Raw genomic sequence first — 57,671 nt, 5'->3', positions numbered from 1 at the left:
ACCAGCTTGCCCAGCAGTACATCGGTAAGGCCCCCACGCCCGCGGACATCGCCGCGGTCAAGAAGAATCTCGGCCTGGACAAGCCCGTGTACGAGCAGTACTGGGACTTCCTCAAGGGCATTTTCGTCGGCGTCGACTACAAATTCGGTCCGGAAGCGGCCAAGTGCCATGTGCCGTGCTTCGGTTACTCCTTCAAAACCCATATCGAGGTCTGGCCGGAGATCCAGAACCGGCTTCCGGTGACCCTCTCGCTGGCCGCCGGCGCGGCCGTGCTGTGGGTCGTCTCCGGTGTCGCCACCGGTGTGCTCTCCGCCCTGCGCCCCGGCTCGTTCTTCGACCGGATGGCCATGGGCGTCGCGCTGGCCGGCGTCTCCCTCCCGATGTTCTTCACCGGCGCCCTGGCGCTGGCCCTGTTCACCTACCAGTGGCCGATCTTCGAACGCAGCGACTACGTGCCGCTGATGGAGGACCCGTTCCTGTGGGCCCGGACCCTGGTCCTGCCCTGGGTGACCCTGGCCTTCCTCTACTCCGCGCTCTACGCCCGGCTCACCCGGGCGGGCATGCTCGAGACGCTCAGCGAGGACTACATCCGTACGGCCCGTGCCAAGGGCCTGCGCGAGCGCAAGGTGGTCGTCCGGCACGGTCTGCGGGCCGCGCTCACCCCGATCATCACGGTCTTCGGCATGGACCTGGGCCTGCTGCTCGGTGGCGCCCTGATCACCGAACAGGTCTTCTCGCTCAAGGGAGTCGGCGCCTTCGCCGTCGAGGCGATCAACGCCAACGACCTCCCGAACATCCTCGGCGTCACCTTGCTCGCCGCGTTCTTCATCGTCATGTGCAATCTGGTGGTGGACGTTCTGTACGCCGCCGTCGACCCGCGGGTGAGGCTCTCGTGACCGACTCCTCCGAGGACAGGACCGCGGCCGCCGTGGACGAGCCCGCCGCGGCCGGCACCCGGTCCCCCTCCGCCTTCCTCGAAGTGCGCGACCTGAAGGTGCACTTCAACACCGACGACGGACTCGTGAAGTCGGTCGACGGCCTGAACTTCTCCCTGGAGAAGGGCAAGACGCTCGGCATCGTCGGCGAGTCCGGCTCCGGCAAGTCCGTGACCTCGCTCGCCGTGATGGGCCTGCACCGCGCCTCGCGCCAGCAGCGCAGCAAGGTGAGCATGTCCGGCGAGATCTGGCTGGACGGCAAGGAGCTGGTCTCCGCCGACCCGGACGAGGTGCGCCGGCTGCGCGGCCGCGAGATGGCGATGATCTTCCAGGATCCGCTGTCCGCGCTGCACCCCTTCTACTCGGTCGGCAGCCAGATCGTGGAGGCGTACCGCGTCCACCACGACGTGGACAAGAAGACCGCGCGCAAGCGGGCCGTCGAGATGCTCGACCGGGTCGGCATCCCGCAGCCCGACAAGCGGGTGGACGACCATCCGCACCAGTTCTCCGGGGGCATGCGCCAGCGCGCCATGATCGCGATGGCGCTGGTCAACAACCCGGAACTGTTGATCGCGGACGAGCCGACCACCGCCCTGGACGTCACCGTCCAGGCGCAGATCCTGGACCTGATCCGCGATCTGCAGAAGGAGTTCGGCTCGGCGGTCATCATCATCACCCACGACCTCGGTGTGGTCGCCGAGCTCGCCGACGACCTGCTGGTGATGTACGGCGGACGGTGCGTCGAGCGCGGCCCGGCGGAGAAGGTCTTCTACGAGCCCCAGCACCCCTACACCTGGGGTCTGCTCGGCTCCATGCCGCGCATCGACCGCGACCAGACGGACCGGCTGATCCCGGTGAAGGGCTCCCCGCCCAGCCTGATCAACGTCCCGTCCGGCTGCGCCTTCAACCCCCGTTGCCCGTACGCGGACGTGCCCAAGGACAACCTCACCCGTACGGTCCGCCCCGAACTGCGCGAGGCCGGCGGCGGGCACTTCTCCGCCTGCCACATGTCGCAGGAGGAGCGGGAGCGTATCTGGACCGAAGAGATTGCGCCGAAGCTGTGACCGACACGACTGACGACCAGAACAAGAAGATTCCGCTCCAGAAGACGGCGGACACCCCCGCGGAGCCCGCCGGGGAGACCGCCGCCGCCGTCGAGCCGCTGCTGCGGGTCCGCGGTCTGGTCCGGCATTTCCCGATCACCAAGGGCCTGCTCAAGCGGCAGGTCGGGGCGGTGCAGGCGGTCGACGGCATCGACTTCGACGTCCGGCCGGGGGAGACCCTGGGCATCGTCGGCGAGTCCGGCTGCGGCAAGTCGACGATGGGCCGGCTGATCACCCGTCTCGACGAGCCGACCGGCGGCTCCATCGAGTTCCAGGGCAAGGACATCACCCACCTGTCCCCGGGCCGGCTGCGGCCGATGCGCCGGGACGTCCAGATGATCTTCCAGGACCCGTACGGTTCGCTGAACCCGCGGCACACCATCGGCGGGATCGTCTCCACCCCGTTCCGGCTCCAGGGCGTCGAGCCCGAGGGCGGGGTGAAGAAGGAGGTGCAGCGGCTGCTGGAGCTGGTGGGCCTGAGCCCGGAGCACTACAACCGCTATCCGCACGAGTTCTCCGGCGGCCAGCGGCAGCGCATCGGCATCGCCCGCGCGCTGGCGCTCAAGCCCAAGCTGGTGGTCGCCGACGAGCCGGTCTCCGCGCTGGACGTGTCGATCCAGGCCCAGGTCGTCAACCTCATGGACGACCTCCAGGACGAGCTGGGCCTGACCTACGTCATCATCGCCCACGACCTCTCGGTCATCCGGCATGTGTCGGACCGGATCGCGGTGATGTACCTCGGCAAGATCGTGGAGTTGGCGGACCGCAAGGGGCTCTACGAGTCGCCGATGCACCCGTACACCAAGGCGCTGCTGTCCGCGGTGCCGGTGCCCGACCCCAAGCGGCGCACCCAGCGCGACCGGATCCTGCTCAAGGGCGATGTGCCCTCGCCGATCAACCCGCCCTCCGGCTGCCGGTTCCGCACCCGCTGCTGGAAGGCGACCGAGGTGTGCGCCGGCACCGAGCCGCCGCTGGTCGCGCTGCGGACGGGACACCAGGTGGCCTGCCACCACCCGGAGAACGCGGAGGGCACCGCGCAGGCGGCAGGCCCGGAGAGTGCCGCCCCGGCGGGCGGTGACGGGGCAACCGGCAAGTAATGCTTGGGACTTGGCAAAGTCCTGGGTGGAACGCGGCGGGAGAGTGCAGAGTCGGCACGGTTGTTCGATCTTGAGGCGAACTTCATTCGTGTGTCCGAAGGGATGGCTCATGGCACTCTCCCGTTCCGCACGTCGCAGCTCCCGCTGGCTCGCGCTGGCCACCGCGGTGGCCTCGGCCGCCACCATCGCCGCCGCCCCCGGCGCTTCCCCCGGCGCGCCGGGCGTCGGTGACCCGTACTTCCCCCGACTGGGCAACGGCGGCTTCGACGCCCTGCACTACGACCTCGGCGTCAGCTACCACCCCGGCAGCGGCCGGCTCGACGGCCGTACCACGCTCACCGCCCGCGCCACCCAGAACCTCTCCGCCTTCGACCTCGACCTGCAAAAACTCACGGTCGACTCGGTCCGGGTGAACGGCCGGCGGGCCCATGTCACCAGATCCGGCGACGAGATATCCGTCCGCCCCGCCTTCCCGCTGCGCCACGGCAGGAAGTTCACCGTCACCGTCGCCTACCACGGCGTCCCCCAGGCACTGAGCGGCCCGATCGTCTTCGGCTCCGACTACGGCTGGATGAAGACCAAGGACGGCGTCTTCGTCGCCTGCGAGCCGAACGCCGCCTCGACGTGGTTCCCCTCCAGCGACCACCCCGGCGACAAGGCGACCTACGACATCCGCATCGACGCCCCCAAGGGCCTGACCGGCGTCTCCAACGGGCGCCTGATCAGCTCCGGCGAGGCGCACGGCCGCTCGTACGCGCACTGGCGCGAGAGCCGCCCGATGGCGACGTACCTGGCCACCGCCACCGTCGGCCGGTTCGATGTCCGCACGGGCACCACCCCCGGCGGCACGCCCATCTATGTGGCCACCGACCCGACCCTGCCCACCGGCGCCGTCGACGTCTACGGCGTCACCGCCGAGGCCACCGACTACTGGTCGAAGATCTTCGGCCCGTACCCCTTCGAGGAGACCGGGGCGATCGTCGACGACATGCCCCAGGCCGGCTTCTCGCTGGAGGTGCAGTCCAAGCCCGCCTACTCGGCCGTGCGCAACGAGACGACCATCGTCCACGAGCTGGCGCACCAGTGGTTCGGCGACTCGGTCTCCGTCCGGCAGTGGAAGGACATCTGGCTCAACGAGGGATTCGCCAGCTATGCGCAGTGGCTGTGGGCCGAGCACCGCGGCACCCTCAGCGCCCATGACGCCTTCCGCAAGGCGTACGACGCCCGGCCGGCGAGCGATGCCTTCTGGCGGGTGAAGGTCGCCGACCCGCAGCGGGACACCATGTTCGCCCAGGCCGTCTACACCCGGGGCGCGATGACGCTCCAGGCGCTGCGCGAGCGCATCGGCGACCCCGCGTTCTTCCGGCTCCTGCCGGCCTGGACCGCCGCGCACCGCTACGGCAACGCGGACACCGCCCAGTTCATCGCGCTCGCCGAGAAGATCTCCGGGAAGCAGCTGGACGGCCTCTTCGACACCTGGCTGAAGACGGACAGCAAGCCGGCGCCGCCGGCAAGCTGACCGGCGCGGCCGCCTCGGTCAGGCGGAGTCCTGCGGTCCGCGCCGGCTGCGGAGCTGCTGCGGGCGCGGCAGGTGCAGCCCGAGGTAGACCGCCCCCATCCGCAGTGCGAACACCACCCCCGCCGAGATCCCCGCGGCGGGGGTGGCCCCGGTGCCGAGGTGGTGCAGCAGCAGATAGCAGCAGCCGCCGGCCAGCGCGGCGATCGCGTAGACGTCCTCCCGCAGCAGCAGCGGCGGGAACTCCCCGCACAGCACATCGCGGATGACCTCGCCGGCGACCCCGGTCAGCACCGCCAGGATGATCACGGCGAGCGGGGTGGCGCCCGCCTCGATCGCGGCGCGGGCCCCGATCACCGTGACCACGGACAGCCCGATCGCGTCGACCACCAGCAGCGATTTGTGCGGCAGCTGCCAGAACCGCAGATAGATCATGGTGCCGACGCCGACGCAGATGATCACGGTCAGCAGCACCCAGTCGTGCGTCCAGTACAGCGGCCGCCGGTCGAGGATGACATCGCGCAGCGTGCCGCCGGAGATGGACGCGGCGAAGGCGAGCACCAGGCCGCCGAAGGGGTCCATGTTGGCGCGGTAGGCGGCCAGCACCCCGCTCGCCGCGAAGGCCGCGACACCGACCAGGTAGAGGACGTGAAGCATGGCGCACATCATGGCAGGCGCGGAACGAGCGCTTCCGCCCGAGGCCGCAGAAATTGACACTACCAGTCGGTAACTATCCGGTGTAGCGTGCAACCCATGGCTCTGGTGACCCACGGCAACAGCGAGTTCGACCGCGACACGGCGGTCACCCGTCGCGCCCCCGGCGTCTACGACGCACACCTCTCCGCCGGCTGGACGATCATCCAGGCGGTCAACGGCGGCTACCTCCTCGCCCTCATGGGCCGCGCCCTCGGTGATGCCCTCCCGCACCCCGACCCGCTGTCCGTCACCGCGCACTACCTGACGGCCTCGGTCCCCGGCCCCGCCGTGATCCGTACCGACGTGGTCCGCACCGGCCGCACGATGTCCACCGGCACCGCCAGCCTCATCCAGTTCGCCGAGGACGGCAGCGAGGTCGAGCGGCTGCGGGTGCTCGCCGCGTACGGCGACCTCGGCGCGCTGCCCGACGACGTCCGCACCACCGCCAAGCCGCCGGCCATCCCGCCGTACGAGCACTGCCTGGGCGCGAACGACGCCCCCGGCGGGGGCACCACCATCCCCGGCAGCACCGCCATCACCGAGCGGCTCGACCTCCGGCTGGACCCGGAGACCGCCGGCTGGGCGGTCGGCGCCCCCTCCGGCAAGGGCGAGATGCGTGCCTGGTTCGGCCTCGCCGACGGCCGCGAGCCCGACCCGCTCTCCCTCCTGCTGACCGTCGACGCCCTGCCGCCCACCGCCTTCGAGATGGGCCTGCTCGGCTGGGTGCCCACCGTCGAGCTGACCGCCCACATCCGCCACCGCCCGGCGCCCGGCCCGCTGCGGGTCGCCATCACCACCCGCAACCTCGCGGGCGGTTTCCTGGAGGAGGACGCGGAGGTCTGGGACTCCGAGGACCGGCTGGTCGCCCAGTCGCGGCAGCTGGCGCGGGCGGTGCTGCAGGGGTAGGGGGCCGCTCCGCGGTGCCGGTCCGCGGCGGTTCGTGGATGCGGGCCGCCGGCTCGGTCCGGAGGGCGGGGCAAGGCTCCGGCTGCCGGCGGACCTGCCCTACCGTTCCGTTTGCAGGAACTCCGCCAGTTCCGCCGCGAGTTCGGCCGGTGCGTCCTCCTGCACCAGATGGCCGGCGCCCTCGATGACCCGGAGCCGGGAGCCCGGGATGCGGGCGGCCAGCTCATGCCCCTTCCCGACCGGGATCCAGGTGTCCTGCGCACCCCAGCAGATGAGCGTCGGCAGCCCGATCCCGGCGTAGAGCCCCTGGATCTCGTCCGTGAACCGCTGGTCGTTCTGCGCGATCTGCCGGTAGAACGCCGGCTGCCCCCCGGCCGTGCACCAGGGCTCGGCCAGCCGGTCGAGGACGGCCGGGTGCAGCCCCGTATGGCTCGCGGAGGACACGTACTCCCGCACCAGCGCGCGGTGCAGCTCCGGCGGGAGCTGTCCGAACACCTCGGGGTGCGCGCCCAGCAGCCGGTAGACGGGTGAGCCCCAGGGCGCCAGCGCCACCGGGTCGACGAGCGCCAGCCGCGCGTAGCGCGCACCGTGCAGCAGATGCGCCCGCAGGGCGACGGCGCCGCCGAAGTCGTGCGCGACGACGGCCGGCCGGGCCTCCTCGCCGGTCAACTCCCAGTGCGCCAGCAGCTCTCCGAACACCCGGGCCTGTGCGCCGAGCGAGACGTCCTGCCCGTCCCGCATCCCCGAGGCGCCGTAGCCCGGCATGTCCCAGACGAACACCCGGTGCCGCGCCGCGAGGGCGCGGGCGATGCCCCGCCAGACGTACGACGAGAACGGCGTCCCGTGCAGCAGGACCACGGCCGGCGCGTCCGCCCGGCCCGCCCCGTGCACGGCCCACCGCACCTCGTCGCCCGACGCGCCGCGGAACGTACGGTCCAAGAGCCACTGTGTCATGAGTGTCAGGCTAGTTACTCCTTACCGGGGTGTCGAGAGAGAGGCTTCGGGACAAAGCGGTCGAGGCGCCGGGAGAAGGGGACGCCGGGGTCGGGGGCTTGTGCCGGAGCCCGGGGGCCGCCCGTCGTGGCGCGCGGAGCCACCGGCCGGAACCCGGGAAGCCGCCCGCCGGAACCCCCGGGCGAGCGGCCGGCGGCGCCTCGGCGCAGGGCGCTCCCGCGCGCTGCGCATGCGCCCCCGGGGCCCGCCGCGTCAGCTCGTAGAATCGTGCGCACCATGGTTTACCTCGACCACGCCGCCACCACCCCGATGCTCCCGGAGGCGGTGCAGGCGATGACCGCCCAGCTGACCGTCACCGGCAATGCTTCCTCGCTGCACGCCGACGGCCGGCGTGCCCGGCGTACCGTCGAGGAGGCGCGCGAGTCCCTCGCGGTCTCGCTCGGCGCCCGCCCCAGCGAGATCGTCTTCACCGCGGGCGGCACCGAGGCCGACAACCTCGCGGTCAAGGGCCTGTACTGGTCGCGCCGGGCCGCCGACCCGGCCCGGACCCGCGTCCTCGCCAGCCCCGTCGAACACCACGCCGTTCTCGACGCCGTGGAGTGGCTCGCCGAGCACGAAGGCGCCCGCGTCGAGTGGCTGCCGGTCGACACCCACGGCCGGGTGCACGCCGAGGCGCTGCGCGAGGCCCTCGCCCGCGACCCCGACGATGTCGCGCTCGCCACGGTCATGTGGGCCAACAACGAGATCGGCACCATCCAGCCGGTGCGCGAACTGGCCGACGCCGCCGCGGAGTTCGGTGTTCCGCTGCATGCCGACGCGGTGCAGGCGTTCGGCCAGCTGGAGGTCGACTTCGCCGCCTCCGGGCTCGCCGCGATGACCGTCTCCGGCCACAAGATCGGCGGCCCGTACGGCATCGGCGCGCTGCTGCTCGGCCGGGAGCACGCCCCGGTGCCGGTGCTGCACGGCGGCGGCCAGGAGCGGCAGGTCCGCTCGGGCACCCTCGACACCCCCGCCATCGCCGCCTTCGCCGCCGCCGGCCGGCACGCCGTCGCCCACCGCGAGGACTTCGCCCGCGACATCGGCGCGCTCCGCGACGACCTGGTCAAGGCCGTGCTCGCCGCCGCCCCCGACGCCGTCCTCGGCGGCGACCCGGACCCCGCGGGCCGGCTGCCCGCCAACGCCCACTTCTCCTTCCCCGGCTGCGAGGGCGACTCCCTGCTGCTCCTCCTGGACGCCCAGGGCATCGCCTGCTCCACGGGCTCCGCCTGCACGGCCGGCGTCGCCCAGCCCAGCCACGTCCTGCTGGCCACCGGCATGTCCCCGGAGCTGGCCCGCGGCACCCTGCGGTTCTCCCTGGGCCACACCTCCACCGCACAGGACGTCGCGGCGCTGGCAGAGGCCATCGGCCCGGTCGTGGAACGGGCGCGGAGCGCCGGGCTGAGCTGAGGGAGCCGGGCCGGGGCGGCCCGGGACCGGCCGAGGGCCGGGCTCGACCGACGGGGGCCGAGGGCCGGCGGGGTCGGTGCCGCCCCAGGGCCCGCACCACCGGCTCCGCGCCGGCGCTCCCCTCAGGCCCTGCCCGCCGGGTGCTCCCGCGGCGGCTTCCGTACGGGCTTGCGCAGCTCGGCGCGTACGAGTTCCAGGTACCGGTCCCAGTCCCAGTGCCGCCCCGGATCGGTGTGGTCCGTCCCCGGCACCTCGCTGTGCCCCACGAGGTGCTCCCGGTCGGCCGGGAAGCCGTAGCGCCGGCACACCCCGGCCGTCAGCCGCGCCGACGACGCGTACATGGCGTCGGTGAACGACTCCGGCCGGTCCACGTACCCCTCGTGCTCGATGCCGACGCTGCGCTCGTTGTAGCCGCGGTTCCCCGCATGGAACGCCACGTCCAGCTCGCGGATCAGCTGCGCGACGTGCCCGTCCTTGCGGATCACGTAATGGGCGGCGGCCTCGTGATCAGGGTCCCGGAAGACGTCCAGCGCGGTCGCGTAGCTGCCCTGGACGACATGGATCACCACCCGGTCGATCTCGTAGTCCGCCGGCCGGTCCGCCCGCCGGTAGTTCGCCGGTGAGGCCGCGACCCACTGTGCGCCCCGGAAGTCCACCGCGCCCGCCTCGCGCGGCTTCTCGTTCCCCGGCAGCCGCCACCACCAGCGCGCCGGCTCACCCCCGGCCGCGAGCGCCACGGCCCCGGCGGCCACCGCCCCGCCGCCCCCGATCCACAGCGCCCGCCGCCGGGTGATCCCGCGCCCGGCCCCCCGGCCTCCGCCGTCGCCTTCGCCGCGGCCCTCGCCCGGGCCCCCGGCCTGCGCTTCCCCGTCCCGTTTCCCGTCCCTCTTCCCCATGCGCTGCATCACGCTTTCCGCCCTGTCGGCGGTTCCGTCTACCCTGGACTCGCTATGACTGATGACGCACCCCGCCGCCTCCGCGTACTCGCCGCCATGTCCGGCGGTGTCGACTCCGCCGTTGCCGCGGCCCGCGCCGCCGAGGCCGGCCATGACGTGACGGGCGTGCATCTCGCGCTTTCCGAGAACCCGAAGTCCTTCCGCACCGGCGCCCGCGGATGCTGCACCATCGAGGACTCGCACGACGCCCGCCGTGCCGCCGATGTCATCGGCATCCCCTTCTACGTCTGGGACCTCGCCGAACGCTTCCGCGAGGACGTCGTCGACGACTTCATCGCCGAGTACGAGGCCGGGCGCACCCCGAACCCCTGCCTGCGCTGCAACGAGAAGATCAAGTTCGCCGCGCTCCTGGACAAGGCCCTGGCCCTGGGCTTCGACGCCGTGTGCACCGGCCACTACGCCACGGTCGTCCTGCGCGAGGACGGCACCCGCGAGCTCCACCGCGCCTCCGACATGGCCAAGGACCAGTCCTACGTCCTCGGCGTCCTCGACGACCGCCAGCTGGCGCACGCCATGTTCCCGCTCGGCGACACCCTCACCACCAAGGCGGAGATCCGCGAAGAGGCCGCCCGCCGCGGCCTGTTCGTCGCCAAGAAGCCGGACAGCCACGACATCTGCTTCATCGCCGACGGCGACACCCAGGGCTTCCTCGCCAAGCGGCTCGGCACGGCCCCCGGCGACATCGTCGACGAGTCCGGCGCGGTCCTGGGCGCCCACGAGGGCGCGTACGGCTTCACGATCGGCCAGCGCAAGGGCCTGCGCATCGGGCACCCGGCCCCCGACGGCAAGCCGCGCTACGTCCTCGACATCTCCCCGGTCGACAACACCGTCACGGTCGGCCCCGCCGACGCCCTCGACGTCACGGCCCTGACCGCCATCCGCCCCCGCTGGTGCGGCCGCCCCCCGACGGCCGGCCCCGCCACGTACACGGCCCAGCTCCGCGCCCACGGCGGCGAGACCGAGGTCACCGCCGAGCTGGTGGACGGCACCGACCTCCAGGTGACGTTCACCGAACCGGTCCGCGGCGTGGCCCCCGGCCAGGCCATCGTCCTCTACGACGGCAGCCGGGTGGTCGGCTCGGCAACCATCGCCACCACGGAGCGGCGGGTGCGGGCGGGGGCGTAGGGGAAGCCTCCTGGCCGCGCGCGGTCGCCGGGGGCGGCAGCCGAGCGGCGTGGCACCGCGCCGTGGACGACCCCGTCCTCGGCAAGCACCGGATGGCGGCCCTCGCCGGATATCTCCGCGAGGTTCATGCCGGATACTCGACCGGCGCGTCCCGGCTCTCCGCACGCACCCGCCCGGGCCGCCTCCGGCCGCCGTGCTCGACGACCGCATCCGCCCGGGCCGCCGACGGCGCGTCGCTCTCCGCCGGTCGCGCACCGTGCCCACGGAACAAGCCGAGCCGGACCCTCAACTCCCGGACGAGCCGCGCCGGACGGGTCCCCACGACGCCGCCCCGACGGCGCGTACGGCGCCCGGACGCCATGATGGTCGACCATGCCGGTGATCCCCTCACCGCACGACGCCGCCCCGGCCGGGTGCCAGGGCGGCGCGGGCGTCGTGAGGGTGGCGGTCGCCGTGCTCGTGAGGGGCGTCGTGGTCGTGGCGCGGCATCGCCTTCGGGGAGCCGGGACTCGGCGGCGGGGCGACGTCGTCCCGGCTGAGGCACCTGTGGTCCTGGCGGAGGGGCTTGACGAGCCGGCTCAGGTCGATCAGGACCGCGTCGGGGGCCGCACGACGGGTGTCGATGTGCACTTCGACCGCCGGGGCGCGGCCGTAGGTGACCAGGAGCGTCCTGCCGTCGTCGTCCGGGGACGTGCGCCAGACCCAGTCCACGCCGTCGACCTGCGCGCACGCCTCCTTGGTGGGCAGGGGCTTGTCCAGGCCGCAGCGCACGATGACCGCGCCGTCTCCCCAGACGGCGGCGCCCTCCACGTCGGTGGACGTGCGGCCCGCGCCGGCGATCTCGTCGGGGTAGCCGCCGGCGATCCGGGCACATGCGGCGGACCCGGCCCCCGGTGCGGCGTCGAGGCCGAAGGTGGGCGAGGTGACGCTCTCGTACGCCACGACGGAGGCCGCGGCGAGGAGGGCGACGGCGGCGCCGACGAGGACACGGGTACGGCGGCTGCGTCGGGTGGACGGGGGCATGGCCGGCTTCCTTGGTTTCTTGGGCGGGTGTGGGGGCCTACGGCGTCAGGGCGCGTGGCGGGTGCGTCAGGAGATGCCGCTGGGGCGCGTCAGGGAGTGTGGGAGGGCGGGGCCGTACCGGCCTGAGCGGCTTTCACCAAGGCGTCGATCTTGTGCGCGTCGAGCTGGCCGGAGGCGGCGGCAGCGATCTTCCCGTATGGGTCGACGGCGAAGGTGAACGGGAGGCCCTGGGTGTTCAGGACGCCCTTGGGGAGCTTGCGGGCCTGCTTGCCGTCGGCGTCCAGGAGGCTGGGGTAGCTCATGTGGAACTCACCGGCGAAGGCGCGGCCGTCGGCGGCCGAGTTGTCCTGGTCCAGCCCGACCACGACGACCCCGCGCGCCCGCAGCTTCTCGTGGGCCCTGACCAGGAGCGGAGTCTCCGCACGGCAGGGCCCGCACCACGATGCCCAGCCGTTGACCAGGACCGTCTTGCCCTTGTAGGCGGCCAGGCCGAGGGGTTTGCCGTCCAGACCGCTGCCGGTGAAACCCGGGGCCGGCGGCCGTCGGCGGGCCTCGATGGTCAAGACGCCGTCCTTGCCCTGGTGGTAGCCCCTTCGGCGGTCGGGACCGTCCTGCCCCACGAGCAGACCGGCGCCGACGGTCACGACCGTGAGCGCCGCCAGGGACAGGACGATGAGCCGGGTCGGGGTTTTCACGGAAGTCCTCGGTGCAGTGGGCCGGTTGGGTCACCTCAGGATCTCAACTGTCCGGGAGAGGGGTGCGCGGGGCCCAGGTCCGTCGCCGCGCATGGGGGCGTGTGACACCGCGCTGATGGCTCGGGCCGTTCCGGAGCGGACCTCAACGGGGCGGTCTCGGTGGACTCCACGGCCGTGCGGGCCCACCGGCATGCGGCCAAGCCCGCAAGAGGGGCCCGGCCGGTGGACCGGCCGGCCATGGCATCAGCCGGTCCACCGCGGACCGGTCACGAAGGTCCCCTTTGCTGCCGGTGCCCGCTGCCGGCCGCTGGTACGTGCCGGAACGAGACGGCCTAGCCGTCTTCCCGGCCGGGAAGCGGCGTCCCCTGGAGGAACGCTCGGTAGGCATCTGCGGCGTCAGCTTCCACGGTCGGCCCTTCGGGGCCGTACCGGGTGTCGCTCCGGTCGCGCTTCGGGCCGGAGATCCAGAAGCGCTCGTCGGTGGTGACGTCGTAGAAGTTCGCGTCGAACAAGCCGAGACCTGTGGCCCGTTGCAGAGTTCGCCCCTGGAAGTAAGCCGTTTTCCAGGTCTTGGAGAAGTCCACCCACCCGATCCACGAGGGGCCGCGGTCGGTGTCGTAGCCCGTCTTGAGCTGAACGAACATGATTCTGCGAGGCATGTCCCCAGTCTGGCCGACCGAGCCGTCTGGGAAAACCGGGTTTGTGGTCGGTGGTCCGGATGACCGGCCATGGCGCTGTGACCGGAATCGCCGTCGTGTGGCACACCGCGCATGCCGGGGCCGGCCGGGCACCGCTGCGCCTCGCCCGCCACTGACAAATGTCATGAAGAAGCGAGGACACTCGGAACTGTTGCGCCGCGCGGGCGTGCCCGAAGCTGAAGACGTCGAGAGAAGTACGCCGTGCGGAGAGCAACTCGGGGGAGCCAGCAGTGGACCGGAGCCGGAGCGAGAGCCGACGTCAGCGTCAGCAGGGGAGTCAGGTGACCGCGGACGGCAAGAGCCCCGGCCCGCTGGCGCAGACCCTGCTGCCGCTGGTCCTGGACCTGGGGATTCCGCTGGGGTCGTACTACCTCCTCAGGAACGGGTTCGGGCTGAGCGAGGTCGCGGCGCTGGGCTGGAGCAGCGTGGTGCCGGCGCTGCGCACGGTCTGGGGCCTGGCCCGGGGCACCGGGGTCAACGGCCTCGCCCTGGTGATCCTCGTCGTCAACGTCGTGGGCCTGGCCCTGAGCGCGATGACCGGCGATCCGCGGCTGATGCTCGCCAAGGACAGCGGGGTGAGCAGTGTCGTCGGCATATCGATGATCGTCTCCGTGTACCTGGGGAAGCCCCTGATGACCGCCGGCCTCAAGCCGTTCGTGACGAAGGGGAAGGCGGAGCGGAACGCCGCCTGGGACCGGCTGATGGCCGGGTCCGCACCGTTCCGTCGTGCCGAGCGGAGGTTCTCGCTGATATGGGGAACCGTGCTCGTGGTGGAGTGCGTGGCGCGGGTGATCGGCGCCTACACCGTCCCGGTCCACACGATGGTCTGGCTGGGATCCGTCCTGGCGGTGGTCGCCATCCTGCTGGCGATGGTCCTCGCCGGAGGCAGCTGCGCCGAGCCGATGGAAAAGATGGTCAGCGCCGAGACGGCACGCGCCGCCGGCCACGAGGACGGTGCGGCGGGGGCGGATGCCACTGCTGTGGTCCCGCCGACCGCACCGACCGCACCGACCGCACCGACCGCATCGACCGTGACGGCGGTGACCGCGGCGGCGGGAAGCTGACGGCGCGGGACCGGGGCGTCCTCAAGGGCGGGCCGGCCGGGACCAGCCTCGTACGGGGGTGGGCTGGTCCCGGCCGGCCATCTGGGAGGGGCCGGCGTCCGCGGACGCCGGCCCCCGCGGACGGGGCAGGCGGGGTGCGCGGGGCCCGTGAGGTGCGGAGAGAGGCCGGCCGGTCAACTGTGAGGTGTTGCACAGCGCCCGTCGGGGACCGGGTCGCGCGGTGCGGCGGGCAGCGCCGGCGGGCCGATTCCGGGACGCTGACCTGCGGACACGGCATGAGGGAGGGGCCCGTCGGGGACGTCAGCGGGTTGGCGGGATTGCGTAAGGGAAGGGTGTGTCGCGCATCCCACAGTCGATCGGCGGGGTGCCACCCATAAAGTCGGCAACGCGACGGGACGTCAAAGGTTGCCGGGGCGAGGAATAGTGACGATAAGGACTCGCAAGGAGTTGTTGGACTTGTGAGGACTCGTCAGGGTCCGGACCGCAGACGGCCTTTTCCGCGGCCACGAAGGGAACGGAAGTCATGTCGACTGTTCAATCTGAGGTCAATCCCGGTATTCGTCGGGCCGGGCCGGCATCTCTGTACGCCGAGCTGGTCCGGCGGAATCCCGGGGAGCCCGAGTTCCACCAGGCGGCGCTGGAGGTGCTGGAGACGCTGGAGCCGGTGCTGACGGCGCGGCCGGAGTTCGCCGAGGCGAAGATCCTGGAGCGGATCTGCGAGCCGGAGCGGCAGATCATGTTCCGGGTCCCCTGGCAGGACGACTCCGGGGCGATTCACGTCAACCGGGGCTTCCGGGTGGAATTCAACAGCGCGCTCGGCCCGTACAAGGGCGGTCTGCGCTTCCACTCGTCCGTGAATCTGGGGATTGTGAAGTTCCTCGGATTCGAGCAGATCTTCAAGAATTCCCTGACCGGCCTGAACATCGGCGGCGGCAAGGGCGGCAGCGACTTCGACCCGCACGGCAAGTCGGACGCCGAAGTGATGCGCTTCTGCCAGTCGTTCATGACGGAGCTGCACCGTCATCTCGGCGAGCACACGGACGTACCGGCGGGCGACATCGGCGTCGGCGGCCGGGAGATCGGCTACCTCTTCGGCCAGTACCGGCGGATCACCAACCGCTGGGAGCCCGGTGTGCTGACCGGCAAGGGCCTGGCCTGGGGCGGCTCCAAGGCGCGTACGGAGGCCACCGGATACGGCAATGTGCTGTTCACCGAGGAGATGCTCAAGCAGCGCGGCGAGGAGCTGGACGGGCAGCAGGTGGTGGTCTCCGGGTCCGGCAATGTCGCGATCTACACCATCGAGAAGGCGCAGGCGCTCGGCGCCAACGTGCTGACCTGCTCGGACTCGGGCGGCTATGTCGTCGACGAGAAGGGCATCGACCTGGCGCTGCTGCGGCAGATCAAGGAGGTCGAGCGCGGCCGGATCAGTGCGTACGCCGAGCGGCGCGGGGTGTCCGCCACATACGTGCCCGGTGGGCGGGTGTGGGATGTCGCGTGCGATGTGGCGCTGCCGTCGGCGACCCAGAACGAGCTGGACGAGGACGCCGCCCGGATCCTGGTCCGCAACGGTGTCAAGGCGGTCTCCGAGGGCGCCAACATGCCGACCACCCCGGCGGCGGTGACGCTGCTCAAGGAGGCCGGGGTGGCCTTCGGCCCCGGCAAGGCCGCCAACGCGGGCGGTGTGGCGACCAGTGCGCTGGAGATGCGGCAGAACTCCTCGCGGGAGGCCTGGTCCTTCGAGCGCACGGAGGGTGAACTCGCGACGATCATGCGCGCCATCCACCACCGCTGCTACGAGACCGCGGAGCGCTTCGGGCTGCCCGGCGACTATGTGGCCGGCGCCAATATCGCGGGCTTCGAGCGGGTCGCCGACGCGATGCTGGACCAGGGGCTGATCTAGCCGGAGGCGGCAGCGGGGGAGCGGCCGTGGTGAGGGCGGTGGTGGGGCGGAGCCGGTTCGGGCCCCGCTCCGCCCCGCCCCGTCCGGCTCGTAAGGTGACCGCATGAACATCTGTGTCTTCTGCTCCGCCGCCGACCTCGATGACCGTTATGTCGTTCCCGCCCGCCGGTTCGCCGAACTGATCGGCAAGGGCGGGCATGCGCTGGTCTGGGGCGGCTCGGACACCGGCCTGATGAAGGTCATGGCCGACGGGGTGCAGGAAGCCGGCGGGAAGCTGATCGGCGTCTCCGTGGAGTTCCTGGCGCACAAGGCGCGCGAGGGCGCCGATGAGATGGTCGTCACCAGGGATCTCGCCGAGCGCAAGGCCCAGATGCTGGCCCGCGCCGACGCCGTCGTCGTGATGGTCGGCGGCACGGGCACGCTGGACGAGGCCACCGAGATCCTGGAACTGCGCAAGCACGGGATGCACACCAAGCCGGTGGTGCTGCTGAACACCGCAGGTTTCTACGACGGGTTGAAGGAGCAGTTCCAGCGGATGGAGTCGGAGGGGTTCCTGCCGATTCCGCTCACCGACCTGGTCTTCTTCGCGGCGGACGGCGTCGGCGCGCTCGCCTACCTGGAGGAGAAGGCGGGCATCCAGGCCTGAGCCGGCCGTGCCCGTGTCCCGTCGCCCGCTCGTTAGGATCGGGCCCATGGGTACGCACTTGATCACGGGCGCAGGGTCGGGCATCGGAGCGGCGGTCGCACGGCGGCTGGCGGAGCGCGGGGAGGACCTGTGGCTGCTGGCGCGCAACGCGGTCCGGGCCAAGGAGCTGGCCGCGCAGTTCCCCGGCGCCCGGACGCTCGTGGGTGACCTCGCCCACCCCGAGAAGCTGTCCTGGGCCTTCGGGCAGCAGCCGCTGCCGGACCGTATCGACTCCCTGGTGCACAGCGCGGGCGTCATCGAGCTGGGCGCGGTCGGCGACCTGCCGGCCAAGTCCTGGCAGCGGCAGCTCGCCGCCAACCTGGTCGCGCCCGCCGAGCTCACCCGGCTGCTGCTGCCGCTGGTGCGGGTCGCCCAGGGGCATGTGGTCTTCGTCAACTCCGGCGCGGGGCTCCATGCGAACCCCCAGTGGGGCGCGTACGCGGCGAGCAAGCACGGCCTCAAGGCGCTGGCCGACTCGCTGCGCGGCGAGGAGCACGACAACGGCGTCCGGGTGACCTCGGTCTACCCGGGGCGGACGGCCACGCCGATGCAGGAGAGCACCCACCAGCAGGAGGGCAAGGAGTACGACGCGTCCCGCTGGATCGACCCGGAGTCGGTCGCGACGGCCATCATCACGGCCATCGATCTGCCGCGCGATGCGGAGATCAACGATGTGTCGGTGCGGCCCGGGCGCTGAGCCCCGGAGGCGCCCGGCCGGTCCCGGAGAGGGAACCACCGGCGAGGGGCGCGGGCGGGCGCGGACCGCGGGGGCATCGCGGGCGCGGAGGCGGCTGTTCTAGCGGGAGGCGAACGCCGCTCGCAGTCGCCTGCCGTTCACGATCATGACGACGCCGAGCAACAGGACGCCGCACACGCCCTGTTCCAGCTTCAGCCACGTCGGAAAGCCGCCGGGCAGCGCGATGATGACCGCGATGGCCGCCGGCATGACCGCCGAGGCCAGCCGGAGCCGGAGGTAGGACCGGCGGTGGCCGCGGGCCGTCCGGACCGCGAACGAGGTCATGAGCAGGGACGTGGCGACGACGATGACCGCACGGACCCAGACGGCGTCGGTCACCAGGTCGGGGTGGTGGCGCAGCACAAAGATGGCGCACAACGTGAGCGCACTGAGTCCGGCATAACAGCCGACGAGCAGTTTGGTGCTGCGTAACGCCTGCCGGGTGCGCGGGTGACGCAGGCGGTCGTCCGAGGTCCCGGCCGGGAGCGTCCGGTGCGTGGTCATGAGGTCCTTTCGGTCGCGTGCGCGGCTTCTTGCTGCTGTGTCTCGCGCCGCTGCATGGGGAGCGTGCGGCGCGGCTGCCTGCACGGCGTGTTGCGCCGCTTCTCCGGCCGCCGCCACCGGTCCCGCGAGCGGCCGTCACCAGGATCCGGTCCCGCCGCCGCCCGTTCATCGTCCGGCCGGACGAGCCGCGCCCCGGTCCGTTTCAGGGGCCGGCGGGGGCTGACCCGTAGTGGATCCGGGCCGGCACTTCAGGGGTGGGCCGCCCTCCCGCCCGGTGCCCCGGCACCGGCGGCTCGGGGCGTCCGGGCCGCCCCGGCCGTTCTCCCGCGCGGCGACGTACGCTGCATGAGTGACCACTGAAGCGAAGTCGACCGCGGCGGCGGGGTGCGGGTTCCGGGAGATCCGCGGGCTCGTGACGGAACTGAGCCGGCGGCTGGACGCCCACCAGCGCAGCCGGATCGCCGAACTCGATCTGACGCCGACCCAGGCCAAGGCACTGGAGGAACTCGGCGAGCCGAAGACCGCGCGGGAGCTGGCCGGGGTGCTGTGCTGCGAGCCGCCGAATGTCACCTATGTCATCTCCAAGCTGGAGAAACAGGGCATGGTCGTGCGCCGGCCGCACCCCTTGGACGGGCGGGCCAAACAGCTCGTACTCACCGACGCGGGGCGGGAGTTGCGGCTGGATCTGCTGCGGCGGATGGGGACCGCCTCGCCGCTCGATCATCTCTCGCACGAGGAGCGCTCCGCGCTGCGCGACGGCCTGCTGAAGGCGCTGGGGCGGGGCGACTGACCCCGCTGCCGTAGTGGCGAGCCGAGGCCCCGGGGCGGACGTCCCGGGGCCTCGGCGCGTAGGCGGCTCGGCGTGCGGCCTCGTGTACGGCTCCCGCGAGACCCCCATGCGGCTTCCCCTGTGCCGTCCCTGCGCCGCCTCATGCGGCTTCCCCCGGGCTTCGTATGCGTTCAGTAAAGTTATAGCTGTAATCATTGCGGGCGAAGATAGCTACAGCTTTAACTAAATGCATGATCATTGAGAAAGCGGCGACCGCGACGGCGAGCCCGGCCGGGGCCGGTGACGACTTCCCGGCGCCCCGGCCGCGCCCCCGCAGCGGCGTCCAACTCCTCGTCCTGGCACTCGGGTTCGTGATGGCGAGCCTCGACACCGGCATCATGAACGTCGCCGCGGGCGACCTGCGGGCCCGGCTCGGCCTGACCATGTCCGGCCTCACCTGGGTCGTCGACGGTTATGTCCTGGCCTTCGCCGCGCTGCTGCTGCTCGCGGGCTCGCTGGCCAAGCGGTTCGGCGCCCGCCGGATCTACCTCATCGGGCTCGCCGTGTTCACCGGCGCGTCCCTGCTGGGCGCCGTCGCCCCGAACGGCGCCGTCCTGGTGGCCGCCCGCTTCACCCAGGGCGTGGGTGCGGCACTCTTCATGCCGAGCTCGCTGTCCCTGCTGATGCACGCCTTCCCGGAGCCGGCCCGCCGGGCGAAGATCCTCGGCCTCTGGTCGGCGATCGTCTCCACCTCCGTCGGGCTGGCGCCGACCCTCGGCGGCCTCCTGGTGGGCACGTTCGGCTGGCGCAGCATCTTCCTGGTCAACCTCCCCATCGGGGTGGCGGGTCTGGTGCTCACCCGGCGGGTCGTCGCGGCCGTCCCGGCGCGCGGCACGGCGCTCGGCGGCAGCGGTCATGTCCTGGGGCTGCTCGCCCTCGGGTCGCTGAGCTACGCGCTCATCGAGGGGCCCGCCCAGGGCTGGTCCGCCCCGCCGGTCCTGGGGGCGGTCGCGGTCGCGGTGCTCGCCATGGCCGGATTCGTCCTGCGCGAGCGGGCCGCCCGCACCCCCGTCCTGCCGGTCGCGCTCTTCGCGGACAGCAGCTTCACCGCGGCCAATGTGGTCGGCTTCCTCTTCAACTTCGCCTTCTACGGGGTGCTGTTCGTCCTCGGCCTCTTCCTGCAGACCGCGCGCGGCGCCAGCCCGGTGACGGCGGGGCTGCAGATGCTGCCGGCCGTACTGGTCATCCCGTTCGGCAATATCCTCTATGCCCGGTTCGGGCCGCGGGCCGGCAACCGGGCCGCGCTGACCGCCTCTCTGGCGCTCTCCGCCGTGGGCTATGTCCTGCTGTTCCTGATCGTCTCGCCCGGCCTGCCGTACTGGGTGCTCGCGGTGGTGCTGGCGGTCGGCAACATCGGCAGCGGGGTCAGCTCCCCGGCGATGACCGGGGTGCTGATGGCGGCCGCGGGCCGCGAGCACGCCGATATCGGCAGCGCCACCCTCAACGCCAACCGCCAGATCGGCTCCCTGGTCGGCATCGCGGGCATGGGCGCGGTGCTGGCGGGCGCGGGCGGCGGCCACCGGGGCGCCGACCACGCCTTCGCGCTGACCGCGGGCGCGCTGGCCCTCGCCGCGGTGGTCGGCCGGCTGGGCATACGCACCCGGGCGTGAGGGGCGTACGCGGGCCGGCGTGCCGGGCGTGGCGCCGGCCGGTGTGCCGTGGATGCACCCAGGGGCGCGTGACCGCCTCATGCGCCTGTCCACGCCTGGAGGCGGCCGTACGCACCCGCAGGTGTTCAGGCGGGGCGCACCGCAGTCGTACGGTACGGCCCGTTTCACCCCTATGTACGACGCTTCCTGTCGCCCGCCCCCTACGGGCCGGCCGGTCCGTGCACCTGGCGCACCCCGACCGGCGCACCGCCGCATACCCTGCCTGGGTGAGTGAGAACAGCACGCAGAAGTGGGCCGCGGGCGCGGCGACCGGTGTCGGGTCGATGCCGGGCGGTGATGCGCGGGAGGCGGCGAAGACGGTCACCGGATCGCTGGAGAGCTTCCCGTACCTGCCGGAGCTCCCGGCCCGGGGGCCGGGCGCCGACATGATCGGGCGGACGCTCGGGATGCTCGTCGAGGTCTACGGCCATGTGGAGCCCAGCGGCTGGCGGATCAGCGACCGGCCCGGTCGCGACACCCGGCGCGCCCACTCCTGGCTCGGCGAAGATCTCGACGCCCTGGAGGAGTTCACCCAGGGCTACGAAGGGGCGCTGAAGGTCTCCGCGGTCGGCCCGTGGACCCTGGCCACCGCCCTGGAGATGCGCAACGGCGAGGCCGCGCTCAGCGATCCCGGGGCGTGCCGGGACCTCGCCGCGTCCCTGGCGGAGGGGCTGCGCGGCCATCTCGCGGACGTACGGCGGCGGGTGCCGGGGGCCGGGGTCGTGCTGCAGCTCGACGAGCCGTCGCTCACCTCGGTGCTCCAGGGGCGGGTGAAGAGCGCGAGCGGCTACCGCACCCACCGCGCCGTGGACCGGGCGGTCGTCGAGGGCGCGCTGCGCGATCTTGTCGCGGTGGCGGACGGCGGCCCCGTGGTCGTCCACTCGTGCGCGCCCGAGGTGCCGTTCGGGCTGCTGCGGCGGGCCGGCGTCACGGGCATCTCGTTCGATTTCTCCCTGCTCACCGAGCGTGAGGAGGAGGCGATCGGGGAGGCCGTCGAAGCCGGGACGACGCTGTTCGCCGGTGTGGTGCCGGGCGTGGACGGTCCGTTGTCAGACCCTGCCGGTAGCGTCATGGGTGTCAGGACGCTCTGGCGCAGGCTGGGGCTGGCACCAGGGACTCTCAGCGAGTCCGTGGTCGTCACGCCCTCGTGCGGACTCGCGGGCGCTTCGCCCGCTTATGCCCGCTCGGCGCTCGCCCACTGCGTCCGGGCGGCGAGATCACTCGCAGACAACCCTGAGTGACCGCACTCAAGGATCACGGGAGGACAAGACGGTGGCTGGCGAACAGCACGCAGCGGCATCCGAGGTGCCCGCAGCGGCGCGGGAGAAGCACGCGCAGCTCGCTGAGCAGATCGAGGAGCATCGCTTCCGGTACTACGTGAAGGACGCCCCGGTCATCAGTGACGCGGAGTTCGACAAGCTGCTGCGCTCCCTGGAGGCGCTCGAGGACGAGCACCCCGAGCTGCGCACCCCCGATTCGCCGACCCAGAAGGTCGCCGGGGCGTACGCCACGGAGTTCACCGAGGTCGAGCACCGCGAGCGGATGCTCTCGCTCGACAACGCCTTCGACGACGAGGAGTTGGCGGCCTGGGCCGAGCGGATCGCCGGTGAGCTGGGCGGCGCCCCCAAGAGCGCCGGGTACCACTTCCTGTGCGAGCTGAAGGTCGACGGCCTCGCCGTCAACCTCACCTACGAGCAGGGCCGGCTGACCCGCGCCGCCACCCGCGGCGACGGCCGTACGGGCGAGGACATCACGCCCAACGTCCGGACGATCGCCGAGATCCCGCACCGTCTCCGGGGCGAGCGGATTCCGGATCTGGTCGAGGTGCGCGGGGAGGTCTACTTCCCGATGGAGAAGTTCCTGGAGCTCAACGAGCGGCTGGTGGCCGACGGCAAGCCCCCGTTCGCCAACCCCCGTAACGCCGCGGCCGGTTCGCTGCGCCAGAAGGACCCCAAGGTCACGGCCGGCCGCCCGCTGCACATGGTCGTCCACGGCGTCGGCGCCCGCGAGGGCCTGGAGATCGACCGCCAGTCGCAGGCCTACGACCTGCTGAAGGAGTGGGGCCTGCCGACGGCCGCGCACAACAGGGTCGTCGACTCCCTGGAGGCGGTGCGCGCGTTCATCGGCCACTACGGCGACGCCGAGACCCGCCGTACGGCCGTCGAGCACGAGATCGACGGCGTGGTGGTCAAGCTGGACGAGATCCGGCTGCAGGGGCGGCTGGGCTCGACCTCTCGGGCGCCGCGCTGGGCGATCGCCTGGAAGTACCCGCCGGAGGAGGTCAACACCAAGCTCGTCGACATCCGCGTCGGCGTCGGCCGTACGGGCCGGGTCACGCCCTATGCCGTCGTGGAGCCGGTGACGGTGGCCGGGTCCGAGGTGGAGTTCGCCACCCTGCACAACCAGGACGTGGTCAAGGCCAAGGGCGTGTTCATCGGGGACACCGTCGTGATCCGCAAGGCCGGTGACGTCATCCCGGAGATCCTCGGCCCGGTCGTCGACCTCCGGGACGGCAGCGAGCGGGAGTTCGTGATGCCGGCCGAGTGCCCCGAGTGCGGGACGGCGCTGCAGCCCGCCAAGGAGGGCGACATCGACCTGCGGTGCCCCAACGCCCGCGCCTGCCCCGCCCAGATCCGCGAGCGGCTGTTCTACCTGGCCGGCCGCAAGTGCCTGGACATCGAGAACTTCGGCTATGTCGCGGCGACGGCGCTGAGCCAGCCGCTGGAGCCCGCGGAGCCCCCGCTGAAGGACGAGGGCGATCTTTTCGGCCTCTCCATCGAACAGCTGCTGCCCATCAAGTCGTACGTCCTCGACCCCGACTCCGGTCTGCCCAAGCGCGATCCGAAGACCGGTGAGGAGAAGGTCGTCACCTTCTTCGCCAACCAGAAGGGCGAGCCCAAGAAGAACGCCCTGGCCATGCTGGAGAACATCCAGGCGGCCAAGCAGCGCCCGCTGGCCCGGATCATCACGGGCCTGTCGATCCGGCACGTGGGACCGGTGGCGGCCGAGGCGCTGGCGCGGGAGTTCCGCTCGATCGACCGCATCCGGGACGCGGACGAGACGGAGCTGGCCGCCGTCGACGGCGTCGGCGCCACCATCGCCGCGTCGCTGAAGCAGTGGTTCGCCGTGGACTGGCACCAGCAGATCATCGAGAGCTGGCGGGCCGCCGGCGTCCGAATGGAGGAGGAGCAAACGGGTGATGAGGGCCCGCGTCCCCTCGAAGGCGTCACCGTCGTCGTAACGGGCACACTTCAGTCACACACCAGAGATGGCGCGAAAGAGGCCCTCCAGAACCTCGGAGCGAAGGTGACCGGTTCCGTTTCGAAGAAGACCGGATTCGTAGTTGTGGGTGACAACCCGGGTTCGAAGTACGACAAGGCCATGCAGTTGAAGGTCCCCGTGCTGGACGATGATGGCTTCGCGGTGCTGCTGGAGCAGGGTCCTGACGCAGCGCGAGCGGTAGCTGTCACTCCGCCTGAGGAGGAGTGAGGTGTCACCTCATCGGCGCATACCAGATTGATCCGCGACGCCGGGTCGCATTCGGGCAACCGTCGCCGATCGCTGCCCGTGGCGGCCTTCCGCGGCCTACTGTTGAGGAGTGCGCCTGCCGTGGCGCGGGCACAGCCGGCTGTGAGAGGGATCGGAATGAAACCGACCGACAGCGCCGCTCCGGCGTCGCGGCTCCGGCGGCTCGTCGTGCCCGCGCTGCCCGGAACCATCGTCCTCGTGGCGGGCCTCGCGCTCGCCACGGGCGTCATCGTCACCCTCGGCGAAGGTGACGCGCTGTTCCCCAGCGGCTCCATAGGCTGGTCGCTGGCGATCCTCACCGGCATCATCGTCGGCCACCTGGTCGCCCTCGGCCGGGACCGCTGGTGGGGCGGCACGGGCTCCGGCGCCGCCCTGGCCCTGGCCGTCCTGCTGCTGTACGGCTGGGTGCCCGCCACCCTCGTCAGCCTCTCCGTCGTCGTCCTCGTCGGTGCCGCCCGGCGGCACCGCTGGCGGCAGGCCGTGGTGCACGGTGCCGTGGACATCCTCGGCATCGGCGCCGCGGCGCTCGGCCTCGCCGCGTTCGGCGTGGCCTCCAGCGTCCGCCACCCCTGGAGCCCGCCGGCCTGGAACCTCGCGGTCCTCCCCGAAGTCGTCGTCACCGCCGCCGGCTACCTCTTCGTCAGCCGCGGCCTGTTGTGGGTCAGCCTCGCCCCGCGCACCGGCCAGCTGCCCGCCATCCCCCGAACGGCCGTACTGCGCCAGGCGCTCGTCGGCATCGCCCTGCTCGGCATCTCCCCGCTGATCGCCGTCTGCGCGCTCCACGCCCCGCTGCTGCTGCCGCTGTTCGCGGTCCCGCTGATCGCGCTGGACTCCACCCTCTGGATCGCCCGCGCCCGCGCCGAGGAGCAACTGCGCGACCCGCTCACCGGCCTGCCCAACCGCCAGTGGCTGCTGGAGCGCACCTGGACCGCGCTGGACGACGCCGAACGGGTGGGCTCCCGCTCGGCGCTGGTCCTCATCGACCTGGACCGCTTCCGCTCCGTCAACGACACCCTCGGGCACCTCGCCGGCGACCGTCTGCTGCTGCAGATCGCCGACCGCCTGCGGCACGCCCTCCCGCGCGGCGCCGAGGCCGCCCGGCTCGGCGGCGACGAGTTCGCCGTCCTGCTGCCCACCACCGACTCCCTCACCAGCTCCCAGCGGGTGGCCCGCAACCTCGTCGCCGCCCTCGGCTCCCCGCTGGACCTCGACGGACTGACCCTCGTGCTCGAAGCCAGCGCGGGGGTCGCCGTCTTCCCCGACCACGCCCTCGACGCCGAAGGGCTGCTGCGCCGGGCCGACGTGGCCATGTACCAGGCGAAGCGGGACCGCAGCGGCGTCGAGCTCTACGAGGCCAAGCGGGACGGCAACACCCCCGACCGCCTCGGCCTGTTGGGCGATCTGCGCCGGGCGCTGGACGCCGGCGACGTCGAACTGCACTACCAGCCCAAGGTCGGCTTCGACGGCCATGTCGCCGGGCTGGAGGCGCTGGTCCGCTGGGTGCATCCGGACCGCGGCCGGGTGCCACCGGACGAGTTCATCGCCATCGCCGAGTCCTCCGGGCTGATGCCGCGGCTGACGGAGTACGTCCTGGAGACGGCGCTCGCCCAGGTGGCGCGCTGGCGCGCGATGGGCCTGGAGGTGCCGGTCGCCGTCAATGTCTCCCCGCGCGATGTGCACTCCCCGGGCTTCGCCGGGGCGGTCGCGGCGCGGCTCGCCCGGCACCGCGTCCCGCCGGGCGCCCTCCAGCTGGAGATAACCGAGCACGTCCTCCTGGAGGACCCGCAGCGGGCCGCCGACACCCTCGCCGGGCTCACCGCGCACGGCGTGAAGATGTCGCTCGACGACTTCGGCACCGGCTACTCCTCCCTCGTCCACCTGCGGCGGCTCCCGGTCAGCGAGCTGAAGATCGACCGCTCCTTCGTGGCCCGGCTGGCCGTCGACAACGAGGACGCCGAGATCGTCCGCTGCACCCTCGACCTCGCCCACTCCCTCGGCCTCCTCGTCGTCGCCGAGGGCGTCGAGGACGACGAGACCTGGGAGCGGCTGCGCGACCTCGGCTGCGACGCCGTACAGGGCTGGCTGGTGGCCGCCGCGATGCCACCCGACGAGACCACGGCATGGCTGAGAGCCCGCGGTGAACGCGGCTGGCAGCGTGCATCGGAGACGGCCGCCCTGGCGGCGGAGAAGGCCGCCGAGCGCCCTTCGGGACAGGTCCTGAACTGACCCGGCCACCGGCCGTCCCGTGTCCCCGCTCCGAAGCACCTGCACAGAAGCCCTCGGACGCCCCTGAGGTCTCCGGCGGGATCGACGTGTCCGACGGTAGTGATGCGTCCGGCGGGATCGACGCGTCCGACGGCAGCGACGCGTCCGGCGGGATCGACGTGCCCGACGGCAGTGACGTACCCGGCGGCGGCGACGCGTCCGGCGCGGGTGAGCAGCGGCAGCACCAGGTGCAGGAGGAGGAGCCGGAGCGGCACGCGCACGAGCAGGGGCAGCAGCAGGACTAGAACAGGACCGGAAGAATCCGGCGGCCCCGGACACGCCGCCCCGGCCGCTGACGGCGCCACCCGGCGCCCGGCCCTCGAAGGCCCCCTCGGGCCGGAGCCCGCACCCGCCGGCCCGAGGCTCGCCGGGGCCGTCGCGCACGTCCGGCGGATCGTGAAAACGCTCGTCGCCCGGTGATCACGGCCGCTCCGGCGAAACGGTTTCGCGGCAGCTCTTGCGTACGCCATAGGATTGGGCCGGAAAAGTTCACAGGAGCATTCGCGAGAAGACTCCTCCTGGACTCTCCGCCCGGAACACTCCGCCCAGAACACCAGAGGATCGCTGCATGCCTGGCATCACGCGCGAGGAGGTCGCCCACCTCGCCCGGCTGGCACGTCTGGAGCTGAAGGCCGAAGAGCTCGACCACTTCGCCGGACAGCTCGACGACATCATCGGCGCGGTCGCCCGCGTCTCCGAGGTCGCCGACCAAGACGTACCGCCGACCTCCCACCCGCTGCCCCTGACCAACGTCATGCGGCCGGACGAGGTCCGTCCGTCGCTGACCCCCGAGCAGGCGCTGTCCGGCGCCCCGGCCCAGGAGCAGCAGCGTTTCAAGGTGCCGCAGATCCTGGGGGAGGAGTGACCGACATGGCAGACCTGATCAAGCTCACCGCCGCCGAGATCGCGGCGAAGATCGCCGCCGGCGAGGTCACCGCCGTCGAGGTGACCGAGGCCCACCTGGCGCGTATCGACGCCGTCGACGAGAAGGTGCACGCCTTCCTGCACGTCGACCGCGAGGGCGCGCTCGCCCAGGCCCGCGCCGTGGACGACAAGCGCGCCCGCGGCGAGAAGCTCGGCCCGCTGGCCGGCGTCCCGCTCGCGCTCAAGGACATCTTCACGACGGAGGGCATTCCCACCACCGTCGGCTCGAAGATCCTCGAAGGCTGGCTCCCGCCGTACGACGCGACGCTGACCAAGCGGCTCAAGGCGGCCGACGTCGTCATCCTCGGCAAGACCAACATGGACGAGTTCGCCATGGGGTCCTCCACCGAGAACAGCGCCTACGGCCCGACCGGCAACCCCTGGGACCTCACCAAGATCCCCGGCGGCTCCGGCGGCGGCTCCAGCGCCGCCCTCGCCTCCTACGAGGCCCCGCTCGCCATCGGCACGGACACCGGCGGTTCCATCCGCCAGCCCGCGTCCGTCACCGGCACGGTCGGCGTCAAGCCCACCTACGGCGGCGTCTCCCGCTACGGCATGGTGGCCTTCTCCAGCTCCCTGGACCAGGGCGGCCCCTGCGCCCGTACGGTCCTGGACGCGGCGCTGCTCCACGAGGTCATCGCCGGCCACGACCCGCTGGACTCCACCTCCATCGACGCGCCGGTCCCGCCGGTCGTCGAGGCGGCCCGCAACGGCAGCGTCGAGGGCATGCGCGTCGGCGTCGTCAAGCAGTTCCGCGGCGAGGGCTACCAGGCCGGTGTCATCCAGCGCTTCGACGAGTCCGTCGAGCTGCTGAAGGAGCTGGGCGCCGAGATCGTCGAGCTGGACTGCCCGTCCTTCGACCTGGCGCTGTCCGCGTACTACCTGATCGCGCCGTCGGAGTGCTCCTCCAACCTGGCCCGCTTCGACGCCATGCGCTACGGCCTGCGGGTCGGCGACGACGGCACCAAGTCCGCCGAGGACGTCACGGCCCTGACCCGCGAGGCCGGCTTCGGCGACGAGGTCAAGCGCCGGATCATGCTCGGCACGTACGCGCTGAGCTCCGGCTACTACGACGCGTACTACGGCTCCGCCCAGAAGGTGCGGACGCTGATCACCCGCGACTTCGAGAAGGCCTTCGAAAAGGTCGACGTGATCGTTTCGCCGACCACGCCGACCACCGCCTTCCCGATCGGCGAGCGCGCCGACGACCCGATGGCGATGTACCTCGCCGACCTGTGCACGATCCCCACCAACCTGGCAGGCAACGCGGCGATGTCGCTGCCCTGCGGCCTGGCTCCCGAGGACGGGATGCCGGTGGGCCTGCAGATCATCGCTCCTGCCATGGCCGACGACCGGCTCTACAAGGTCGGTGCCGCGGTCGAGGCCGCGTTCACCGGCAAGTGGGGTCACCCGCTGCTTGAGGAGGCACCTGCACTGTGAGCGCCATGACCAAGAAGGCCAAGAACTTCAAGAAGTCCAAGGGCGGCCTGTACCTGTCGATCGGCAGCACCGCGTTCGGCGCCCTCAGCGTCGCCAAGCAGGCCAAGCTGGCCCGTCAGGAGAACGACACGCTCCGCCTGATCGACGCCGCCGTTTCGGCCGCGGCGATCGTCACCGGCCTGGCGATCCTCTACCGCGAACTGAAGCGCCTGGGCGACGACGACGTCCTGCTGGGCTGAGAGGGAAAGTTTCACCGTGACTGTCACTGACCTGGTGTCGTACGAGGACGCCCTCGCGGCGTACGACCCCGTCATGGGCCTGGAGGTCCATGTCGAGCTCGGCACCAAGACCAAGATGTTCTGCGGGTGTTCCACGACTCTCGGCGCGGACGCCAACTCGCAGACCTGCCCCACCTGCCTGGGCATGCCCGGCTCGCTGCCCGTCGTCAACGCGATCGGCGTCGAGTCCGCGATCAAGATCGGCCTGGCGCTGAACTGCTCCATCGCCGAATGGTGCCGTTTCGCCCGGAAGAACTACTTCTATCCGGACATGCCGAAGAACTTCCAGACCTCCCAGTACGACGAGCCGATCGCCTTCGACGGCTACCTCGACGTACAGCTGGAGGACGGGGAGATCTTCCGGGTGCACATCGAGCGCGCCCACATGGAGGAGGACACCGGCAAGTCCACCCACATCGGCGGCGCCACCGGCCGCATCCAGGGCGCCCGCCACTCCCTCCTGGACTACAACCGCGCCGGCATCCCGCTCATCGAGATCGTCACCAAGCCCATCGAGGGCGCGGGCGAGCGGGCCCCGGAGGTCGCCAAGGCGTACGTCGCCGAGCTGCGTGAGCTCATCAAGGCGCTGGGCGTCTCCGAGGCCCGGATGGAGATGGGCCAGATGCGCTGCGACGTGAACCTGTCGCTGCGCCCGCAGGGCACCGAGAAGTTCGGTACGCGTTCGGAGACCAAGAACGTCAACTCCCTGCGCTCGGTGGAGCGCGCGGCCCGCTTCGAGATCCAGCGGCACGCCGCGGTGCTGTCCTCGGGCGGCACCATCGTGCAGGAGACCCGGCACTTCCACGAGGAGGACGGCTCCACGACGGCCGGCCGCATCAAGGACAACGCCGAGGACTACCGCTACTTCCCCGAGCCGGACCTGGTGCCGGTGGCCCCCTCCCGCGAGTGGGTCGAGGAACTGCGGGCCGTGCTCCCCGAGCTGCCGCGGGTGCGCCGCAACCGGCTGCGCGAGGAGTGGGGCATCTCCGAGCACGACATGCAGTCGATCCTCAACGCGGGCGCGGTCGACCTGATCACCGCCACCGTCGACGCCGGCGCGGACTCCGCCTCGGCCCGTAAGTGGTGGATGGGCGAGCTGGCCCGCCGCGCCAACGAGGACGGCGTGGACCTGGACGCCCTGCCGATCACCCCCGAGCAGGTCGCCCGGGTCACCGCGCTGGTCGCGGACGGCTCCCTCAACGACAAGCTGGCCCGCCAGACCATCGAGGGCGTGCTGGCCGGCGAGGGCGACCCGGACACCGTCGTCGAGAAGCGCGGCCTGAAGGTCGTCTCCGACGAGGGCGCTCTGGGCACCGCCGTCGACGAGGCCATCGCCGCCAACGCCGCCATCGCCGACAAGATCCGCGGCGGCAAGGTGGCCGCGGCCGGTGCCCTGGTCGGCGCGGTCATGAAGGCCACGCGGGGCCAGGCCGACGCGGCCCGGGTGCGCGAACTGATCCTGGAGAAGCTGGGCGTCGAGGGCTGACGCACCGCTGATCCGTCAGCACCGGGCGGCCGTCCCTCCTCGGAGGGGCGGCCGCTGCGTCGTCCGTACGGGGATCTTCCGTGCGGCGGCGGGGCCGCTGTGGGGCGGAGGGCCGCCGCCGCACAACGGTTCGGCCTGGCATGATCGGCGCATGGGTCAGGACAGCCGCACGTCTCAGGGCCAGGGGTACCTTCTCGACAACCGGCAGATCGAGGCGGGCACCCGCTTCGAGGCGCTGTCGGCCCTCTTCGACGCCTCGACGTTCCGGCACTTCGAGACGGTCGGGATCGACAAGGGATGGCGCTGCTGGGAGGTCGGGGCCGGCGGGCCGACCGTCCCCGCGTGGCTCGCCGAGCGCGTCGGCCCCGGCGGGCGTGTGCTCGCCACGGACATCGACGTCTCCTGGACCGGGACCGCCGGCACCGCGGGGGTCGAGGTGCTCCGCCACGACGTCGCCCTCGACGCGCCCCCGGACGGGCCCTTCGACCTGATCCACGCCCGCCTCGTCCTCGTCCACGTCGCCGACCGCGATGCCGCCCTGCGTTCCATGATCCGCGCGTTGCGCCCCGGCGGCCGGCTGCTGATCGAGGACGCCGACCCCGCGCTGCAGCCGCTGATCTGCCCCGACGAGTGCGGCCCCGAGCAGGAACTGGCCAACCGGCTGCGCCGCGGCTTCCGCCGGCTGCTGGAACAGCGCGGCGCCGACCTCTCCTACGGGCGCAAGCTGCCGCGGCTGCTGCGCGCGGCCGGCCTCGTCGATGTCGAGGCCGACGCCTACTTCCCCGTCACCTCGCCCGCGTGCGCCGTCCTGGAGGCGGCCACCGTCCTCCAGGTGCGGGACAAGCTCATCGCCGAGGGCCTCGCCACGGACGAGGAGATCGAGCGGCACCTCGCTGCCGTCGCGTCGGGGCGCCTCGATCTCGCCACCTCGCCGATGATCTCGGCCTGGGGCCGCCGCCCCGACGAGGAGGGCCCCGGGTAGTGCGTACGGCGCGCCTGAGTCGGTCCTGACGACGCGGTCCGCGAGCACCTCCGGTGACGCAGGGTCAGGAGGGGGCGTCGCGGCGACCGGGCCGGGCGGCGGGTGTGACGGGCCGCGTCCGGGGTTTCCCGGTGTGCCGGGAATGGCCGGCCCCGCCGTCGTGCTGTGATCAAGGAGGAGCCCCCTTCCGGCGTCCCGGACGGACGCACGGGGCTCGCCGCGCTCAGCCAGTGGAGGAACGATGCCGCAGCACGCTCTCGCTTCCCGGATCGGGCGGGTCGGGGTCTGGCACGGCGGACTCGGCCGGGTGCCGGGCGCCGTAGCCCGCCGGACCGCCGCCGAGATCGAGCAACTGGGCTACGGCGCCCTCTGGTTCGGCGAGACACCGGCCACCGAGTCGATGAGCCTGGCCGGCCTGCTGCTGGCCGCCACGGACCGGATCACGGTCGCCACCGGCATCGCCAACATCTGGGTCAGGGACGCGTCCGCCGCCCACGCCGCCGCGCAGACCCTCGCCGAGGCGTACGACGGCCGCTTCCTGCTGGGCCTGGGGGCGAGCCACGCCCCGCTGGTGGCTGCCCGCGGCCACCACTACGCCAAGCCGCTCGCGGCGGTGCGGGCCTATCTCGACGCGATGGACGAGTCCCCCTACGAGGGCCCGGTGGCCGACCCGCCGCCGGCCCGCGTGCTGGCGGCGCTCGGCCCGAAGATGCTGGAGCTGGCGCGGGACCGCGCGGCCGGCGCCCACCCGTACTTCGTCACCCCCGAACACACCGCCCGCGCCCGGGAGATCCTCGGCGACGGCCCGCTGCTCGCCCCCGAGCAGGCCGTGCTCCTGGAGTCCGACCCCGCCACGGCCCGCTCCCTGGCCCGTGCCCACCACACCCGGCTCTACCTGCAGTTGCCGAACTACACCGGCAATCTGCGCCGGCTCGGCTTCGACGACGAGGACTTCGCCGACGGCGGCAGCGACCGGCTGGTGGACGCGATCGTGGCCTGGGGCGATGCGGACGCCATCCGGCGGCGGATCGCCGAGCACCACGACGCCGGGGCGGACCACGTCGCCGTGCAGCCCTTGGCGGCGGACCGGGGATTGGGCATCGAGCAACTGCGGGAGCTGGCACCGGTGTTGGTCGGGGCCTGAGGCCGGGAGGGGGACGGGGAGCCGGCGGGGACGGCGGGCATCCCGTACCCCGGAGCGGTGGTGGGGGAGGTGGCCCCCCGGGGAATCGGGGGGACAGCCGGAGTGAGTGCCGGCGGGCGCGGTTCTAGCGTCTGACGGTGTGAGAGATCCTCTGACCACAGCGCAGGAACTTCCCCTCGGCTCGCCTCGTCCGGAGCGCTGTTCGCGTCGTCCGGCGCGGTGCGCGACGGCGTGGACGGCGGTCTCCGTTGCGGCGTCGGCCGTGCTGGTGCTCGTCGCGCCCGCGGCGAACGCGGCGGCTCCCCGGGCGGCCCCCGCGGCCGGCTGTGGCGCGGCGCGCGGCGCGGTCACCGGCTCCTTGGGCACCCTTGTCACCCGGCACGGCATTCCCGGCGCGGCCGCCGAGGCGACCGAGCCGGGGTGCGGCCGGTGGACGGCGGCCCGCGGCGTCGCCGACCTGGGCAGCGGCCGTCCGATGAGCGCCGGGGACCGGCTGCGGATCGGCAGCATCACCAAGACCTTCACCGCCACGGTCGTGGTGCAGCTCGCCGCGGAGGGCCGGCTCGGGCTGGACGACCCGGTGGAGCGCCATCTGCCCGGGCTGATCCGGGGCAACGGCTACGACGGCCGCACCATCACCGTACGCGGGCTCCTCCAGCACACCAGCGGCCTTCCCGACTACACCGAATCCCTCGGCCGGCGGCCGGTGGGGGAGTGGCGGTTCCGTCACTTCGAGCCCCGCGAACTGATCGCCGCCGCGCTGAAGATGCCGCACCCGGACAGGAAGTGGCACTACGCCACGACCAACGCCCTCCTCGCCGGACTCGTCGTCGAGAAGGTCACCGGGCGCAGCGTCGAGACGGAGGTGACCCGCCGGATCATCGAACCCCTCGGGCTGCGCGACACCTACTGGCCGGGCGACACCACCGGCATCCGGGGCCCGCACTCGCACAGCTACTTCCCCGACCCCGAGCGGCGGGGCGCCGGGCGAGCGGGGCCCGGACAGCAGGGCCGGCAGCGGCTGCATGGTCCGCCCTTGGCCGACGGCACCGCATGGAACACCACCTTCGGCGGCGCGGGCGGTGCGCTGATCTCCACGCCCGCCGATGTGAACCGGTTCTACCGCGGTCTGTTCGGCGGGACGTTGGTGCCCGCGCGCCGGCTCGCCGAGATGCGGCGCACCGTCCCCGCCGACCCGCGGCGGCTGTGGCCCGGCGCCCGGTACGGACTCGGCTTGATCGCCTCCCCGCTGTCGTGCGGCGGGGCGTGGTGGGGGCACAGCGGGACGGTGCCCGGCGGACACCGCGCGCTCGGCGCGATCACCCCCGACGGCCGCAGCCTCGCCCTCGCCCTCACCAAGGTGCCGGACACCGACCGGGCGGAAGCCGCCTTCCGCGCCGTCGTCGACCGCGCGTTCTGTGCCGGCAGCCGCACCCACCAGCCCAAGGAGACCCCGTGAACACCCCCAGCCCGGCCCTGCGCCGCGCCTCGGCCGCGGGCCTCGCCCTGGCCGCCGCCTGCCTCACCGCTTCCCCCACTGCGGCCACGGCCACCGCGCGCCCCACAACGGACCGCGACCGCGCCGCGGCGACCGCCGGCCACGTCCCCGGGGCCGCCGCCGGCCTGGACCGCTACTACCGGCAGCGCCCCGCCTGGGGCGGCTGCGTCCAGGGCCCCGGCGACAAGACGGGCCACGACCTGGAGAAGGCCGGCGTGCGGTGCGCGGACGTGACCGTGCCGCTGGACTACGCCGACCCCCGGGGCCGGACGATCACCGTGGCGATCTCCCGGCTGAAGGCCACCGACACCCGTCACCGCATCGGCTCGATCCTCCTCAACAACGGCGGCCCGGGCGGCACCGCCCTGGAGTCCCCGCCGGACATCCGCACGGCGATGAGGGAGACCGGCCCGCGCTACGACATCATCGGCTTCGACCCGCGTTTCGTCGGCCGCAGCACCCCGCTGGACTGCCACTGGCCCGTCGGCACCAGCCTCCTCGCGGCCGGTCTCGGCCGGGAAAGCTTCGAGCGGCAGGTCACCCTGCAAAAGGGCCTGGCCGACAAGTGCCGGGCCACCAACGCGTCGGTGCTGCCGTACATCAGCACCCGCAACACGGCCCGCGACATGGACGTCATCCGCGGGGTGCTCGGCGAGCGGAAGATCTCCTACCTGGGCTACTCCTACGGCACCTACCTGGGCACCGTGTACACCCAGATGTTCCCCGGCCGCTTCGACCGGACGGTGCTCGACGGGGCCCTCGCCCCGGACGACTACAGCCCCCGGCTGCTGCGGGGCGCCGAGCCCGAGAACGAGCGGGCGCTCTCCGCCTGGGCGGCCTGGGCCGCGCGCCGCGACTACGCCTACGGTCTCGGCCGCAGCCGCGCCGCCGTGCTCGCCACCGTCCACCGGATCGTCGCGGCGTCCGCGCGCGGCCCGCTCACGGTCGGCACCGCCCCCCACGCCTTCCGGCTCGACGACACCCAGGTGCCGTCCCTGCTCGTGGCCGGGATCGCGGACGACACCGACCCGAAGCGGGCCGCCCTCGCCGAGCAGTTGTCCGTACTGGCCCGGGCCGCCGCCGGACAGCCGACGCGGCTGTCGCCGGAGTTCACCGAGGTGCTGCGGGGCATGCTGACGGGCGGCGACGCGAACTCCCCCATGGCGCAGACGGCGATCATCTGCGGGGACAAGCCTGCCCCGCGCGACCCCGAGCGCTACTGGCGGGACATCGAGCGCCACCGCGCCGAGCACCCGCTGTTCGGCCCGCTGACCCGCAACATCGGACCGTGCGCCTTCTGGGACCGGCCGCGCGAGGCGCCCACGACGGTGCATCGTGACGCCCCGGCGCTGATCGTGGCCGCCACCGGCGACCCGCGCACCACCTACCGGAGCGGCCGCGCCCTGCACGGTCTGCTGCCGAGCTCCAGGCTGATCACCCTCAAGGGCGCCAACCGCCATGCGCTCTACGGCGAATACGGCAACGCCTGCGTGGACGGCGAGGTCAACCGGTACCTGGCCACCGGCAGGCTGCCGGCGGACGACCGGACCTGCGTCAAGCGGTCCGGTTAGCCGCTGCCGGTGCCGGTGCCGGTGCCGGTGCCGCTGCCGGTGCCGCTGCCGCGCTCGCCGGCGCACGGGGCGTCGGCGAGCGCGGGCCGGGGGCGGCCGGGCGGGGCGGGTTCCGCGGGTGCGGGGCCAGTTACGGCAGGCCGTGGACGTGCGGGCCGACCGTGTTCGACCAGGCGTTGCCGTTGGCCGCGTCCCAGTTGGTCGACCAGGCCATCGCGCCCCTCAGTCCGGGGTAGGTCCGGGCGGGCTTGAAGGAACCGCAGTTGGTGCCCCTGGTGAGGCAGTCCAGGGCGGCGTTGACGACGCCCGGGGCGACATGGCCGCTGCCCGCGCCGCGGGTGGAGGCGGGCAGGCCCAGGCCCACCTGGGAGGGGGCGAGGCCGCCTTCGAGCTGGATGCAGGCCAGCGCGGTGAGGAAGTCGACGGTGCCCTGCGAGTAGACCTTGCCGTCGCAGCCGAGCATCGAACCGCTGTTGTAGTACTGCATGTTGACGACGGTGAGGATGTCCTTCACGTTCAGCGCGGTCTGGAAGTAGCCGCCCGAGGTGGACTGCATGTCGAGGGTCTGCGGCGCCATGGTGAGGACGAGGTTGCCGCCCGCCTTCTGGGAGAGCGTGCGCAGTGCCTGGCTCATATAGGTCGGGTCGAGGCCGTTTTCGAGGTCGATGTCGACGCCGTCGAAGCCGTACTGCTGCATCAGGGAGTGGACGCTGGCCGCGAAGTTGGCGGCCGAGGCGGCGTCGTTGACCGAGACGGTGCCCTTCTCGCCGCCGACGGAGAGGATCACCGACTTGCCGGCCGCCTGCTTGGCCCTGATGTCGGCCGTGAACTGGTCGACGGTGTAGCCGCCCAGGCCGGCCGAGTCGAGGTGGAAGGTGACGGCGCCGGGCGTGGTGGTGGCGTCGGCGAAGGCGACCGCGATGATGTCGTACTGGCCGGGTACGTCGCCGAGCTTTTGGACCGTCGCGCCGTTGTCGAAGTTCTGCCAGTAGCCGGTGACCGCGTGCGGCGGGACGGCGGGGTGTCCGCCGCCTCCCGAGGGGGCGGTGGTGGCCGTGATCTCCGCCGAACGGGCCGATTCGCCGGCCGCGTTGGTGGCCGTGACCTGGAAGCGGTAGGAGGTCGCGGGGGAGAGGCCGGTGACCGTCGCCGACGTGCCGTTCACCGCCTGGTGCGCGGTGCCGTCGCGGTAGACGGTGTAGCCGGTGGCGCCGGGGACCGGGTTCCAGGACAGGGCCACGGAGGACGGGGTCACCGTGCCGGCGGTGAGGCCGCCGGGCGCGGCCGGGGCCTCGGGTCCGGGGTCGGTGCCGCCCCCGGCGTCCGGGCCGAGGACGCTGAAGTCGTCGGCGAAGTAGGCGGGTTGTCCGTACCAGCCGTGGGTGTGGACGGTGACGGACGTCGTCGTGGGGCCGGTGGTGAAAGTGGTGCTGAGCTGCTGCCAGCCGGTGGTGGACGGGGTCCAGGTGGCGGCGTCCGTGGTGCCGGTGCCGGTGGCGCCCAGATAGACGTAGGAGCCCTGGACGTACGCGCTGAGCCGGTAGGTCGCACCGGGCTTGACGGCGACGGTCTGGGAACAGGTGGCGTTGTCGGAGGCGGTGGGGGTGGCCTTCAGCGCGCCGGTGCCGCTGTGGACGGGGGAGCCGACGGCGCTGCCGCTGCCCGCCGAACAGGTCCAGTTGCTCAGGCCGGATTCGTAGCCCGCGTTTTTGGCGACGTTGACATCGGCCGCGGCGGCCGGGGCGGAGCCGGACAGGGTGGCCGCCGCGGCGGCGAGGGCCGTCAGCGCCGCCGCGAACAGGCGTCTGCGGCGGGTCGGCCGGGTGGATGCGGTGCGAGGCATGGCTGTCTCCAGTGCCGAAGGGGGAACACGGGGAGAACGCGGGGAGGATTGCAGCAAGACGGTGGCCACCGCTCCTGGGCACAGAATGGTTCAGACCAATGGGTCGGTCAAGGGGTGTGACACGAGGGGGAGTCGGGCGGCCGGGCGCCCTGAGGGCGGGGCCGTGCCGTCGGCCCCGGACCCGCCGTCGCCCCCGGAGACCCCGGAGCCGCCGCCGTTCTCCCCGAAGCGCTACGGCCGCTTCGGCAGGCGCTCCCGTGCCCACCCCTTGCAGTTCTTCCCCTCGCGGGCGCCCGGACCTCGCCGTCCCCCGCGAGGCCGCTCCGTCGTCTGTCGCCCGCAGCCGCCCTCCGCTAGCGTCCCGGTCGCCCCTCGCCATGGGGGGCGCGGACGGCCCGGTGACGGGCCGGTGGATCGTCGACTGGGAGGTTCGGGCATGGCAGCTGAGATGTCTCGGAGACGCTTACTGGGAGCCGCGGCGGCGACGGCGGGTGCGGCGACGGCCGGATCGTTGCTGCCGCCGTCGCTGCGGCAGGCACTGGCGGCCGACGCGGCGCGGCCGGCGCGAGGCGGCGGCGGGCTCGCCGACGTCCGGCACGTGGTCGTGCTGATGCAGGAGAACCGCTCCTTCGACCACTACTTCGGCACGCTGCGCGGCGTACGCGGCTTCGCCGACCGCAACGCGGTCCACCTGCCCGGCGGCCGGAGCGTCTTCGCGCAGCCGGGACTGCTGGGCATCGGGAGGGTGCTGCCGTTCCCGGTGCGCGGGGCGGCCGCGGCGCAGCACAAGGACCTGCAGTACATCGGCGCGCTCGACCACGGCTGGGACGGCGGGGCCCGCGCGTGGAACGGCGGCTGGATGAACAACTGGGTCACCGCCAAGACCCCCGCCACGATGGCTCATTACGACCGGCAGGACATCCCGCTCCACTACGAGCTCGCGGACACCTTCACCCTCTGCGACGCCTACCACTCCTCGATCCACTCCTCCACCAGCCCCAACCGCAACCACCTGGTCAGCGGCTGGACCGGCTACGAACCGAACGGCAAACGGGCGGTGGGCAACGACGCCTACGAGGAGGACCTCCACACCGGCTACACCTGGACCACCTACGCCGAGCGCCTGGAGCGGGCCGGCCGCAGCTGGCGCGTCTACCAGGAGTGGGACAACTTCACCGACAACAACCTGGAGTTCTTCGCGCGCTTCAAGGCGGTCGCGAGGAAGGCCCTGGCCCACGTGGACGGGGCGCGGACCATGACCGGCTACTACGGGAAGCTGGCGGGCGCCGACGAGGCCGGCCGCCGACGGCTCCAGGAGCTGCTGGAGGAGGGCGTGCGCGGCCTGGACGGCGCCGAGCGCAGCCTGTTCGAGCGGGCGCTGCGCCGCGGCGCACCGGGCAGCACGGCCGCCGCCTTCGCCGCGGACGTGGCGGGCGGCCGGCTGCCCGACGTGTCCTACCTCGTGCCGTCCGCAGCGGACTCCGAGCACCCCGGCGCGTCCTCGCCCGCCCAGAGCGCCACCCTCGTCCACCGGGTGCTGGACGCGCTCGGCCGGCACCCGGACGTCTGGCGGCACACCGTGCTCTTCCTGACCTACGACGAGAACGACGGGTTCTTCGACCATGTGCCGCCGCCGGTCCCGCCGGCCGGGACGGACGGCGAATTCTGGGACGGCCGGCCGACCGGCCTGGGTATACGGGTGCCGATGCTGGTCGTCTCGCCCTGGACGGTCGGCGGCTACGCCTGCTCGCAGGTCTTCGACCACACCTCGATCACCCGGTTCCTGGAGCGCTGGACGGGCATCGCGGAGCCGAACATCAGCGCCTGGCGGCGCACCGTCTGCGGCGATCTGACCGCCGCCTTCGACTTCTCCCGCGGACGCGGGCGGCCGCCGGTGCGCCCGCCCGGCGCGATCCCGCCCTTCAGCGGACGCTGGCTGCCGTGGCCCCCGGCCGAGCAGGCCCCGCCGCGGCAGGAGGCCGGCAGCCGTCCGGCCAGGGCGCTGCCCTACCAGCCGGACGCCGACGGCGGCTTCGACCCGGGCGCCGCCGTCTTCCGGATGGCCGTGCGCAACGACGGGGCGGCCTCCGCGCATCTGGCGCTGTACCCGTACGCCGGGGAGTTCGACCTCCCGCAGCACCGGGACGTGCGGGAGAAGGGGGAGTGGGAGGTACCGGTCCAGAACGGGACGTACCGCTTCACGGTGACCGGGCCGAACGGCTTCCGTCGGGAGTTCGCCGGGACCGGGCGGGGCGCCGCCGCGGCCGCCGGGATCCGCACCCGGATCGACGCCCGGCGCCAGGAGCTCCGCCTGACCGTCACCAACCCCGGGCGCACCGGTCTGACCCTCACCCTGAAGCCGCTGGCCTACACGGACACCGCGCCGCGCACCCTGACCGTGCCGGCCGGCGGCCACCGCACCGTCGTCCACCGGGCCGGGCCCGCGCACGGCTGGTACGACCTCGCCCTCTCGGCCGCCGAGGACCCGGCCTTCCACCGCAGGCTGATGGGACACGTGGAGAACGGCAGGGAGTCGGTCACCGGCTGAGCCGCGGCGCACGGGGCGCGCCCGGGGCGGGGAACGAGTTCCCCATTCCCGACTCTTTGTGGGGAAGTCCACAAACACCGCAAAGGATCTCCCCGGGCTGACACCCTGCACCGAAAAGGGGGCCCGCCGCTCCCTCACGGGCACACGGCGGGCCGCCCGTCCCCCGTACATCCGCGCTCGGCACCACCCGCTCCCGGGAGATATCGACGCACAACCCGGGAAGCAGACGAGGTCCGTGACCGCTCTGGCTCGGTGGTGTCTCAGGCGCCGCATCGTGGTGATCGCCCTCTGGCTCGCCGCCCTCGCGGGCGTCGCCGCCGCCGCGGGGGTCATGGGGCCGGCGTACTCCAACGACTACGAGGTGCCGGGGACCGAATCCGGGCGGGCCTCCGCCCTGCTGGACCGGGCCTTTCCCGGGCAGTCCGGGGACAGCGACAGCATCGTGTGGCACACGGACTCCGGATCGGTACGCTCCGCCGCGGTCCGCAAGGCCATGACACGCACCCTGGACACGGTCGCCGCGCTGCCCGGCGTCGCCGAGGTGCACGGCCCCTACGGCGGGCACGGCACGCGCCCGTCCGATGACCCGGACGCCCGGCGGATCAGCAGGGACGGGCACACCGCCTACGCGTCCGTGGTCTTCGACCGGGCCACCGACGACCTGGACCCCGCCCAGGTCGGCAAGGTCGTCGACACCGCGCGGGCCGCTTCCGGCGACGGCCTCCAGGTCGAGCTCGGCGGCGCGGGGATCGCGCTGACCGAGGCGCCGCGCGCCCAGCTCCCGGAGATCATCGGACTCGGCGCCGCTGCCGTGGTGCTCTTCCTCGCCTTCGGGTCGCTCGCCGCGACCCTGCTGCCGATCGTCACCGCGCTGGCCGCCGTCGGCACCGCCTCGGCCGGCATCACCCTGCTCGGCCACGTCATGACCGTCGCCGACTTCGCCCCGATGCTCGGCATGCTGATCGGCCTCGGCGTCGGTATCGACTACGCGCTGTTCATCGTCACCCGGCACCGCAAGGGGCTGCGCGCGGGGCTGCCGGTCGCCGAGGCCGCCGTCCGCGCCGTCTCGGTGTCCGGGCGCGCGGTCGTCTTCGCCGGGGCCACCGTCTGCATCGCGCTGCTGGGCATGCTGGTCCTGCGGCTGAGCTTCCTCAACGGCGTCGCCCTCGCCGCCTCGCTCACCGTCGTCCTGACCGTGGCCGCCGCCGTCACCCTGCTGCCGGCGCTGCTCGGGGTGATCGGGATGCGGGCGCTCGGCCGCCGGGAGCGCCGCCGGCTGGCCGAGCGGGGACCGCGGCCCGAGCGGCCCGCCGGCATCGCCGCCCGCTGGTCCGGGTTCGTCGAGCGCCACCCCAAGCTGCTGGGAGCGGCCGCCGCCGCCCTCATGATCGTCCTCGCGCTGCCCACCCTCGGCCTGCATCTGGGCACCTCCGACCAGGGCAACAACCCCGCCTCCTCGACCACCCGCAAGGCCTACGACCTGCTGGCGGGCGACGGACACGGCAGCGGGTTCGGCCCCGGTTCCAACGGGCCGCTGACGCTCGTCGCCACCCTGGACGGCCCCCAGGACCGGATCGCCTTCGGCGAGCTGCCGCAGCGGCTGCGGGAGACACCCGGCATCGCCCGGGTCGGCGCGCCCGAGTTCGACGGCGGCCACCGCACCGGCGTGATCACCGTCGTCCCCACCACCTCCCCGCAGTCCCGGCAGACCTCCGACCTGGTGACCCGCCTGCGCACCGACGTGCTGCCCGCGGCGCAGGGCGACGGCACGCCGCGGGTGCGGGTCGGCGGCATCACCGCGAGCTACGACGACTTCGCGTCCGTCATCGTCGGCAAGCTGCCGCTCTTCATCGGCGTCGTCGTCGCGCTCGGCTCGGTCCTGCTGCTGCTCGCCTTCCGCAGCATCGGCATCCCCCTCAAGGCCGCGCTGATGAACGTCGCGGCCGTCGCCTCGTCCTTCGGGATCGTCGTCGCGGTCTTCCAGTGGGGCTGGGGCAGCGAACTGCTCGGGCTGGGCAGCGCCGGCCCGATCGAACCGTTCCTGCCGGTCATCATGGTCTCGGTGCTCTTCGGCCTGTCCATGGACTACCAGGTGTTCCTGGTCTCCCGGATGTACGAGGAGTGGCAGCTGACCCGGGACAACTGCCGGGCGGTACGGGTCGGCCTGGCCGAGACCAGCCGGGTGATCAACTCGGCGGCGGTCATCATGATCGCGGTGTTCGCGGCCTTCGTCCTCAGCGGGGACCGGACCATCGCGATGTTCGGCATCGGCCTGGCCTGCGCCGTGGCCCTGGACGCCTTCGTGCTCCGCACGCTCCTGGTGCCCGCCCTGATGCATCTGCTGGGCGGCGCCAACTGGTGGCTGCCGTCCTGGCTCGACCGGTGGCTGCCCCGGATCAGCATCGAGCCGCCGCCGGAGCCGGGCGCGGTGTCGCTGCCCGAGCCGCAGGGCGGGGAGAAACCGCTGGTGAAGGTGTAGAAAGCGGCACCGGACGGAGCCCGGCGGCCAACCCGCGCCCGGCGTGTCGCCCACCGGTACCCGCCGGCCGCCCCCGTTCTCATCTCACTCTCAGACAGGGCACCTACGGTCGCGCCCATGGGAACGACCAGGACGACCGAGAACCGAACCGACGACGAGAAGACCGTGCCGGCGCAGGGGGCCAAGGAGACTGCTGCGATCCCGGAGACCACCGAGGCCGAGGCGGCCGGAAAGGCCGGCGCCAAGGTCGACGAGCACGACGACGACAACGCCGCCCTCGCCGCGCAGGACGAGGCCACCGACCTCGAAGCGGGCGACGGCGCCGACGATCCCGACCACGACACCCACGTCACCGCCCGCGCCACCGGGCAGATCGCCGCCGGCGCCGGTGCCGTCGTCGCCGCGGGCCTCGGCCTCGCCTCCGTCACCGGCACCTGGCTCGGCACCACCCTGGCCGAGCGGGCGAACCTGATGGGCCAGATCAAGGTCCAGTCGGGCAAGGCCCAGGCCGCCGACCAGATCTCCGCGGTCTACGGCGCCTCCTGGCACACCAACGCCCTGGTCAACGGCTTCTTCGCGGTGCTCGCCCTGGCCGTGGCCGCGGTGGTGCTGACCCGCCCGCGCGCCACCTGGGTGCGGGCCGTCGCCTGGGGCGGGCTGGCGCTCGGCGTGGTGGGGATCCTGATCTCCGCCGGCATGTACCTCGACCTGTTCGGCAGCATGCCCACCGTGCCTAAGGCCCCCGCGGGCGCCGGACCCTCGGCCCCGTAAGGCCACCCGGGCCGCTTCCTAAGCACCGGACGGGCACCACGGGCGGCGCCTTAGGGAACCCGCGGGCAGCACCGCGGGTTTCCGGGCCCCGCCCGGGTCCGGAGATCGGGAACTCTCCCGATGCGGCACACCCCCCTCGGCGAGCAGGCTGGAGCACCTCGGCACACCGCCGGGGAAACCGCCGTCAGGGGAGAGACACCATGTACCGCTCCGAGCTGGAAATGCGGGTCCGCTACGAGGAACTGCGCCGCGAGGCCGACCGGCAGCGCCTGGTGCGCGAGGCGACCGACACCGCGCAGGCCGGCCGCCGCGGCGCCGCCCGGTCCGGGGCCGACGAACCCGAAGGGCGGGTGAGTGCCCGGGGCAGGCGGCCGCGGATCCGCCGCGCCACCGCCTGACCGCGAGGCTCCCGTGGCCGTCCACGTGCCGGCGTCGCCGGCCGCCCCGCAGCCCTCCGCCCGGCTTCCGGTGCGCTTCGCACCGGGCCGGGCGCTTCGCCTGCCGAAATCCACTGCCGGATGGTCGGTCCCCTGTGCGATGCTCACCGGCGTGGAGACCAGGTCCGTCAGTCCCGTGTTCGTCGGCCGCGCGGCCGAACTCGCCGTGCTGGGGGACGCGCTCGCCCGCGTCACGGCGGCCGGCGAGCCCCAGGCCCTGCTGATCGGCGGTGAGGCCGGGGTCGGAAAGACCCGCCTCATCGAGGAGTTCGGCGAGTCCGCCCGCGCCCGCGGCGCCCTCGTCGCGCTCGGCGGCTGCATCGAGATCGGTTCCGAGGGCCTGCCCTTCGCGCCGTTCTCCGCGATCCTGCACACCCTCAACTGGCACCTGCGCGACGAGCTGGCCGCCGCCGTCGCCGGCCAGGAGGGCGAACTCGCCCGCATCCTGCCCGAATTGGGGGAGGCCCCCGGCGAGGCGCACGACGAGGAGATCGGCCGCGCCCGCCTCTTCGAGCTGACCGCCCGCCTCCTGGAGCGGCTCGCCGCCCACCGCACCCTCGTCATCGTCGTCGAGGACCTCCACTGGGCCGACCGCTCCACCCGCGAGCTGTTCGCCTACCTCCTGCGCTCCCTGCACGACGCGGGCGTCCTCCTGGTGGCGACGTACCGCTCGGACGACATCCACCGCCGCCACCCCCTGCGCCCCTTCCTCGCCGAGATCGACCGGATGCGCACGGTCCGCCGCGTCGAACTCGCCCGCTTCAACCGCGAGGAGGTCCGCTCCCAGATCGCCGGGATCCAGGGCAGCGACCCCGAGGAGGACACCGTCGACCGGGTCTTCCGGCGCTCCGAGGGCAACGCCTTCTTCGTCGAGGAGCTGGCCCGCGGGCTCGCCGACGGCGCGCTGCACGGCCTCAGCGACCCGCTGCGCGATCTGCTGCTGGTGCGCGTCGAGGCCCTCCCCGAGGACGCCCAGCGGGTGGTGCGCACGGCCGCCGAGGGCGGCTCCACGGTCGAACACGAACTCCTCTCCGCCGTCTGCCGGATGCCCGAGGACGACCTCATCGAGGCGTTGCGGTCCGCCGTCGGCAGCAACACCCTCGTGCCCACCCAGGACGGCACGGGCTACCGCTTCCGGCACGCCCTCGTCCGCGAGGCCGTCGTCGACGACCTGCTGCCCGGCGAGCGCACCCGCCTCAACCGCCGCTACGCCGAGGCCCTGGAAGCCAACCCCTCGCTCGTCCGCGCCGACGTCTGCGCCGCCCGGCTCGCCAGCTACTGGTACAAGTCCCATGACGCCGCCAAGGCGCTGCCCGCCGTCCTCGCCGCCTCCGTGCAGGCCCGCCGCCGCCATGCCTACGCCGAACAACTGCGGCTGCTGGACCGGGCCCTGGAGCTGTGGGACGACGCGCCCACGGAGGTCCGCCAGGGGGTGCGCCCGGTCGACTACGCCGAGGCGTACCCGGCCTGCGGCTGCCACGACGGCGACGCCCTGCGCTTCCTCGACCTGCTCGCCGAGATCGCGGTGGCCGCCCGGCTCTCCGGCGACAACGAACGCGCCTTCACGATCGTCAAGCGCGCCCTGCGGTCGCTGCGCGGCGAGAGCGACCCCCTTCGTACGGCGTGGTTCCTGGTGCAGCGCTCCCGGCTCTGCCAGGGCACCGGCCGCGGCAACGGCTGGGAGGACCTCGGCGCCGCACAGGAGCTGATGCGCGGCCTGCCGCCGTCCTCCGTGCACGCCGAGGTGCTCGCCGCCGTCGCCAGCTGGGCGATCCTGCACGACCCGGGCCCCGGTACCTTCGCGACGGCCGAACGCGCCGTGGAACTCGCCCAGTTGGTGGGCGACGAGGAGGCCGAGCTCAATTCCCGGCTGACCCTGGCGGGGCTGCGGGTCGACTCCGGGGAGGTCGACGCGGGCCTCGACGACTTCCGCACCAGCCTCGGCCTCGCCGTCGACCGCGGCTACTTCGCCGTCATCGCCCGCGGCCACGTCAACTTCCCGTCCGCCCTGGAAGGCGTCGGCCGCTCCCACGAGGCCGTCGAGGTCACCGAGCGGGGCATCGAACTCACCACCCGCTACGGCCTCAAGGACAGCACCAGCTGGGTCCTGGGCAACCGCGCCGAATCGCTGCAGTCGCTGGGCCGCTGGGAGGAGGCGGGCCGGGCCGCCGAGGACGCCCGCCGCCTGGCCCAGAGCCCCCGCGCCATCGCGCTGGCCGCCAGCCGCCGCACCGCTCTCGCCCTGGACCAGGGCGACCTGGCCGGCGCCGCACGCGAACTGGCCGTCGCCCAGGAGCACTACGGCACCCACGACCCGCAGCCGCAGCACGCCCTCGTCATGGCGCGGCACGCCCTGCGGATCGCCGCCCACCAGGGCCGCATCCTCGACGTCCGCAGCATCCTCCAGCAGGTCCTGGACGCCGGCTTCCCGCCCGGTACCCAGCGCTACGCCTGGCCGCTGCTCTGGTCGGCCACCACCGCCGAAGCCGACGCCCGGGGCCTGCCCGCCGCCGGCCCCGGCCGGGCCGCGGTCCTCGCCCGCATCCGGGACGCCGCCAAGAAGCTGCCCCGCATCTGCCCCGTCTGGGCGGCCCACGGCCTCGCGCTCGACGCCGAACTCCGCCGCGCCGAAGGCCGCGAGACCCCTGACGCCTGGGCCGAGGCGGTCACCGCCTTCGAGCCCCTCGACCGCCCGCACGAACTCGCCCGGGCCTGCTACCGCTGGGCGGAGTCCCTCCTGCACGGCAGCGAGCGGGCCACCCTCGGCCTGCACGGCCGCACCCCGCGTGAGGCCGCCGTGCTCCTGCTCACCCAGGCGCACACCGCCGCCGCGACGATGGGCGCCCGCCCGCTCGCCGGGGAACTCGGACTCCTGGCCCAGCGCGCCCGCATCCCCCTGCCCGGCCTGCAGCCGCCGGGCGCGGCGGAGCCGGGAGCCGGCAGCGCCGTGCCCGCGCAGCCCTCACCCGCCGGCGCCGTCCCCGCCGAATCCCTCGGCCTGACGCCCCGCGAACGCGATGTCCTGCGGCTGGTCGCCGACGGGCGCAGCAACCGCCAGATAGCCGACACCCTGTTCATCTCCCCGAAGACCGCCAGTGTCCATGTCTCCCACATCCTCGCCAAGCTGGGCGTCTCCGGCCGCGGCGAAGCGGGCGCGATGGCCCACCGCCTGCGCCTGTTCGGCGAGCCGGTGCCGGGCCAGGGCTCGGTCGTGACGCCCTGACCGGCAGGCCGGGCCCGTGACGGGCGCCCGGCAGCGGGCGCCTAGGGCAGCTACCCGTCCCGCTCCGCGTCCCTCTCCCGGTCGTGGCCCCCGGCCCCCTGCTGCCGGGGCGCCCTGACGACGACGGTCCCCGAGGTGAGATCGATCGGGCCCTTCCCCGGGTCGCCGTCGCCCACGTCGTCGACGACGAGCGACATCTTCTGCCGCTCCTCGTCGGTGTGCTTGCGCCCCGGTGCGAACAGTTCTTCCGCGATGTTGAACATGGTGCCCTGTCCCCTCGTCGGCCGACACGCACCCGTCCCCCCTGCTCCCGAGTGTAGGCAGGGCACCCGAAAAAGGGATCAGCCGGATCAGCTCACCTGGAGGCGGAGAATCCGGTCATCTCCCTTGTGCGGCGTGCCCCGTCCGTCGGTGTTGCTGGTGACCAGCCACAACGTCCCGTCGCCGGCCGACACGACGGTCCGCAGCCGCCCGTAGGTGTCCTTCAAAAAGGCCTGCGGTGCCGCCACCGGCCTGGTCCCGTTCAGCGGGATCCGCCACAGCCGTTCGCCGCGCAGCGACGCCATCCAGATGGAGCCCTTGGCGTAGGCGATGCCGCTGGGCGAGGCGTCCGCGGTCCTCCACACCTCGACGGGGTCCATGAACCCGGAGCCCGCGGCCTTGCCCTTGGCCCTGCCCTCGACCTTCGGCCAGCCGTAGTTCCGGCCCGGCTCGATCACATTGAGCTCGTCCCAGGTGTTCTGCCCGAACTCCGAGGCCCACAGCCGCTTGTCGTCGTCCCAGGCCAGGCCCTGCACATTGCGGTGGCCGTAGTCGTACACCACCGAATCCGCCTCGGGGTTGCCGTGCGCCGGTTCGCCGTCCGGCGTCATCCGGAGGATCTTGCCGCCCAGGGACTGCTTGTCCTGCGCCAGCCCGGTGTCGCCGGTCTCACCGGTGCCGGCGTAGAGCATCTTGTCCGGGCCGAAGGCGATCCGGCCGCCGTTGTGGATCCGGCCCTTGGGGATGCCCTTGAAGATCGTGTCGGGCGCGCCCAGCTGATTGCCCTGCGGGCGCTTCTCGTCGTAGTTCATGCGGGCGATGCGGTTGTCGGACGCGGTGGTGAAGTACGCGTAGACCTGGTGGTCCGCCCCGAAGGCGGCGGACACCGCGATCCCCAGCAGCCCGCCCTCGCCCCCCGGCTCCACCCCCGGCACCGACCCCAGCTCGGTGATCTTCCCGCCGTGCGCCGCGACCCGGACGATCTTCCCGGTGTCCCGGGAGGCGACCAGCAGGTCCCCGCCCGGCAGCACCGCCACGCCCCACGGCGACTTCAGCCCGGTGGCCAGGGTGCCGGTCACCTTGACCGAGCCCTTGGCGGGCGGCGCGGCCGACGACGGGGTGGCACCCGGCGAGGCGGCGGCGCCCCGGTTCTTCGCCGGGGCGGAACTCGCCCCGCCCTGGGGCTGCGCGCCGCCGGCCGAACAGCCCGCTGCCAGGAGCAGCGAAGCGGTGGCCAACACGGCGGTCTGGAAACGGCGTTGCACGGCAGGGTCCTCTCGTCGGCGGGCGTGGACAAGAACACCACACCGCGGCCCCGCCGCGAGGCGCGTCGTCCGTTCCTCGAGCCACTCCCACCTGCCATGATCCGGCCGTCGCCGCCGTGCCGCGAGCGCGACACGCACGGCGGCGGACGTCGCCGAGGTGCTGGTCGCGGCGGCCCTGCTCAGTCCCAGGACCCGAGCGCCGGCGGCAGCGCCGCGATCTCGGCCAGGTCCTCACGGGTGAGCGTCAGCTGCGCGGCCTTGGCGTTCTGGGCGGCCCAGCGCTCCTTCTTCGTGCCCGGCACCGGGACGACATGCCGGCCCTGCGCCAGCACCCACGCCAGCGCCGCCTGCCCCGGTGTGGCGCCGTGGCGGGCGCCGACCCGCCGCAGCCCCGCCACCACCGGCTGGTTCGCGGCCATCATCTCGGCGGTGAAGCGGGGGTGGCGGGCCCGTATGTCCTCCGGTTCGAAGCCCTGCCCCGGGGTGAGGGTGCCGGTCAGATAGCCGTTGCCCAGCGGCATCGCCGCCAGGAAGCCGATGCCCCGCGACTCGCACCACGGCAGCAGCTCCTCCCGCGCCTCAGGTGACCACACCGACAGCTCCGCCTGCACGCTGCTGACGGGGAACACCTGCTGGATGCGCTCCAGTTGGGCCAGCGTGCCGTCGTGCATCCGCGAGCGGGGCCGTGCCCCGCCGCCCGCCGGCCGCCGCTCCGCACGGCCCGCGCGGGCCGGCCGTACCGCCCGCGCACCCACCGCGCTCAGCCCCAGCGACCGCACCTTCCCCGCCGCCACCAGTTCCGCCATCGCCCCCCAGGTCTCCTCCACGGGCACTTCGGGATCGGCCCGGTGCAGCTGGTAGAGGTCGATGTGGTCGGTCTGCAGCCGGCGCAGCGAGGCGTCGCAGGCGCGCTTGACGTAACCGGGCCGCCCATTGGCGACGATGTGCTGCTCGCCCACCAGCAGCCCGCACTTGGTCGAGACGAACGCGTCCGTCCGCCGCTCCTTGAGCACCCGCCCCACCAGCAACTCGTTGGTGAACGGGCCGTACATATCGGCGGTGTCCAGCAGGCTGCACCCCCGGTCCAGCGCGGTGTGCACGGCCCGCAGCGAGCTGTCCAAGCTGCGCTGCGACTCGGTGTACCCCCAGCTCATCGGCATACAGCCGAGCCCGATGGCGCCCACTTCGAGAGCCCCCGCACCGATTGTCCTGCGCTCCACCTGGTTGTGCCTCCGTCCCCTCGCCCCCGGTCAAGGGCCAGACCAAACTAACGTCTGAGGAGAACGTCTCTTCGCATAGCCTGCGGCCATGGCAACCGCAGACCAGCGCCCCGCAGCGAACGACGTATGGCTCCCGATCCCGCCCGCCGAGATCGAGGGCCTCCCCGGCGGCCTCCACTACGTCCACTGGGACGCCGGCCCCGACTACCCGGCCGACCCGGAGCGCTGCGCCTTCTACGCCGTCCCCTACATGAAGGACACGGAGACCAGCCTGCGCCCGCTGTCCCGGATGAGCCGGGTTCGGGTGGTGCAGACCCTCACCGCGGGCGTCGACAACATGCTCCCGGGGCTGGCATCGATGCCGGCCGGCGCCCGGCTGTGCAACGCCCGGGGCCTGCACGACGCCAGCACCGCCGAGCTGACGCTCACCCTGATCCTCGCCGCGCTGCGCGACATCCCGGGCTTCGTACGGGGCCAGGACGCGGGGGAGTGGCGCCACGGCTTCCGGCCCGCGCTCGCCGACAAGTCGGTCCTCATTGTGGGCTATGGTTCGATCGGCAGTGCCATCGAAGACCGGCTCACACCTTTTGAATGTGCGCGGGTGGCGCGCGTCGCACGCACCGCGCGTGACACTGTGCGCGGTCCTGTGCATCCACTCTCCGACCTTTCCGCCCTCCTGCCCGACGCGGACGTGGTCGTGCTGGCGACTCCGCTCACCGACACCACGCGTGGCCTGGTAGGACCCGCATTCCTGGCGCGGATGAAGGACGGCGCACTGCTCGTCAACATCGCGCGCGGCGGCATCGTCGACACCAAGGCACTGCTCGCCGAACTGGAGTCGGGACGGCTGCGCGCCGCACTCGATGTCACCGATCCGGAACCCCTGCCCCCTGGGCATCCGCTGTGGCACGCTCCGGGCGTGCTCATCACTCCACACGTCGGTGGCCCCAGCTCTGCCTTCCTGCCCCGTGCGAAGCGGCTGCTGCGCGATCAGTTGACGCGTTTCGCGGCCGGCGAGCCTCTGCGGAACGTGGTCGCTACCGCCGAATGAGCGCTTGCGCGTAGCGCTACGAGGCCGTACGACTGCACAGAGTGTCCGTCGCTCGCAGCTAGTCACGCTCCGTAGAGACCCTATGTCCCTGAGTGACGGAACTGGTGTATCGTCCCGAGCGGGGACGACGCCGGGAAGGACGCGGCGCGATGCGAAGGATCCGGAACTCGAGGGGGGCGACGGGCGATGTACAGCCGATGGATGATTCGCGAGAAGCGCGATCCACGAGCGCCCACGGGAATACTGCGAGGCTCCCGGGCGCACCGCTCGCGACGATGCCCGGCCCGCCTGAGGGGAAGAGTCCGGTGAGCGCCCCCGGGGCGATGCTCTCCCGGCCGCCGGCGCCGGCCGGCAACCCGCCGGGCGCGGTGCCGCAGATCGTCCTCGTCGTGGTCTGCGGCGGCTACGCCGTCGGCGCCGCCTTCGGCTGGGGCTCGCCCGAAGTCGCCGCGTTCATGGGGGACTTCGGCCTCAGCTTCGCGGCGTTCCTGGCGGCCTTCTCCTGCGGCCTGTACGCCCGCAAGCGCCGCAGCCGGTTCCGCCCTGCATGGATGCTGTTCGCCGCGTCGTCCGGGATGGCCGGACTCGGCAACGGCGTATGGGGCTGGTACGAGGTCGTCCAGGGCACCACGGTCCCCAGTCCCTGCCTGGCCGACTTCTGCTTCCTGCTGTTCGCACCACCGGCCATCGTCGGCCTGCTGGTGCTCGCCAAGAGACCGGTGACCAGGGCGGGCTGGGTCTGCCTGGGCCTCGACTCCTGGCTGATCGCGGGCTCGCTGGTCACCCTCTCCTGGAGCCTCGCGCTCGCGCACACCGCCCACTTCCAGGGCCGCAGCGTGGCGCAGAGCGCCCTGTCGCTGGCCTATCCGCTGCTGGACATCGTGCTGGTGAGCATGGTGCTCGCGCTGCACTTCCGGCGCTCCTCGGTGCACCGCTCGGCCATCAACACCGCGGTCGCCGCGCTGGCGCTGACGGTGCTGTGCGACGCCCTGTTCAGCTCGCCGCTGCTGCGCGAGCACTACCGCTCCGGCCAGATCCTGGACGCCGGATGGTTCGCCGGCTCGATGCTCCTCGCGTACGCACCCTGGGTCGCCCGCCGCAGCGGCGAGGAGTGCCCCGAGGAGGACGTCAAGCCCGCCGCCCGCCGGGTCCCGCCGCACGGCAGCCGCCCCATCGCGGGCTCGCTCGCCGCCCTCACCCCGTATCTCGCCGCCGCCGTCTGCACCCTGGGCATCCTCACCAACGTCCTCGACGGACGCCGCATCGACCGCGTGGTGCTCTTCACCGGCTGCACGGTCGTCCTGGCGCTGGTCGTCCGCCAGGGCATCATGCTGCTCGACAACATCACCCTCACCCAGGAACTGGCGCAGAAGGAGAACCACTTCCGCTCCCTGGTGCAGGGCTCCAGCGACGTCATCATGATCGCCGCACCGACCGGAGTGCTCCGCTATGTGAGCCCGGCAGCCGCCGGTGTCTACGGCCGCGACGCCGAGGAACTCGTCGGCTCCGAACTGGCCTCGCTGATCCACCCCGAGGATCTGGGCCGGGTGGTGCACGAGGTCCGCAGGTTCCTCGCCGCCGCCCCCGAGGACGAACCGACCACCCGCATCGAATGCCGCTTCCGCGCCGGTGAACAGCGCTCCGGCGGCGACGGCTGGCTGAACGTCGAATCCACCGTCAACCGCCATCACGGCGGCCTGATCTTCAACTCCCGCGATGTCACCGAACGCGTCCGCCTGCAGGCCCAGCTCCAGCACAACGCCTCGCACGACGCGCTCACCGACCTGCCCAACCGCGCCCTGTTCACCGAACGCGTCACCCAGGCCGTCACCGGCCGCCGGGCCAGCGACCACGACACCGCCGTGCTCTACATCGACCTCGACGGCTTCAAGCAGGTCAACGACACCATCGGCCACCAGGCGGGCGACGAACTCCTGGTGCAGGCCGCCCGCCGGCTCGGCGACTCGGTGCGCGCCGGGGACATAGCGGCGCGCCTGGGCGGCGACGAGTTCGCCGCCCTGATCACCGGCGACGGCACCCGCGACCGCGCCGCCCGCGAGTTCCGCATCCACGAGATCGCCGACCGGCTGCGCATCAAGCTCTCCGAGCCGTACCGCATCGACGGCCGGGACGTCCGGGTGGCGGCCAGCATCGGCGTCGCCTTCGCCGACCCCGGAGTGAGCCCCGCGGGCCTGCTGCGCAACGCCGACCTCGCGATGTACCGCGCCAAGCAGGCCGGCAAGGGCCGGGTGGAGCTCTACGCACCCCAGATGCAGAGCGAGGTGGCACACCGTGCCGAACTCGCCACCAAGCTCCGTACGGCCCTGCACGACGGCGAGTTCGCGCTGCTGCACCAACCGGTGGTGGAGCTGGCCGGCGGCCGGGTCACCGCGGTCGCGGCGCACGCCCGCTGGCGCTCCGCCCAGGGCATCCTGTTCACCCCGGCCGAATTCCTGCGGGTCGGCGACCGCGGCCGGTTCGCCGAGGACGGCGACCGCGCCGCGGAGCTGGACCGGTGGCAGCTGGAGGAGGCCGTCGAGCAGGCCGCGGCCCGTCACCGCGCCGGCTACCCGGTCCCGGTCGCCGTCCGGCTCTCCGCCCGCCGGCTGCTGGACCACGCACTGTCCCCCGCGGGCGTCGAGTCGCTGCTCACCCGGCACGGCCTGCCCTCGCGCGCACTCGTCCTGGAGCTGTCCGAGAGCGACTCCCGCATGCCGCTCGACGACCTGGAGCGCCGGCTGGTCGCGCTGCGCCGCCTCGGCGTACGGATCGCCCTCGACGGCTTCGGCAGCGGCTATGCCGCCATTGGCGCGCTGCGCCGGCTCCCGGTCGACATCCTGCGGCTGGATCGCGGGCTGATCGACGGGGTGGTGGAGTCCGCCCGGCTGCACAAGATCACCGCAGGGCTGCTGCGGATCGCCGGCGACCTGGGCATGCAGTCCGTCGCGGACGGTGTCGACCTGCCCGAGCAGGTCCTCGCGCTGCGCTCCATGGGGTGCACCCACGGCATGGGCATGGCCTTCTCCGGACCGCTCGACGAGCACCGGCTGCGGCGGTCCCTGGCGCACGCCCACTACCCCGTGCCGGAGCTCCCGGGGCAGAGCCGGGCGGTGGTGCTCACGGGCAGCGGACTGCCCGTCCGGCACGGCGGAATGGCGGGTCCGGATTCGCTCATGCATCCGCCATTGCGCTCAAATAGTGAGACCTCCGTCCCACCCACTTGACACTCGGTGCACGGCGGGGGGAGGGTCTGTGACATGCGCACCCGAATTCTCGTACTTGGAAAGCGCGTCGGCTGAAGCTGGGCCCCGGACGAAACCCGGCTCACATACCGACGCGCTCCCCTCGCTTGCCACTTGGCACGGGGGGTTTTTTGTTGCACAGCAACCTCACAAATCCCGTCAAATCCCTCAGCTTCGAGAAGAGACGCAGATGACCGAGCAGGCCTCCGGGGCCCACCATCCTCAGCCGCGGGCCCGTCACTCCGGCGGACCGCAGTCCGCCGCCGTCGAGCACGTCACGGGCGCGCAGTCCCTGATCCGTTCGCTCGAGGAGGTCGGGGCCGACACCGTGTTCGGCATCCCCGGCGGTGCGATCCTGCCTGCGTACGACCCGATGATGGACTCCTCGAAGGTCCGGCACGTCCTGGTGCGCCACGAGCAGGGCGCCGGCCACGCGGCTACGGGGTACGCCCAGGCGACCGGCCGGGTCGGGGTGTGCATGGCGACCTCGGGCCCGGGTGCCACCAACCTCGTCACCCCGATCGCCGACGCCCACATGGACTCCGTCCCGCTGGTGGCGATCACCGGCCAGGTCGCCTCCAAGGCGATCGGCACGGACGCCTTCCAGGAGGCGGACATCTGCGGCATCACGATGCCGATCACCAAGCACAACTTCCTGGTCACCGACCCCGCCGAGATCCCGCGGACGATCGCCGAGGCGTTCCACATCGCGGCCACCGGCCGCCCCGGCCCGGTCCTGGTCGACATCGCCAAGGACGCCCTCCAGGCGCAGACCACCTTCACCTGGCCGCCGCACACCGAGCTGCCCGGCTACCGCCCGGTGACCAAGCCGCACGCCAAGCAGATCCGTGAGGCCGCCCGGCTCATCGTCGAGTCCAAGCGCCCGGTGCTCTACGTCGGCGGCGGCGTGATGAAGGCCGGCGCCACCGCCGAGCTGAAGGTCCTCGCCGAGCTGACCGGCGCCCCCGTCACCACCACCCTGATGGCGCTGGGCTCCTTCCCCGACAGCCACCCGCAGCACGTCGGCATGCCCGGCATGCACGGCGCGGTCACCGCCGTCACCGCGCTGCAGAAGTCGGACCTGCTGATCACCCTCGGCGCCCGCTTCGACGACCGGGTCACCGGCAAGCTGGACTCCTTCGCGCCGTACGCCAAGGTCGTCCACGCCGACATCGACCCCGCGGAGATCGGCAAGAACCGTGCCGCGGACGTCCCGATCGTCGGCGACGCCCGCGAGGTCATCGCCGACCTGATCGTCGCCGTCCAGGCCGAGCACGACGCCGGCCACAAGGGCGACTACACCGCCTGGTGGAAGGACCTCAACCGCTGGCGCGACACCTACCCGCTCGGCTACGACCTGCCGGAGGACGGCACCCTCTCCCCGCAGCAGGTCATCGAGCGGATCGGCAAGCTCGCCCCCGCCGACACCATCTACGCCGCGGGCGTCGGCCAGCACCAGATGTGGGCCGCCCACTTCATCGGCTACGAACAGCCCTCGACGTGGCTGAACTCCGGTGGCGCGGGCACGATGGGCTACGCCGTCCCCGCCGCGATGGGCGCCAAGGCCGGCCGGCCGGACCGCACCGTCTGGGCGATCGACGGCGACGGCTGCTTCCAGATGACCAACCAGGAACTGGTCACCTGCGCGCTGAACAACATCCCGATCAAGGTCGCGATCATCAACAACGGCGCGCTGGGGATGGTCCGCCAGTGGCAGACCCTCTTCTACAACCAGCGCTACTCCAACACCGTGCTCCACTCCGGCCCGGAGTCCAACGGGCTGGTGACGGCGGGCAAGGCCGGCGGCGGCACCCGCGTCCCGGACTTCGTGAAGCTGTCCGAGGCCATGGGCTGTGTCGCGATGCGCTGCGAGGACCCGGCCGAACTCGACGCGGTCATCGCCAAGGCCAATGCCATCAACGACCGCCCGGTCGTGATCGACTTCATCGTCCACGAGGACGCCCAGGTGTGGCCGATGGTCGCCGCCGGCACCTCCAACGACGAGGTCATGGCCGCCCGGGGCGTCCGTCCCGACTTCGGCGACAACGAAGAAGACTGAGCCCAGGACGACAGGGACGCACGGAAGAAGAGAGAAGACCATGTCCAAGCACACGCTCTCCGTCCTGGTGGAGAACACGCCCGGCATCCTCGCCCGGATCGCCGCGCTGTTCTCCCGCCGCGGCTTCAACATCGACTCGCTCGCGGTGGGGGTCACCGAGCACCCCGACATCTCCCGCATCACCATCGTGGTCAGCGTCGAGTCGCTGCCGCTGGAGCAGGTCACCAAGCAGCTCAACAAGCTCGTCAACGTCCTGAAGATCGTCGAGCTGGAGCCGGGCGCCGCGATCCAGCGCGAACTGGTCCTGGTCAAGGTCCGCGCCGACAACGAGACCCGCTCGCAGATCGTCGAGATCGTCCAGCTCTTCCGCGCCAAGACCGTGGACGTCTCGCCCGAGGCCGTCACCATCGAGGCCACCGGATCCAGCGAAAAGCTGGAGGCGATGCTCAAGATGCTGGAGCCGTTCGGGATCAAGGAGCTGGTGCAGTCCGGCACCATCGCCATAGGACGTGGCGCCCGGTCCATCACGGACCGCTCGCTGCGCGCCCTGGACCGTTCGGCCTGACCCCGCGGTCCGCCGGACCGCATGGCGAGACCCGCCGCCCTTTTCCCTCCCGCCCGACGTACTGTGTGGGCACCCCGCTAGATCCAAGGAGATACCCGAAGTGGCCGAGCTGTTCTACGACGACGATGCCGACCTGTCCATCATCCAGAACCGCAAGGTCGCGGTCATCGGCTACGGCAGCCAGGGCCACGCCCACGCGCTGTCCCTGCGCGACTCGGGTGTCGATGTGCGGGTCGGTCTGCACGAGGGTTCCAAGTCCAAGGCCAAGGCCGAGGAGCAGGGCCTGCGCGTGGTCACCCCCGCGGAGGCGGCCGCCGAGGCCGACGTCATCATGATCCTGGTGCCGGACCCGATCCAGGCCAAGGTCTACGAGGAGTCCATCAAGGACCACCTGAAGGACGGCGACGCGCTGTTCTTCGGCCACGGCCTGAACATCCGCTACGGCTTCATCAAGCCCCCGGCCGGCGTGGACGTCGCCCTCGTCGCCCCCAAGGGCCCGGGCCACCTGGTCCGCCGCCAGTACGAGGAAGGCCGCGGCGTCCCGTGCATCGCGGGCGTCGAGCAGGACGCGAGCGGCAACGCCTTCGCCCTCGCGCTCTCCTACGCCAAGGGCATCGGCGGCACCCGCGCCGGCGTCATCAAGACCACCTTCACCGAGGAGACCGAGACCGACCTGTTCGGCGAGCAGGCCGTTCTGTGCGGCGGCGCGTCGGCGCTGGTCAAGGCCGGCTTCGAGACCCTGGTCGAGGCGGGCTACCAGCCCGAGATCGCGTACTTCGAGTGCCTCCACGAGCTGAAGCTGATCGTGGACCTGATGTACGAGGGCGGCCTGGAGAAGATGCGCTGGTCGGTCTCCGAGACCGCCGAGTGGGGCGACTACATCACCGGCCCGCGGATCATCAACGAGAACACCAAGGCCGAGATGAAGAAGGTGCTCGCCGAGATCCAGGACGGCACCTTCGCCAACAACTGGATGGCGGAGTACAACGCCGGCCTGCCGAAGTACAACGAGTACAAGAAGGCCGACGAGGACCACCTCCTGGAGACCACCGGCAAGCAGCTGCGCAAGCTGAT

Annotated in this window: 46 protein-coding genes (2 of these 46 running past the window's edge); 35 read left to right on the top strand and 11 right to left on the bottom strand. The window is 72.6% G+C overall.

Going from position 1 to position 57,671, the window contains the following annotated elements; translation table 11 throughout:
• The 4 genes from AB0411_RS20605 to AB0411_RS20590 all read left to right on the top strand — a co-directional run.
• Positions 1-896: the 3' portion of an ABC transporter permease gene (locus AB0411_RS20605; protein WP_086720525.1), read on the top strand. It extends 115 nt beyond the left edge of the window; only the last 896 of its 1,011 coding nucleotides appear in the window; its start codon lies beyond the left edge, outside the window; it ends in the stop codon at positions 894-896.
• Complete coding sequence (locus AB0411_RS20600) at positions 893-1,999, top strand: ABC transporter ATP-binding protein (RefSeq protein ID WP_366418707.1); 1,107 nt, start codon at positions 893-895, stop codon at positions 1,997-1,999. The genes AB0411_RS20605 and AB0411_RS20600 overlap by 4 nt, the downstream gene beginning before the upstream one ends.
• A gap of 29 nt (positions 2,000-2,028) precedes the next feature.
• Positions 2,029-3,135: an ABC transporter ATP-binding protein gene (locus AB0411_RS20595; RefSeq protein WP_403149921.1), complete on the top strand. Its 1,107-nt coding sequence runs from the start codon at positions 2,029-2,031 to the stop codon at positions 3,133-3,135.
• A 109-nt stretch (positions 3,136-3,244) separates the two neighbouring features.
• Positions 3,245-4,654: a M1 family metallopeptidase gene (locus AB0411_RS20590; protein ID WP_366418705.1), complete on the top strand. Its 1,410-nt coding sequence runs from the start codon at positions 3,245-3,247 to the stop codon at positions 4,652-4,654.
• An 18-nt stretch (positions 4,655-4,672) separates the two neighbouring features.
• Here the strand turns inward: AB0411_RS20590 and AB0411_RS20585 are convergent, their stop codons facing one another.
• On the bottom strand, positions 4,673-5,308 hold the full coding sequence (locus tag AB0411_RS20585) for a trimeric intracellular cation channel family protein (RefSeq protein ID WP_366418704.1): 636 nt from the start codon (positions 5,306-5,308) through the stop codon (positions 4,673-4,675).
• A gap of 96 nt (positions 5,309-5,404) precedes the next feature.
• On the opposite strand from AB0411_RS20585, the gene AB0411_RS20580 reads away from it, so the two are divergent.
• A complete protein-coding gene (locus tag AB0411_RS20580; protein WP_366418703.1) occupies positions 5,405-6,253 on the top strand; it encodes a thioesterase family protein in 849 nt (282 codons plus the stop codon).
• Between the two features lie 99 nt (positions 6,254-6,352).
• On the opposite strand, the gene AB0411_RS20575 is transcribed toward AB0411_RS20580, so the two are convergent.
• A complete protein-coding gene (locus tag AB0411_RS20575; protein WP_366418702.1) occupies positions 6,353-7,207 on the bottom strand; it encodes an alpha/beta fold hydrolase in 855 nt (284 codons plus the stop codon).
• Positions 7,208-7,483: 276 nt separating this feature from the next.
• Between AB0411_RS20575 and AB0411_RS20570 the strand changes: the two genes are divergently transcribed.
• Positions 7,484-8,653, top strand: coding sequence for a cysteine desulfurase family protein (locus tag AB0411_RS20570; protein ID WP_366418701.1), 1,170 nt, complete (start codon positions 7,484-7,486; stop codon positions 8,651-8,653).
• Positions 8,654-8,775: 122 nt separating this feature from the next.
• On the opposite strand, the gene AB0411_RS20565 is transcribed toward AB0411_RS20570, so the two are convergent.
• A complete protein-coding gene (locus tag AB0411_RS20565) occupies positions 8,776-9,549 on the bottom strand; it encodes an N-acetylmuramoyl-L-alanine amidase (protein WP_437042725.1) in 774 nt (257 codons plus the stop codon).
• A 54-nt stretch (positions 9,550-9,603) separates the two neighbouring features.
• On the opposite strand from AB0411_RS20565, the gene mnmA reads away from it, so the two are divergent.
• The gene (gene mnmA, locus AB0411_RS20560; RefSeq protein ID WP_366418699.1) at positions 9,604-10,734 is read left to right on the top strand and encodes a tRNA 2-thiouridine(34) synthase MnmA; all 1,131 of its coding nucleotides are present in this window, start codon (positions 9,604-9,606) and stop codon (positions 10,732-10,734) included.
• Between the two features lie 387 nt (positions 10,735-11,121).
• Here the strand turns inward: mnmA and AB0411_RS20555 are convergent, their stop codons facing one another.
• From AB0411_RS20555 to AB0411_RS20545, 3 genes are all read right to left on the bottom strand, one after another.
• On the bottom strand, positions 11,122-11,757 hold the full coding sequence (locus AB0411_RS20555) for a DUF3515 family protein (RefSeq protein WP_366418698.1): 636 nt from the start codon (positions 11,755-11,757) through the stop codon (positions 11,122-11,124).
• A gap of 89 nt (positions 11,758-11,846) precedes the next feature.
• Positions 11,847-12,452 carry a TlpA family protein disulfide reductase gene (locus AB0411_RS20550; RefSeq protein WP_366418697.1) on the bottom strand — a complete coding sequence of 202 codons (606 nt, stop codon included), beginning with the start codon at positions 12,450-12,452 and terminating at the stop codon, positions 11,847-11,849.
• Positions 12,453-12,784: 332 nt separating this feature from the next.
• The gene (locus tag AB0411_RS20545) at positions 12,785-13,111 is read right to left on the bottom strand and encodes a hypothetical protein (protein WP_366418696.1); all 327 of its coding nucleotides are present in this window, start codon (positions 13,109-13,111) and stop codon (positions 12,785-12,787) included.
• Between the two features lie 320 nt (positions 13,112-13,431).
• Here AB0411_RS20545 and AB0411_RS20540 point away from each other — a divergent pair, with 320 nt between their 5' ends.
• The 4 genes from AB0411_RS20540 (at position 13,432) to AB0411_RS20525 (ending at position 17,496) form a co-directional block, all read left to right on the top strand.
• Positions 13,432-14,214, top strand: coding sequence for a VC0807 family protein (locus AB0411_RS20540; RefSeq protein ID WP_366418695.1), 783 nt, complete (start codon positions 13,432-13,434; stop codon positions 14,212-14,214).
• A 523-nt stretch (positions 14,215-14,737) separates the two neighbouring features.
• Positions 14,738-16,114, top strand: coding sequence for an NADP-specific glutamate dehydrogenase (gdhA, locus tag AB0411_RS20535; RefSeq protein ID WP_366418694.1), 1,377 nt, complete (start codon positions 14,738-14,740; stop codon positions 16,112-16,114).
• A gap of 103 nt (positions 16,115-16,217) precedes the next feature.
• Entirely contained in the window at positions 16,218-16,760 is a 543-nt protein-coding gene (locus AB0411_RS20530; protein ID WP_366418693.1) for a TIGR00730 family Rossman fold protein, read from the top strand.
• 46 nt (positions 16,761-16,806) lie between these two features.
• Positions 16,807-17,496, top strand: a complete 690-nt coding sequence (locus AB0411_RS20525) for an SDR family oxidoreductase (protein WP_366418692.1) — start codon at positions 16,807-16,809, stop codon at positions 17,494-17,496.
• A 99-nt stretch (positions 17,497-17,595) separates the two neighbouring features.
• Here the strand turns inward: AB0411_RS20525 and AB0411_RS20520 are convergent, their stop codons facing one another.
• Entirely contained in the window at positions 17,596-18,039 is a 444-nt protein-coding gene (locus AB0411_RS20520; RefSeq protein ID WP_366418691.1) for a hypothetical protein, read from the bottom strand.
• Positions 18,040-18,451: 412 nt separating this feature from the next.
• Here AB0411_RS20520 and AB0411_RS20515 point away from each other — a divergent pair, with 412 nt between their 5' ends.
• The 14 genes from AB0411_RS20515 to AB0411_RS20450 all read left to right on the top strand — a co-directional run bounded on the left by AB0411_RS20515 (position 18,452) and on the right by AB0411_RS20450 (position 35,633).
• Positions 18,452-18,829: a MarR family winged helix-turn-helix transcriptional regulator gene (locus AB0411_RS20515; RefSeq protein WP_366418733.1), complete on the top strand. Its 378-nt coding sequence runs from the start codon at positions 18,452-18,454 to the stop codon at positions 18,827-18,829.
• 230 nt (positions 18,830-19,059) lie between these two features.
• A complete protein-coding gene (locus AB0411_RS20510; protein ID WP_366418690.1) occupies positions 19,060-20,478 on the top strand; it encodes an MFS transporter in 1,419 nt (472 codons plus the stop codon).
• A gap of 266 nt (positions 20,479-20,744) precedes the next feature.
• A complete protein-coding gene (locus AB0411_RS20505; RefSeq protein ID WP_366418689.1) occupies positions 20,745-21,758 on the top strand; it encodes a methionine synthase in 1,014 nt (337 codons plus the stop codon).
• A 31-nt stretch (positions 21,759-21,789) separates the two neighbouring features.
• Entirely contained in the window at positions 21,790-24,006 is a 2,217-nt protein-coding gene (gene ligA / locus AB0411_RS20500) for an NAD-dependent DNA ligase LigA (protein ID WP_366418688.1), read from the top strand.
• A gap of 156 nt (positions 24,007-24,162) precedes the next feature.
• Entirely contained in the window at positions 24,163-26,271 is a 2,109-nt protein-coding gene (locus tag AB0411_RS20495; protein WP_366418687.1) for a putative bifunctional diguanylate cyclase/phosphodiesterase, read from the top strand.
• A gap of 86 nt (positions 26,272-26,357) precedes the next feature.
• Positions 26,358-26,555: a hypothetical protein gene (locus AB0411_RS20490; RefSeq protein WP_366418686.1), complete on the top strand. Its 198-nt coding sequence runs from the start codon at positions 26,358-26,360 to the stop codon at positions 26,553-26,555.
• 323 nt (positions 26,556-26,878) lie between these two features.
• Positions 26,879-27,175, top strand: coding sequence for an Asp-tRNA(Asn)/Glu-tRNA(Gln) amidotransferase subunit GatC (gatC, locus tag AB0411_RS20485; RefSeq protein ID WP_006602950.1), 297 nt, complete (start codon positions 26,879-26,881; stop codon positions 27,173-27,175).
• Between the two features lie 5 nt (positions 27,176-27,180).
• On the top strand, positions 27,181-28,674 hold the full coding sequence (gene gatA, locus AB0411_RS20480) for an Asp-tRNA(Asn)/Glu-tRNA(Gln) amidotransferase subunit GatA (RefSeq protein ID WP_403149854.1): 1,494 nt from the start codon (positions 27,181-27,183) through the stop codon (positions 28,672-28,674).
• A gap of 5 nt (positions 28,675-28,679) precedes the next feature.
• On the top strand, positions 28,680-28,913 hold the full coding sequence (locus AB0411_RS20475) for a hypothetical protein (RefSeq protein ID WP_030087700.1): 234 nt from the start codon (positions 28,680-28,682) through the stop codon (positions 28,911-28,913).
• Between the two features lie 16 nt (positions 28,914-28,929).
• Positions 28,930-30,438 carry an Asp-tRNA(Asn)/Glu-tRNA(Gln) amidotransferase subunit GatB gene (gene gatB, locus AB0411_RS20470; RefSeq protein ID WP_366418684.1) on the top strand — a complete coding sequence of 503 codons (1,509 nt, stop codon included), beginning with the start codon at positions 28,930-28,932 and terminating at the stop codon, positions 30,436-30,438.
• 151 nt (positions 30,439-30,589) lie between these two features.
• The gene (locus AB0411_RS20465) at positions 30,590-31,420 is read left to right on the top strand and encodes a class I SAM-dependent methyltransferase (protein ID WP_366418683.1); all 831 of its coding nucleotides are present in this window, start codon (positions 30,590-30,592) and stop codon (positions 31,418-31,420) included.
• 241 nt (positions 31,421-31,661) lie between these two features.
• Positions 31,662-32,564, top strand: coding sequence for an LLM class F420-dependent oxidoreductase (locus AB0411_RS20460; protein ID WP_366418682.1), 903 nt, complete (start codon positions 31,662-31,664; stop codon positions 32,562-32,564).
• A gap of 268 nt (positions 32,565-32,832) precedes the next feature.
• Positions 32,833-34,023 carry a serine hydrolase domain-containing protein gene (locus AB0411_RS20455; protein WP_403149916.1) on the top strand — a complete coding sequence of 397 codons (1,191 nt, stop codon included), beginning with the start codon at positions 32,833-32,835 and terminating at the stop codon, positions 34,021-34,023.
• Positions 34,020-35,633 carry an alpha/beta hydrolase gene (locus tag AB0411_RS20450; protein WP_366418680.1) on the top strand — a complete coding sequence of 538 codons (1,614 nt, stop codon included), beginning with the start codon at positions 34,020-34,022 and terminating at the stop codon, positions 35,631-35,633. The genes AB0411_RS20455 and AB0411_RS20450 overlap by 4 nt, the downstream gene beginning before the upstream one ends.
• 130 nt (positions 35,634-35,763) lie before the next feature.
• On the opposite strand, the gene AB0411_RS20445 is transcribed toward AB0411_RS20450, so the two are convergent.
• Positions 35,764-37,476 carry a chitinase gene (locus AB0411_RS20445; protein WP_366418679.1) on the bottom strand — a complete coding sequence of 571 codons (1,713 nt, stop codon included), beginning with the start codon at positions 37,474-37,476 and terminating at the stop codon, positions 35,764-35,766.
• Positions 37,477-37,912: 436 nt separating this feature from the next.
• Here AB0411_RS20445 and AB0411_RS20440 point away from each other — a divergent pair, with 436 nt between their 5' ends.
• From AB0411_RS20440 to AB0411_RS20420, 5 genes are all read left to right on the top strand, one after another.
• Positions 37,913-40,024 carry a phosphocholine-specific phospholipase C gene (locus tag AB0411_RS20440; RefSeq protein WP_366418678.1) on the top strand — a complete coding sequence of 704 codons (2,112 nt, stop codon included), beginning with the start codon at positions 37,913-37,915 and terminating at the stop codon, positions 40,022-40,024.
• A 235-nt stretch (positions 40,025-40,259) separates the two neighbouring features.
• The gene (locus AB0411_RS20435) at positions 40,260-42,503 is read left to right on the top strand and encodes an MMPL family transporter (protein WP_366418677.1); all 2,244 of its coding nucleotides are present in this window, start codon (positions 40,260-40,262) and stop codon (positions 42,501-42,503) included.
• A 117-nt stretch (positions 42,504-42,620) separates the two neighbouring features.
• Positions 42,621-43,274 (top strand): hypothetical protein, encoded by a 654-nt coding sequence (locus AB0411_RS20430; protein WP_366418676.1) that lies wholly within the window; start codon positions 42,621-42,623, stop codon positions 43,272-43,274.
• Positions 43,275-43,474: 200 nt separating this feature from the next.
• Complete coding sequence (locus AB0411_RS20425) at positions 43,475-43,672, top strand: hypothetical protein (protein WP_366418675.1); 198 nt, start codon at positions 43,475-43,477, stop codon at positions 43,670-43,672.
• Positions 43,673-43,811: 139 nt separating this feature from the next.
• On the top strand, positions 43,812-46,934 hold the full coding sequence (locus AB0411_RS20420) for a helix-turn-helix transcriptional regulator (protein WP_366418674.1): 3,123 nt from the start codon (positions 43,812-43,814) through the stop codon (positions 46,932-46,934).
• Positions 46,935-46,984: 50 nt separating this feature from the next.
• Here AB0411_RS20420 and AB0411_RS20415 read toward each other — a convergent pair whose 3' ends face one another.
• From AB0411_RS20415 to AB0411_RS20405, 3 genes are all read right to left on the bottom strand, one after another.
• Complete coding sequence (locus AB0411_RS20415; protein WP_366418673.1) at positions 46,985-47,197, bottom strand: DUF6191 domain-containing protein; 213 nt, start codon at positions 47,195-47,197, stop codon at positions 46,985-46,987.
• 87 nt (positions 47,198-47,284) lie between these two features.
• Positions 47,285-48,460 (bottom strand): PQQ-dependent sugar dehydrogenase, encoded by a 1,176-nt coding sequence (locus tag AB0411_RS20410; RefSeq protein WP_366418672.1) that lies wholly within the window; start codon positions 48,458-48,460, stop codon positions 47,285-47,287.
• A gap of 179 nt (positions 48,461-48,639) precedes the next feature.
• Positions 48,640-49,680 carry an aldo/keto reductase gene (locus AB0411_RS20405; protein ID WP_366418671.1) on the bottom strand — a complete coding sequence of 347 codons (1,041 nt, stop codon included), beginning with the start codon at positions 49,678-49,680 and terminating at the stop codon, positions 48,640-48,642.
• A gap of 88 nt (positions 49,681-49,768) precedes the next feature.
• Between AB0411_RS20405 and AB0411_RS20400 the strand changes: the two genes are divergently transcribed.
• The 5 genes from AB0411_RS20400 to ilvC form a co-directional block, all read left to right on the top strand.
• Positions 49,769-50,731, top strand: coding sequence for a 2-hydroxyacid dehydrogenase (locus AB0411_RS20400; RefSeq protein ID WP_366418670.1), 963 nt, complete (start codon positions 49,769-49,771; stop codon positions 50,729-50,731).
• A gap of 305 nt (positions 50,732-51,036) precedes the next feature.
• Positions 51,037-53,955, top strand: coding sequence for a putative bifunctional diguanylate cyclase/phosphodiesterase (locus AB0411_RS20395; RefSeq protein WP_437042705.1), 2,919 nt, complete (start codon positions 51,037-51,039; stop codon positions 53,953-53,955).
• Positions 53,956-54,163: 208 nt separating this feature from the next.
• Positions 54,164-56,032, top strand: a complete 1,869-nt coding sequence (locus AB0411_RS20390) for an acetolactate synthase large subunit (RefSeq protein WP_366418669.1) — start codon at positions 54,164-54,166, stop codon at positions 56,030-56,032.
• Between the two features lie 40 nt (positions 56,033-56,072).
• Complete coding sequence (ilvN, locus tag AB0411_RS20385) at positions 56,073-56,597, top strand: acetolactate synthase small subunit (RefSeq protein ID WP_030816355.1); 525 nt, start codon at positions 56,073-56,075, stop codon at positions 56,595-56,597.
• 100 nt (positions 56,598-56,697) lie between these two features.
• On the top strand, positions 56,698-57,671 hold the 5' portion of the coding sequence (gene ilvC / locus AB0411_RS20380; protein WP_088800215.1) for a ketol-acid reductoisomerase. It continues 25 nt past the right edge of the window; the window shows 974 of its 999 coding nt (coding positions 1-974); its start codon is at positions 56,698-56,700; the stop codon falls past the right edge of the window.

The sequence above is a fragment of the Streptomyces angustmyceticus genome, from assembly GCF_040701845.1.
Taxonomy (GTDB): domain Bacteria; phylum Actinomycetota; class Actinomycetes; order Streptomycetales; family Streptomycetaceae; genus Streptomyces; species Streptomyces angustmyceticus_A.
Note: the sequence above shows the minus strand (reverse complement) of the source record. Positions and strands in the feature narration are given on the sequence as shown.

What these genes read in the sequence shown, in the direction of transcription:
- AB0411_RS20570 (WP_366418701.1), top strand. Translation starts at nt 7,484, where the DNA reads ATGGTTTACCTCGACCACGCCGCCACCACCCCGATGCTCCCGGAGGCG.
- AB0411_RS20475 (WP_030087700.1), top strand. Translation starts at nt 28,680, where the DNA reads ATGACCAAGAAGGCCAAGAACTTCAAGAAGTCCAAGGGCGGCCTGTAC.
- AB0411_RS20545 (WP_366418696.1), bottom strand. Translation starts at nt 13,111, where the DNA reads ATGCCTCGCAGAATCATGTTCGTTCAGCTCAAGACGGGCTACGACACC.
- gatC (WP_006602950.1), top strand. Translation starts at nt 26,879, where the DNA reads ATGCCTGGCATCACGCGCGAGGAGGTCGCCCACCTCGCCCGGCTGGCA.
- AB0411_RS20530 (WP_366418693.1), top strand. Translation starts at nt 16,218, where the DNA reads ATGAACATCTGTGTCTTCTGCTCCGCCGCCGACCTCGATGACCGTTAT.
- AB0411_RS20465 (WP_366418683.1), top strand. Translation starts at nt 30,590, where the DNA reads ATGGGTCAGGACAGCCGCACGTCTCAGGGCCAGGGGTACCTTCTCGAC.
- AB0411_RS20565 (WP_437042725.1), bottom strand. Translation starts at nt 9,549, where the DNA reads ATGGGGAAGAGGGACGGGAAACGGGACGGGGAAGCGCAGGCCGGGGGC.
- AB0411_RS20520 (WP_366418691.1), bottom strand. Translation starts at nt 18,039, where the DNA reads ATGACCACGCACCGGACGCTCCCGGCCGGGACCTCGGACGACCGCCTG.
- AB0411_RS20445 (WP_366418679.1), bottom strand. Translation starts at nt 37,476, where the DNA reads ATGCCTCGCACCGCATCCACCCGGCCGACCCGCCGCAGACGCCTGTTC.
- mnmA (WP_366418699.1), top strand. Translation starts at nt 9,604, where the DNA reads ATGACTGATGACGCACCCCGCCGCCTCCGCGTACTCGCCGCCATGTCC.
- AB0411_RS20400 (WP_366418670.1), top strand. Translation starts at nt 49,769, where the DNA reads ATGGCAACCGCAGACCAGCGCCCCGCAGCGAACGACGTATGGCTCCCG.
- gatA (WP_403149854.1), top strand. Translation starts at nt 27,181, where the DNA reads ATGGCAGACCTGATCAAGCTCACCGCCGCCGAGATCGCGGCGAAGATC.
- AB0411_RS20585 (WP_366418704.1), bottom strand. Translation starts at nt 5,308, where the DNA reads ATGCTTCACGTCCTCTACCTGGTCGGTGTCGCGGCCTTCGCGGCGAGC.
- AB0411_RS20415 (WP_366418673.1), bottom strand. Translation starts at nt 47,197, where the DNA reads ATGTTCAACATCGCGGAAGAACTGTTCGCACCGGGGCGCAAGCACACC.
- AB0411_RS20575 (WP_366418702.1), bottom strand. Translation starts at nt 7,207, where the DNA reads ATGACACAGTGGCTCTTGGACCGTACGTTCCGCGGCGCGTCGGGCGAC.
- AB0411_RS20440 (WP_366418678.1), top strand. Translation starts at nt 37,913, where the DNA reads ATGGCAGCTGAGATGTCTCGGAGACGCTTACTGGGAGCCGCGGCGGCG.
- AB0411_RS20590 (WP_366418705.1), top strand. Translation starts at nt 3,245, where the DNA reads ATGGCACTCTCCCGTTCCGCACGTCGCAGCTCCCGCTGGCTCGCGCTG.
- AB0411_RS20460 (WP_366418682.1), top strand. Translation starts at nt 31,662, where the DNA reads ATGCCGCAGCACGCTCTCGCTTCCCGGATCGGGCGGGTCGGGGTCTGG.
- AB0411_RS20580 (WP_366418703.1), top strand. Translation starts at nt 5,405, where the DNA reads ATGGCTCTGGTGACCCACGGCAACAGCGAGTTCGACCGCGACACGGCG.
- ilvN (WP_030816355.1), top strand. Translation starts at nt 56,073, where the DNA reads ATGTCCAAGCACACGCTCTCCGTCCTGGTGGAGAACACGCCCGGCATC.
- AB0411_RS20420 (WP_366418674.1), top strand. Translation starts at nt 43,812, where the DNA reads ATGCTCACCGGCGTGGAGACCAGGTCCGTCAGTCCCGTGTTCGTCGGC.
- AB0411_RS20510 (WP_366418690.1), top strand. Translation starts at nt 19,060, where the DNA reads ATGATCATTGAGAAAGCGGCGACCGCGACGGCGAGCCCGGCCGGGGCC.
- AB0411_RS20525 (WP_366418692.1), top strand. Translation starts at nt 16,807, where the DNA reads ATGGGTACGCACTTGATCACGGGCGCAGGGTCGGGCATCGGAGCGGCG.
- AB0411_RS20495 (WP_366418687.1), top strand. Translation starts at nt 24,163, where the DNA reads ATGAAACCGACCGACAGCGCCGCTCCGGCGTCGCGGCTCCGGCGGCTC.
- AB0411_RS20430 (WP_366418676.1), top strand. Translation starts at nt 42,621, where the DNA reads ATGGGAACGACCAGGACGACCGAGAACCGAACCGACGACGAGAAGACC.
- AB0411_RS20555 (WP_366418698.1), bottom strand. Translation starts at nt 11,757, where the DNA reads ATGCCCCCGTCCACCCGACGCAGCCGCCGTACCCGTGTCCTCGTCGGC.
- AB0411_RS20425 (WP_366418675.1), top strand. Translation starts at nt 43,475, where the DNA reads ATGTACCGCTCCGAGCTGGAAATGCGGGTCCGCTACGAGGAACTGCGC.
- gdhA (WP_366418694.1), top strand. Translation starts at nt 14,738, where the DNA reads ATGTCGACTGTTCAATCTGAGGTCAATCCCGGTATTCGTCGGGCCGGG.
- AB0411_RS20390 (WP_366418669.1), top strand. Translation starts at nt 54,164, where the DNA reads ATGACCGAGCAGGCCTCCGGGGCCCACCATCCTCAGCCGCGGGCCCGT.